At 60.2% G+C, this 56352-nt stretch carries 51 protein-coding genes, 6 tRNA genes and 3 pseudogenes (1 of these 60 only partly in view); 22 read left to right on the top strand and 38 right to left on the bottom strand.

Translation table 11 applies throughout. From position 1 onward, the window contains the following. Positions 1–15 carry the end of an acyl-CoA dehydrogenase gene (locus ACRESH_RS10075; RefSeq protein WP_431741847.1) on the top strand. The gene continues 2433 nt to the left of window position 1, outside the view, so only the last 15 of its 2448 coding nucleotides appear in the window; its start codon lies beyond the left edge, outside the window; the stop codon is at positions 13–15. A 68-nt stretch (positions 16–83) separates the two neighbouring features. Further along, positions 84–491: a PA2817 family protein gene (locus ACRESH_RS10070; RefSeq protein WP_431741846.1), complete on the top strand. Its 408-nt coding sequence runs from the start codon at positions 84–86 to the stop codon at positions 489–491. Between the two features lie 53 nt (positions 492–544). On the opposite strand, the pseudogene ACRESH_RS10065 reads toward ACRESH_RS10070, so the two are convergent. The 12 genes and pseudogenes from ACRESH_RS10065 to ACRESH_RS10010 all read right to left on the bottom strand — a co-directional run bounded on the left by ACRESH_RS10065 (position 545) and on the right by ACRESH_RS10010 (position 10914). Continuing rightward, positions 545–2592, bottom strand: a pseudogene (locus ACRESH_RS10065) (polysaccharide biosynthesis protein). A gap of 162 nt (positions 2593–2754) precedes the next feature. After that, the gene (locus ACRESH_RS10060; protein WP_431741845.1) at positions 2755–4035 is read right to left on the bottom strand and encodes a hypothetical protein; all 1281 of its coding nucleotides are present in this window, start codon (positions 4033–4035) and stop codon (positions 2755–2757) included. Positions 4036–4218: 183 nt separating this feature from the next. Then, positions 4219–5181 (bottom strand): hypothetical protein, encoded by a 963-nt coding sequence (locus ACRESH_RS10055; protein ID WP_431741844.1) that lies wholly within the window; start codon positions 5179–5181, stop codon positions 4219–4221. Between the two features lie 10 nt (positions 5182–5191). Continuing rightward, entirely contained in the window at positions 5192–6946 is a 1755-nt protein-coding gene (gene asnB / locus ACRESH_RS10050) for an asparagine synthase (glutamine-hydrolyzing) (protein WP_431741843.1), read from the bottom strand. A 1-nt stretch (position 6947) separates the two neighbouring features. After that, positions 6948–7502, bottom strand: a complete 555-nt coding sequence (locus ACRESH_RS10045; protein WP_431741842.1) for a sugar transferase — start codon at positions 7500–7502, stop codon at positions 6948–6950. Between the two features lies 1 nt (position 7503). Then, on the bottom strand, positions 7504–8976 hold the full coding sequence (murJ, locus tag ACRESH_RS10040) for a murein biosynthesis integral membrane protein MurJ (protein ID WP_431741888.1): 1473 nt from the start codon (positions 8974–8976) through the stop codon (positions 7504–7506). Between the two features lie 51 nt (positions 8977–9027). Beyond that, complete coding sequence (locus ACRESH_RS10035) at positions 9028–9861, bottom strand: aldolase/citrate lyase family protein (protein WP_431741841.1); 834 nt, start codon at positions 9859–9861, stop codon at positions 9028–9030. 472 nt (positions 9862–10333) lie between these two features. Next, positions 10334–10409: transfer RNA gene (locus tag ACRESH_RS10030), tRNA-Gly, on the bottom strand. Positions 10410–10500: 91 nt separating this feature from the next. Next, positions 10501–10576 (bottom strand) — tRNA-Gly (locus tag ACRESH_RS10025). A gap of 5 nt (positions 10577–10581) precedes the next feature. Beyond that, positions 10582–10657, bottom strand: a tRNA-Glu gene (locus tag ACRESH_RS10020). A 103-nt stretch (positions 10658–10760) separates the two neighbouring features. After that, positions 10761–10836 (bottom strand) — tRNA-Gly (locus tag ACRESH_RS10015). A 2-nt stretch (positions 10837–10838) separates the two neighbouring features. Beyond that, a tRNA-Glu gene (locus ACRESH_RS10010) sits at positions 10839–10914 on the bottom strand. A gap of 336 nt (positions 10915–11250) precedes the next feature. Between ACRESH_RS10010 and ACRESH_RS10005 the strand changes: the two genes are divergently transcribed. Further along, positions 11251–12018 (top strand): hypothetical protein, encoded by a 768-nt coding sequence (locus ACRESH_RS10005; protein WP_431741840.1) that lies wholly within the window; start codon positions 11251–11253, stop codon positions 12016–12018. Positions 12019–12113: 95 nt separating this feature from the next. On the opposite strand, the gene ACRESH_RS10000 is transcribed toward ACRESH_RS10005, so the two are convergent. After that, on the bottom strand, positions 12114–12596 hold the full coding sequence (locus ACRESH_RS10000) for a GAF domain-containing protein (protein ID WP_431741839.1): 483 nt from the start codon (positions 12594–12596) through the stop codon (positions 12114–12116). Then, positions 12593–13483: an ATP-binding protein gene (locus ACRESH_RS09995; RefSeq protein ID WP_431741838.1), complete on the bottom strand. Its 891-nt coding sequence runs from the start codon at positions 13481–13483 to the stop codon at positions 12593–12595. The genes ACRESH_RS10000 and ACRESH_RS09995 overlap by 4 nt, the downstream gene beginning before the upstream one ends. 82 nt (positions 13484–13565) lie before the next feature. On the opposite strand from ACRESH_RS09995, the gene ACRESH_RS09990 reads away from it, so the two are divergent. Further along, positions 13566–15926, top strand: a complete 2361-nt coding sequence (locus ACRESH_RS09990) for a response regulator (RefSeq protein WP_431741837.1) — start codon at positions 13566–13568, stop codon at positions 15924–15926. Here the strand turns inward: ACRESH_RS09990 and ACRESH_RS09985 are convergent. Then, positions 15919–16404 (bottom strand): glutathione peroxidase, encoded by a 486-nt coding sequence (locus ACRESH_RS09985; protein WP_431741836.1) that lies wholly within the window; start codon positions 16402–16404, stop codon positions 15919–15921. The two genes, ACRESH_RS09990 and ACRESH_RS09985, sit on opposite strands and share 8 nt — an antisense overlap. Before the next feature lie 16 nt (positions 16405–16420). Further along, positions 16421–16813, bottom strand: coding sequence for a peptide-methionine (R)-S-oxide reductase MsrB (gene msrB, locus ACRESH_RS09980; protein WP_431741835.1), 393 nt, complete (start codon positions 16811–16813; stop codon positions 16421–16423). 167 nt (positions 16814–16980) lie between these two features. Between msrB and ACRESH_RS09975 the strand changes: the two genes are divergently transcribed. Then, complete coding sequence (locus ACRESH_RS09975) at positions 16981–18192, top strand: pyridoxal phosphate-dependent aminotransferase (protein WP_431741834.1); 1212 nt, start codon at positions 16981–16983, stop codon at positions 18190–18192. Positions 18193–18415: 223 nt separating this feature from the next. Beyond that, complete coding sequence (htpX, locus tag ACRESH_RS09970; RefSeq protein ID WP_130265684.1) at positions 18416–19303, top strand: protease HtpX; 888 nt, start codon at positions 18416–18418, stop codon at positions 19301–19303. A gap of 48 nt (positions 19304–19351) precedes the next feature. Here the strand turns inward: htpX and ACRESH_RS09965 are convergent, their stop codons facing one another. After that, positions 19352–20002, bottom strand: a complete 651-nt coding sequence (locus ACRESH_RS09965) for a thiopurine S-methyltransferase (RefSeq protein ID WP_431741833.1) — start codon at positions 20000–20002, stop codon at positions 19352–19354. Positions 20003–20105: 103 nt separating this feature from the next. Here ACRESH_RS09965 and ACRESH_RS09960 point away from each other — a divergent pair, with 103 nt between their 5' ends. Further along, positions 20106–20873 carry a DODA-type extradiol aromatic ring-opening family dioxygenase gene (locus ACRESH_RS09960; RefSeq protein WP_431741832.1) on the top strand — a complete coding sequence of 256 codons (768 nt, stop codon included), beginning with the start codon at positions 20106–20108 and terminating at the stop codon, positions 20871–20873. 65 nt (positions 20874–20938) lie between these two features. Here ACRESH_RS09960 and ACRESH_RS09955 read toward each other — a convergent pair. Together ACRESH_RS09955 and ACRESH_RS09950 are read right to left on the bottom strand one after the other, a co-directional pair. Then, positions 20939–22634: pseudogene (locus ACRESH_RS09955) on the bottom strand (DEAD/DEAH box helicase). Positions 22635–22955: 321 nt separating this feature from the next. After that, positions 22956–23711, bottom strand: a complete 756-nt coding sequence (locus ACRESH_RS09950) for a spermidine synthase (RefSeq protein WP_431741831.1) — start codon at positions 23709–23711, stop codon at positions 22956–22958. Between the two features lie 130 nt (positions 23712–23841). On the opposite strand from ACRESH_RS09950, the gene ACRESH_RS09945 reads away from it, so the two are divergent. After that, entirely contained in the window at positions 23842–25188 is a 1347-nt protein-coding gene (locus tag ACRESH_RS09945) for a class II 3-deoxy-7-phosphoheptulonate synthase (protein WP_431741830.1), read from the top strand. Here the strand turns inward: ACRESH_RS09945 and ACRESH_RS09940 are convergent. Both ACRESH_RS09940 and ACRESH_RS09935 read right to left on the bottom strand, forming a co-directional pair. Beyond that, positions 25169–26410, bottom strand: a complete 1242-nt coding sequence (locus tag ACRESH_RS09940) for a winged helix-turn-helix domain-containing protein (RefSeq protein WP_431741829.1) — start codon at positions 26408–26410, stop codon at positions 25169–25171. The genes ACRESH_RS09945 and ACRESH_RS09940 overlap by 20 nt on opposite strands. A 58-nt stretch (positions 26411–26468) precedes the next feature. Then, complete coding sequence (locus tag ACRESH_RS09935; protein ID WP_431741828.1) at positions 26469–26699, bottom strand: DUF1127 domain-containing protein; 231 nt, start codon at positions 26697–26699, stop codon at positions 26469–26471. 97 nt (positions 26700–26796) lie between these two features. Here ACRESH_RS09935 and ACRESH_RS09930 point away from each other — a divergent pair, with 97 nt between their 5' ends. After that, positions 26797–27651 carry a LysR family transcriptional regulator gene (locus ACRESH_RS09930; RefSeq protein WP_431741827.1) on the top strand — a complete coding sequence of 285 codons (855 nt, stop codon included), beginning with the start codon at positions 26797–26799 and terminating at the stop codon, positions 27649–27651. Here the strand turns inward: ACRESH_RS09930 and ACRESH_RS09925 are convergent. After that, positions 27641–28390, bottom strand: coding sequence for a sulfite exporter TauE/SafE family protein (locus ACRESH_RS09925; RefSeq protein WP_431741826.1), 750 nt, complete (start codon positions 28388–28390; stop codon positions 27641–27643). The genes ACRESH_RS09930 and ACRESH_RS09925 overlap by 11 nt on opposite strands. A 112-nt stretch (positions 28391–28502) precedes the next feature. On the opposite strand from ACRESH_RS09925, the gene ACRESH_RS09920 reads away from it, so the two are divergent. The 3 genes from ACRESH_RS09920 (at position 28503) to ACRESH_RS09910 (ending at position 30532) form a co-directional block, all read left to right on the top strand. Further along, the gene (locus tag ACRESH_RS09920) at positions 28503–29456 is read left to right on the top strand and encodes a LysR family transcriptional regulator (RefSeq protein WP_431741825.1); all 954 of its coding nucleotides are present in this window, start codon (positions 28503–28505) and stop codon (positions 29454–29456) included. A gap of 59 nt (positions 29457–29515) precedes the next feature. Continuing rightward, positions 29516–29977, top strand: a complete 462-nt coding sequence (locus ACRESH_RS09915) for a MarR family winged helix-turn-helix transcriptional regulator (RefSeq protein ID WP_431741824.1) — start codon at positions 29516–29518, stop codon at positions 29975–29977. Between the two features lie 126 nt (positions 29978–30103). Then, positions 30104–30532, top strand: a complete 429-nt coding sequence (locus tag ACRESH_RS09910) for an organic hydroperoxide resistance protein (protein ID WP_431741823.1) — start codon at positions 30104–30106, stop codon at positions 30530–30532. 67 nt (positions 30533–30599) lie between these two features. On the opposite strand, the gene ACRESH_RS09905 is transcribed toward ACRESH_RS09910, so the two are convergent. Both ACRESH_RS09905 and earP read right to left on the bottom strand, forming a co-directional pair. Further along, positions 30600–31172 carry an elongation factor P gene (locus tag ACRESH_RS09905; RefSeq protein WP_431741822.1) on the bottom strand — a complete coding sequence of 191 codons (573 nt, stop codon included), beginning with the start codon at positions 31170–31172 and terminating at the stop codon, positions 30600–30602. A gap of 48 nt (positions 31173–31220) precedes the next feature. Further along, a complete protein-coding gene (earP, locus tag ACRESH_RS09900; protein ID WP_431741821.1) occupies positions 31221–32354 on the bottom strand; it encodes an elongation factor P maturation arginine rhamnosyltransferase EarP in 1134 nt (377 codons plus the stop codon). A 120-nt stretch (positions 32355–32474) separates the two neighbouring features. Here earP and ACRESH_RS09895 point away from each other — a divergent pair, with 120 nt between their 5' ends. Both ACRESH_RS09895 and ACRESH_RS09890 read left to right on the top strand, forming a co-directional pair. After that, positions 32475–32861: a hypothetical protein gene (locus tag ACRESH_RS09895; RefSeq protein ID WP_431741820.1), complete on the top strand. Its 387-nt coding sequence runs from the start codon at positions 32475–32477 to the stop codon at positions 32859–32861. Positions 32862–32865: 4 nt separating this feature from the next. Next, on the top strand, positions 32866–33348 hold the full coding sequence (locus ACRESH_RS09890; RefSeq protein WP_431741819.1) for a GreA/GreB family elongation factor: 483 nt from the start codon (positions 32866–32868) through the stop codon (positions 33346–33348). 20 nt (positions 33349–33368) lie between these two features. Here the strand turns inward: ACRESH_RS09890 and ACRESH_RS09885 are convergent, their stop codons facing one another. After that, entirely contained in the window at positions 33369–34295 is a 927-nt protein-coding gene (locus ACRESH_RS09885; protein WP_431741818.1) for a LysR family transcriptional regulator, read from the bottom strand. A gap of 123 nt (positions 34296–34418) precedes the next feature. Here ACRESH_RS09885 and ACRESH_RS09880 point away from each other — a divergent pair, with 123 nt between their 5' ends. After that, positions 34419–35168: a 3-oxoacyl-ACP reductase family protein gene (locus ACRESH_RS09880; protein ID WP_431741817.1), complete on the top strand. Its 750-nt coding sequence runs from the start codon at positions 34419–34421 to the stop codon at positions 35166–35168. Positions 35169–35173: 5 nt separating this feature from the next. Here ACRESH_RS09880 and ACRESH_RS09875 read toward each other — a convergent pair whose 3' ends face one another. Continuing rightward, positions 35174–36061 carry a LysR family transcriptional regulator gene (locus ACRESH_RS09875; protein WP_431741816.1) on the bottom strand — a complete coding sequence of 296 codons (888 nt, stop codon included), beginning with the start codon at positions 36059–36061 and terminating at the stop codon, positions 35174–35176. A 106-nt stretch (positions 36062–36167) separates the two neighbouring features. Here ACRESH_RS09875 and ACRESH_RS09870 point away from each other — a divergent pair, with 106 nt between their 5' ends. After that, positions 36168–37361 carry an MFS transporter gene (locus ACRESH_RS09870; RefSeq protein ID WP_431741815.1) on the top strand — a complete coding sequence of 398 codons (1194 nt, stop codon included), beginning with the start codon at positions 36168–36170 and terminating at the stop codon, positions 37359–37361. Here ACRESH_RS09870 and ACRESH_RS09865 read toward each other — a convergent pair. The 5 genes from ACRESH_RS09865 to ACRESH_RS09845 form a co-directional block, all read right to left on the bottom strand. After that, a complete protein-coding gene (locus ACRESH_RS09865) occupies positions 37358–38713 on the bottom strand; it encodes a TolC family outer membrane protein (protein WP_431741814.1) in 1356 nt (451 codons plus the stop codon). The two genes, ACRESH_RS09870 and ACRESH_RS09865, sit on opposite strands and share 4 nt — an antisense overlap. 11 nt (positions 38714–38724) lie before the next feature. Next, the gene (locus ACRESH_RS09860) at positions 38725–40038 is read right to left on the bottom strand and encodes an HlyD family type I secretion periplasmic adaptor subunit (protein WP_431741813.1); all 1314 of its coding nucleotides are present in this window, start codon (positions 40036–40038) and stop codon (positions 38725–38727) included. Next, positions 40035–41783, bottom strand: a complete 1749-nt coding sequence (locus tag ACRESH_RS09855) for a type I secretion system permease/ATPase (protein WP_431741812.1) — start codon at positions 41781–41783, stop codon at positions 40035–40037. Before ACRESH_RS09855 ends, ACRESH_RS09860 begins: the two co-directional genes overlap by 4 nt. A 46-nt stretch (positions 41784–41829) precedes the next feature. Further along, a complete protein-coding gene (locus tag ACRESH_RS09850; RefSeq protein WP_431741811.1) occupies positions 41830–42210 on the bottom strand; it encodes an AprI/Inh family metalloprotease inhibitor in 381 nt (126 codons plus the stop codon). A gap of 61 nt (positions 42211–42271) precedes the next feature. Continuing rightward, positions 42272–43735 carry a serralysin family metalloprotease gene (locus ACRESH_RS09845; RefSeq protein ID WP_431741810.1) on the bottom strand — a complete coding sequence of 488 codons (1464 nt, stop codon included), beginning with the start codon at positions 43733–43735 and terminating at the stop codon, positions 42272–42274. Positions 43736–44203: 468 nt separating this feature from the next. On the opposite strand from ACRESH_RS09845, the gene ACRESH_RS09840 reads away from it, so the two are divergent. Then, the gene (locus ACRESH_RS09840; RefSeq protein WP_431741809.1) at positions 44204–44584 is read left to right on the top strand and encodes a hypothetical protein; all 381 of its coding nucleotides are present in this window, start codon (positions 44204–44206) and stop codon (positions 44582–44584) included. 203 nt (positions 44585–44787) lie between these two features. Then, positions 44788–46917: a TonB-dependent siderophore receptor gene (locus ACRESH_RS09835; RefSeq protein WP_431741808.1), complete on the top strand. Its 2130-nt coding sequence runs from the start codon at positions 44788–44790 to the stop codon at positions 46915–46917. Positions 46918–47039: 122 nt separating this feature from the next. On the opposite strand, the gene ACRESH_RS09830 is transcribed toward ACRESH_RS09835, so the two are convergent. Next, positions 47040–47129 (bottom strand) — tRNA-Ser (locus ACRESH_RS09830). 290 nt (positions 47130–47419) lie between these two features. Between ACRESH_RS09830 and ACRESH_RS09825 the strand changes: the two genes are divergently transcribed. The 3 genes from ACRESH_RS09825 (at position 47420) to ACRESH_RS09815 (ending at position 49990) form a co-directional block, all read left to right on the top strand. Then, positions 47420–48109: a crotonase/enoyl-CoA hydratase family protein gene (locus ACRESH_RS09825; protein ID WP_431741807.1), complete on the top strand. Its 690-nt coding sequence runs from the start codon at positions 47420–47422 to the stop codon at positions 48107–48109. A 121-nt stretch (positions 48110–48230) separates the two neighbouring features. Continuing rightward, positions 48231–48953 (top strand): lysophospholipid acyltransferase family protein, encoded by a 723-nt coding sequence (locus ACRESH_RS09820; RefSeq protein WP_431741806.1) that lies wholly within the window; start codon positions 48231–48233, stop codon positions 48951–48953. A gap of 65 nt (positions 48954–49018) precedes the next feature. Beyond that, positions 49019–49990: a magnesium and cobalt transport protein CorA gene (locus ACRESH_RS09815; protein WP_431741805.1), complete on the top strand. Its 972-nt coding sequence runs from the start codon at positions 49019–49021 to the stop codon at positions 49988–49990. Here ACRESH_RS09815 and ACRESH_RS09810 read toward each other — a convergent pair. Then, on the bottom strand, positions 49968–50705 hold the full coding sequence (locus ACRESH_RS09810; protein ID WP_431741804.1) for an amidotransferase: 738 nt from the start codon (positions 50703–50705) through the stop codon (positions 49968–49970). The two genes, ACRESH_RS09815 and ACRESH_RS09810, sit on opposite strands and share 23 nt — an antisense overlap. Before the next feature lie 527 nt (positions 50706–51232). Between ACRESH_RS09810 and ACRESH_RS09805 the strand changes: the two are divergent. Beyond that, positions 51233–52035 (top strand): annotated as a pseudogene (locus tag ACRESH_RS09805) (c-type cytochrome). A 1-nt stretch (position 52036) separates the two neighbouring features. Here ACRESH_RS09805 and ACRESH_RS09800 read toward each other — a convergent pair. The 5 genes from ACRESH_RS09800 to ACRESH_RS09780 all read right to left on the bottom strand — a co-directional run bounded on the left by ACRESH_RS09800 (position 52037) and on the right by ACRESH_RS09780 (position 56113). Then, complete coding sequence (locus ACRESH_RS09800) at positions 52037–52834, bottom strand: transglutaminase family protein (protein ID WP_431741803.1); 798 nt, start codon at positions 52832–52834, stop codon at positions 52037–52039. After that, positions 52831–53781, bottom strand: a complete 951-nt coding sequence (locus ACRESH_RS09795) for an alpha-E domain-containing protein (protein WP_431741802.1) — start codon at positions 53779–53781, stop codon at positions 52831–52833. The genes ACRESH_RS09800 and ACRESH_RS09795 overlap by 4 nt, the downstream gene beginning before the upstream one ends. 3 nt (positions 53782–53784) lie before the next feature. Further along, positions 53785–55194: a circularly permuted type 2 ATP-grasp protein gene (locus tag ACRESH_RS09790; protein WP_431741801.1), complete on the bottom strand. Its 1410-nt coding sequence runs from the start codon at positions 55192–55194 to the stop codon at positions 53785–53787. Between the two features lie 164 nt (positions 55195–55358). Further along, positions 55359–55691: a ribonuclease E inhibitor RraB gene (locus tag ACRESH_RS09785; RefSeq protein WP_431741800.1), complete on the bottom strand. Its 333-nt coding sequence runs from the start codon at positions 55689–55691 to the stop codon at positions 55359–55361. 185 nt (positions 55692–55876) lie between these two features. Further along, positions 55877–56113, bottom strand: a complete 237-nt coding sequence (locus ACRESH_RS09780; protein WP_431741799.1) for a hypothetical protein — start codon at positions 56111–56113, stop codon at positions 55877–55879. Positions 56114–56352 lie beyond the last annotated feature (239 nt).

Genomic DNA, 56352 nt, shown 5'->3' with positions numbered 1-56352 from the left:
GGCAAAATTCGTTAAGGGCCGGGACATCGGGCGCCGGGAGCCGTATACTCCCGCGCCCGTTTTTGCTCAAGAGGATCGCCAGCATGGCCACCGCTCACCTGGAATACCATCTCGCCCTGCTCTCCCACCTGCGCACCATCCTCGCAGCCCTGGGTGAGGCCGAGCAGGTGCCAGAAGAAAGCCACGCACTGTTTCTGGAGCGTTTCGACGACCTGCTCAAGGAATTGCCGGTCGACCCGGAAAGCAAGTACCTGGGCCAGGACCTGATGTGCCAGGTCATCCAACGCTACCCACAAATCGCTCACCTGATGCCACGCGACCTGCTGTGGTTCTTCGGCGGCGACTGCCTGCACTTCATGCCCGATGAAGAGCTCGACCTCTATCAGGAACTGGAAGAGCGTCGTTACGAGGCCGAGCAGAACGACGAACCGTTTGACTGGAACCAGGAAAAGCAGCTGTTGAGCATGTCTGGCGACGACAGCAAGCACTGAGCCCAGCGCAGGCGCCCTGCTATCCCTTCCCGGCAGATAACAGGGCTCGCACGCTATTGCAGATGCCCCACAGCGTAACGTCGCTGCTGATAGATCCAATCGACAATCTCACCCTCCGGGGTGTAACCGCTCACGATTTCACGTAGCAGCAAACGTACCTTGGGGTAATCATTGGTTTCCAGTGCAGTCACCAGGCCAGCAATGAGCGTCTTGAGCTCTCCCCAGGGAATATGCTCCTCGTCGGCACTCATGATCATAGGGTGTTCGGTCAAATTGACGTTGTCACCGATCAGCAACTCTTCATACAGCTTTTCACCCGGACGCAAACCGGTGAATTCAATAGCAATGTCACCTCGCGGGTTGATCTCAGAGCGTACACTCATGCCGGAAAGATGAATCAGCTTTTCGGCCAGGTCGGCAATCAACACCGGCTGCCCCATATCCAGCACAAACACGTCGCCACCCAACCCCATTGATCCGGCCTGAATGACCAGTTGGGCAGCTTCGGGAATGGTCATGAAATAACGGGTGATCTTCGGATGGGTAACCGTCACCGGACCACCGCTACGGATCTGCTGATAGAAACGCGGAATCACTGAGCCGGAAGAACCCAGCACATTACCGAAACGGACCATAGTGAAACGGGTCTTGTTGACATGCCGCAGCGATTCCTCAGCGCCGAACAACACCAGTGCCGACTCGCGACTCAAAGCCTGCAGGATCATTTCAGCCACACGCTTGGTCCCACCCATCACATTGGTCGGACGTACGGCCTTGTCGGTGGAAATCAGAACGAAGTTGGCAACCTGAGCCTGTATCGCCGCCTGGGCGGTATGCAGGGTTCCGAGAATGTTGTTCAGCACGCCTTCCGCCACGTTGTGCTCGACCATGGGCACATGTTTGTAGGCAGCAGCATGGTAGATCGTCTCGACACCCCACGTCTGCAGCACATCAAGCAAACGCTGAGGATTACGAACCGAACCCAGAATGGGGATCAGTGCAGTCGAGAATGACTCGCGCACAATACATCGCTCCAGCTCCGTATGAATCGTGTAGAGGCTGTATTCGCTGTGCTCGAACAGCAACAGCGCACGCGGTTTGCTGGAGAGAATCTGCCGGCACAACTCCGAGCCAATCGACCCGCCTGCCCCTGTCACCATCACGACCTTGTCCAGGATGCATTTTTCGAACAGTTCCTGCTGCGGCGCAACCGGCTCACGCCCGAGCAGATCGCCGATGTCCACCTCCTGGATTTCCTCAACCTTGACCCGGCCACTCGCTAGGTCCATGAACCCCGGCACACTGCGCACGTGCAGCGGAAAAGGCTCCAGTTTCTCCAGCACCTCGCGGCGTCGTGTACGCGTTGCCGAAGGAATTGCCAGTAAAATTTCCCTTGCCCCGGTCTCATCGACCATTTGTTGGATGTGCTTGGCCGAATAGATGCGCAACCCGGCAATGACGCGGTTGTACAGGTTCGGATCGTCATCAATGAACGCCACCGGATGCATGGCGCGGCCTAGGCGCAAGGCAGCCACCAACTGGTTGCCAGCAGCCCCGGCACCATAAATGGCCACCCTGGGCAAACAGGCATCCTTGCCCCTTGACCGCAAAGAAGGCTCAGGCGCAAACCAGTCCCCCATGAAGAATTGACGCATCGCCAAGCGCAGGCCGCCGATCAGGAAAATGCTCAGCCACCAATAGTTGAAGACCATCGAACGAGGAAGTGGCTTAGGTACGTCGCTGTACCAATAGATGACCAGCGCCAACAGCAAGGCTGAAATCGATACCGCTTTGAGGATCGCAATCAGCGCATGATTACCCAGGTAACGCATGACCGCCCGATACATACCGAAGCGCACGAACAGTGGAATGGCGATCAACGGTGCCGCGATAAAAAGCCAGATGTGGCTACCCAACACGTCGATATCCTTGGTATCTCCAAGGCGCACAAAAATGCCAGCCATAACGCAGCCCATACAAGTACTACATCGGCCAGAACCTGAATCACTCGTTTGCGCCGACGCGACAACGTCACCAGACGTTCCCGCACCTTTTCAGCAAACCTCAACAAAACAACACTCCTTATCCCCGAGCAATCCATAAACAGCAAGAACCTGGTAGCCACTCACACCGTTGGCATAAATCATCAAGGATACGACCCGAACATCCGAAAAGCCCAACATGATTTCAATGCGACACTCAATAGGAATCGGGCATAGGACGGCTTCGGGGTTGCACCCTCTGGATCTTGAAAGCCAATGGGCTAGCGTGAAACGGGTTCCAGCAATGATTCGATCACGTTCACAAGGTTATTGGTTGGGCTCGTGGCAAGCGCATCGTTTGAGCATGGAGTTTGCGAGGTCGGCAGGTCCATTGACAGTAAAGCCGCTTCAAGCTGATCCGCAGAAGGCACGTCGGTGGCGATCCCCATTTGTCCATAGGGTGCATCAGCGGTAAAGACTGAGCCGCTCACGCTGAGCACGGGACGCCCGACCAGATGCGCTTCCAGCCCTACGGTAGAACTCATGACAACGACAACATCCACAGCATGCAGAAGCGCGACCAGGTCCTCACTGCCCCGACTCAACTCGACACGCTCCTGCCCCTGCTCGAACGTCACTCGCTCGCTCGGGTGATAGCGCACTACCAAGCGATAGCCCGCGTTCTGTGAGACAAAACGACGTAGGCTTGCTTCAATTCTACTGGGCAGTGTCGGGTCCCCTTTGCGATCCGCGAACGGATGTTGCTCGGGCTCTACCTGCGAAGCCCACAGCAGCACCGTTTCGTCCGCCGCCCAGCCTTTTGAAACACGCAAGCTGTGACCTGCCGCGCGCGCCTCATCCTGCTGCAAGCGCTCAAACGCCGGATTTCCGGTCACGACCACCTGCTCGGCCTGGCAACCCTGGGCCAGGAACATCTCCTTTACCTGCTCGTTCAAGACGCAGATACGGCTGGCATAACCTGGCTTCCTGATCCACTGGATTTCCTGCAACCCAAAAATATCAACGGCACAGATCGAGGCAATGCCGAGCCGTGCCGCAGCCTCGAATGCGGCCTGTTCGCTACGTGGTGAGTTGGTTGCCACTACCAGGGCGGGGCGCACCTGTGCAAACCAGCGTTCAAACAAGCCAACAGGCAGAAATGCCTGGCGCCCTTTGGACGCGTACAACTGTGCAGCTGCTTCGCTGCCATGGCACGAAACCAGCTCGCGATAATTCAGGCCCATATAGGCAATCGACTCGGCCAGGGGCACTTCCCCGCCAGCAGGCAACTCCGCCGTCAACCTACGCCCATAGGCGAGCACTTCTTCGCTATCTGCATCAGGCAGGTTCCTGTAGCCGATATAGTCAATGCCAGCACGCTCCAGGTAAGGCCCCGCAGTGGTCAGCGCAAGAACCACGACCGGACGACCTCGAGCAATCAAGGCACGCACCACAGGTGCCAGCATGGCGACATGCCCGCCACCATACGCCACAAACACGATCGGCCCCGCTTGATGTGCAGACAATACGGAAGGTGAAGTTTGCTCGATACCAGACATCATAAAATGCTCTATGCACCAGGCGTCAGACACTACTCACTCGATGTGGGTCGCCCAGTATTCGTTGATTCGCTGCGGGGCTCCATTTCAGGAACGACCGCTCATTTGACGAGTGTCGCTCACGGCCAGAAAGGTGCTGACCATCAGCGCCCGAACTTACCCAGGCAATCGAAACGGATCGCGCTCTCAGACTTTTTGCAGCGTATCGCGCAAGCCGATAAACCTGGCAAATCGCCGCTTTCCTCCATCCAGCTCGCACAGTACAAGCGGGATAGCCAGCGTCAGTACAGTGAAACCAAACATTCCACCGCCGACAGCAATGATCAACAACTTTCTAATCGGTCGAATCGGCGGGCCGAGCATTAATACCACTGTCACAACCATAGCCACCGGCACCACCAAGAGCGCAAGAGCAGTACCCAGGCCACCCGCGGAAAAGAACACTCGCCCGAGTCCATGCTCAAGCATGTTCAAGGCGCCCAGAACACCACCGCCGTAAAAGTCCAGGTTCTTTTCCACAGCCACAATAAAGTAGCTGGCGAACACATAGACGCAGGGAGTCAGCAGCACCAGAAGAAACAGCCCCTTCAAGCTCCTCAATCTGATCCCACCCGCACGCCAGCGGCCGACCACAAACCAGCTGATAGCAACGAGCACCACGATGAAGATACCCGTACTCACGGTAGCCAGGAAACATGCCAGCGCTGCGCGTAATACCGGGAGCCGTACCGCAGCAGCAACCCGACTCAGATCAAGACACAGCGAGACGCATAACAGCCAGGCTGTCCAGGCAATCACACCACGCCCATTCATGAAGAAGTGCGCGGCAAAGAACACGACCCAGGTAATCAGCGCAGGACTGGAAAGGTTAACCTTACGAAGTATCCCGGACCAGAGCGATGCATTCAGCAAAAGGAACACAGAGGCATAGAGGGAAAAACCCAACCCTGGATAATTACCCTCCAGCCACAAGCCTGGATACGCCACCAGATAACGAAACAGATGCGGATGGCCAATCAGCATTGCAGGAGTAGCTTGCTGGGCCCAGAGTTCCAGAACCTGGGGCCATGCAGAAAACGTCTTAACGCCGGTCAGCGTAAAAGCCGCAACTAACAATAAGGTGACCAGTTGTGAAGTACGTACCTTCATGCGGGAGGCGCTAGCATTCCTTTTGCCAGTGACTCAATGCAATCAGCGCACGAATCTCTCTGGTCCGGTTCTCTGTACCCTTGATATGCGCGTCATTCATCCGCGCCATGGCCGAAGGCTCGAAAATCTGCGTTGGCATGTTTTCACGGCAATACTGAGCCTTGCTTGTCTTGAACCACTCGCCGACCGGTACCGTGAACATCTGCTTCTTGCGGTAAGCCAGATTCTCACCAATCAACGGTGCAACCGCTTTCTTGTAAAGGTACTTGGTAACACCGTCCTTGAGCTTGAGCGAGCCCGGCATACGGAATGCAAATTCCATCATGCGGTAGTCCAGAAACGGGGTACGTGCCTCCAGCGAAACAGCCATGCCCATGCGGTCCGGCTTGACCAGGTTATTACCGCTCAGCAACAGCTGCATATCCAGATAAAGTGCCTGGTTGATACGGTCCTGATGGGCAACAGCCTTGAAGTACGGCGCGGCGACCTCGAAGGAGTCCACTTGTGCCAGACGATGCGCCCGCTCTGGCGTGTAGAGCGCCTGTTTGCCTGCGTGGGTGAACAGCGAGATACTGTCGAAGTAGCGACGCTGGAACTCTTCGTCACTCCAGGACGCCGCTTCAGGTGCGGCAAAGAAATCCCGGTGCTTATCGTAACCGGCAAATAGCTCGTCACCGCCGTCGCCGGTGAGTACCACCTTGACCTGCTTGGCCGCCAACGCGGAGACACGATAAGTCGGTAAAAACGACACATCGCCATGCGGCTGATCGCAATGGTAGGTTGCCATTGGCCACAGATCCAGCATGTCGGGCTCGACACGCTCCATGGTGTGTTGCGCACCGAAACGCTCGGCCGCCTCCTGTGCATAGGCAGACTCGTCGTAGCGCGGGTCATCAAAACCGATGCAGAAGGTTTTCACCGGCTCCTTCATGTGTCGAGCCATCAATCCAACGATGGTGCTGGAATCCACACCGCCAGACAGGAATGCGCCAAACGGCACGTCGCAGCGCAGACGCAAGCGCACCGCATCGTCGAGTATCGCGTTGAACTCTTCGATCCAGTCCTCTTCGCTCCGCCCGTGCACAGGCTGGATTGCCGCCAGATCCCACCAGCGTGAAACCTGGACGCCAGTGCGAGTCACCTTCATCAGGTGCCCCGGCATCAGGTGACGCACACCCTGATACATCGTGAACGGCGCCGGCACGTAGTTGAAGGTCAGATAATGGTGCAACGCCTCCTCGTCCATCGCAGGACGCGGCATCCCGCCCTTGAGCAACGACTTGATCTCCGAGCCAAACGTCAGCTGTGCACCGTCATCGTGTACATACAGCGGCTTTACGCCGATCCTGTCGCGTACCAGGTACATGGCCTGCTCGCGGGCATCGTAGATGGCGATGGCGAACATACCGTTGAGTTTGTTTATGAAGGAGATCCCTTCACGCTCGTACAGGCGCAGGAGTACTTCAGTGTCGGAATGCGTTCGGCATGCATGAGCGGTACCGGCAAGTTCCTGGGCCAACTCGAGGTGGTTGAAGATTTCGCCATTCTGGACCACGACGATCTGACCATCGTCCGAAATGAACGGTTGATGTCCGCCAGCCAGGTCAATGATCGACAGACGCTGGTTGCCCAGAGCAACCCCTGGCGCACTGAACACACCCTGGTCATCCGGCCCCCGGTGCTGGATTGCATCGCCCATGGCGCGCAACGTTTCGCGAGACAGGGACTTCTCCCCACGGTGAAAATATCCAAAAATCCCGCACATGTCAGTTGCCGCCCTTTCCGAAAACCTGTTTGAACGTCAAAAAGATAATTTCAAAATCCTTTAGGAGCGAGACGTGCTCGGCATAATGCAGGTCCATCTGCTTGCGTTGCGCTTCAGTGGCCGCAGAACGCAGCGTGGCCTGTGCAAGACCGGTAATACCAGGTCGAACGCTATGGCGGATACGCCACTCCTCATCGGTGTAGAGCGACCGTTGCGCCGGAACATCCGGTCGCGGCCCGACTACACTCATGTCACCCAACAATACGTTGAACAGCTGCGGCAGCTCATCCAGGCTGGTACGCCGGATGAACTTCCCGACACGGGTAATTCGAGGATCACCGTCCGCAGTGGAATATCCGCCGAGGCGCTCGGCATTGATGACCATGCTGCGGAACTTGTAGATGCAGAATTCACGCCCCCCACGTCCGACACGACGCTGCTTGAACAGTACAGGGCCGAAATCCGAGAAGTAGATGGCGAGCGCTACGCCTAACAAAATAGGAGACAGCACCACAATAGCTGCAGCAGCGCAGAATATATCGAAAAGCCTTTTCATGTTATTCCCCGCTCCTCTTGGCAGAGCGAAATGTATATAAACCTGCAGCGACTGCAACGGCAAATACCAGCCCAGCCAACAGCACCCGCCAAAAGACTACGGGGCCTATCAACAACGCAGCACCCGGTTTGAGCCAGAACACATCGACCGCGACGCCAGCCAGCACCACACCAGCCATAGCAAGTACGCACGTCAGAATACTACACGACTTGCCCAGGCCTGGCCTCAGGCTTCGAGCGCCGACGGCTGCAATCAGACTGAGAGCAAGGATCGCGTGGAACGCCGGCAAAGACCACATCAGCAGCAACGGGTCGTTCATCCACACGCCTGGAATGCACAGCAACGGAAAGAGCAGCATGACGACGATGGTACGGCGCAGCACTACCCCAGGCTGCCGACGTGCATTCAGCGCGGCCGTGGCCAGCCCCGCGACCCCTACCCAAGGGACGCTAAGCAGGGCGATCTGCGCCAGCGCGGCAATGTGCATCTGCCCCTCGCTCCCCACGCGCCCCGAACCGAACAATACGGCCACCACTGCGTCGATGAACGGCCAACCGCACATCACCACAGCGACCGACAGCACCAGAGAACGCTGCAGGGCCGAAACCAGAATCCCCTCGAATTGCGCTGTGTCCTGCCGGTCATGGGCCTCGCTGAGCCTGGGGAAAGCTACAGTGGCGAGTGTTGTGATCAGAATGCCGAGCGGCAACTCGACCAGCTTGATCGCATAATTGAACGCGGCGAGTTCCCCCTTGCCCAACCATGAGGCCCCCGCACGCAATACCACCGGCACAAGAACCAGCAATGATGCCGACGCCAGCCCAGCCATGAAACCACGCGCCAGGTTACGGCCTAGCAACCAGCCTTGATGGGGCTCACCCACCTGCGCCCGCCCCACCTGCAGACCGCACCATTGGCTGGCCCAACGCAACAACGCACCAAACAGAATGCCGACACACAACAATGCCAGGTAGCCGTCGGCCTTAAACGTCGCCAAGATCAGGGCGCCAATCACGCATAGATTGAAAATCAATGTACCGCAACCCGCGACAAAGAATCGGTCGCTGGCATTGAGTGCCGCCGTGGTCACGCCCGAGAGCGCCGACAGTGGAATGGCAGCGGCAATGACGTAGATCATCCAGTTTTCGAGCCAGTGGGTCGCCCCCTCCACGCCAGGCGCCAACAACCCAAACCAGAGCGATGGAAACGTTGCGAAAAGCAGCCCGAGCACCGCAAAGCCTGCACCAATGACCAGCGAAGCCTGCCTGAACAAGGCACCGGCCTGCGCAGCGGTGGCCGCACGCAAGGCAGGCACCAAGGCAACGCCGATACCACCGGACAGCAAAAGGTTGACCAGCAGGTCCGGCACAGTCAACAGCACGATGGCTATATCCGCCTGATCGGAAAGGCCGAGCGACGAGGCCAGCAGCACCTCCCGCCCGAAGCCCGCCAGACGTCCCGCCAGCAGCGCCACACTCAAGAACAACCCGGCACCAAGCAAACTACGCTGAGCATGGGTCATGATTCAGACATTCGCTCTTCGGGCCCGAATCGACGTCACGATGGCACCGACGTTCCGCTGTACGGTCTGGTGCGCTGCCTGCAACTGTGCCGGTTCAGCCCGCAAGAACTGCTCGTACACCTCACGCAGTTTGCGAACCTCGCCGGCAAAGTCCATCTGTTCCTGAATGTCCGCCAGGGACTTTGCGTCGCGATGGAAGGTTCGCGACAGGATCGCAGCGCTGGAGCCCAGTCGAACATGCTCGGCCATCAACAGCTCGGCCGGCAGCATGCCCTCTCCAACCCGTGCCACGCCGCCAATACCAAAAGGCATGCCGACCTCGCGCAATATTTGCGCCAAGCCATCGACCATGCCGTTGGCCAGAAGCTCGAACATGAAGTCCAGCCCCTGCTCCAGATGAAGGTCATTCAAGCCGATATGAACCTCATCCACCCCTTGAACCTGCACACATTCGCGAAGCGAATTCGCCGCGGCAACAGTTTCGACCAGCAGACTGCAACGCGCCCGCCCATCTACCGCGTCAACGAAGGTTTTCACCTCATTGGGCGTGCGAAACATGGGTAGCATCAGAATGTCCGCACCAGCCTCGATCGCTTGATCGACCTCGGCCTGGATATCCGGGTGTACTGGATTGATACGCACAAGCAGGCGCCCAGCAGGAACAGACGACCGCACACGGCGAACATCATCCAAGGTATGGCGGCTGATGACTGTATTCAGGTGTCCTTGCCGCGCCTCTTTACCAAGAATCTCGGTATCAACGAAAATGCGATCCACCCCACTTGCGATGGCGAAACGAGCCACCTCAGGGCAGTTGGTGATCATGAGAAGCTTCATTGCGGCGTCCTTTTGCCTGTTGTGGTATTGACCATATCTACAAAAATTAAAAGCCAGGGGCGGGATTGACAGCAACACATTTAGGAGCCGTTGGCATCTTGCTTTGGCTGATAAAGGAGTGTCTTGCAGCTTTACATAGCGAGGCGAAGCTTGCGACCTGGGCTCTGGCACAGACCACCGCCATCACAGAACATCTGTTGCAATGCGTTTACCGCAGGCGCGAGCCGAAATTCCTGCCATTCTACCCCAAAACATGCTGACACAGCGCCTCGAAATCTGCGAGCCGACATCAAACGCTCCAACCTTTAGAGGTACGGATCTTACATAGATGGTTACCACTGGAGAAACAGCCATCCAGCTCGCAGCAACAAAGCAAACTACGCCCAGAACAACGAAGAACCTGGCAAGGAAGTTCGCCTCAATTCTATCCAGGCAAAAAAAAACGCCGTTCAATTGAACGGCGTTTTTTGTTTGGAGCGGGAAACGAGACTCGAACTCGCGACCCCGACCTTGGCAAGGTCGTGCTCTACCAACTGAGCTATTCCCGCAAATTGAAGCACCCGGAAGACCGGACAGAAAAAAAGGGCTGACGCCCTTCCTTCCCAAGCCTGCAGCGCGCCAACGCTACAGCACCAAATCTGGAGCGGGAAACGAGACTCGAACTCGCGACCCCGACCTTGGCAAGGTCGTGCTCTACCAACTGAGCTATTCCCGCAAAAATGGCGTCCCCTAGGGGACTCGAACCCCTGTTACCGCCGTGAAAGGGCGGTGTCCTAGGCCACTAGACGAAGGGGACGACGCCCAAAACATGCATTACATGTTTCAGTTACCAGAATAAGACCATCAGTATCATACCCTGGATTTTACAAGCCCCGCCGTTAAGCAAAGCCTTTGTAAACTGGAGCGGGAAACGAGACTCGAACTCGCGACCCCGACCTTGGCAAGGTCGTGCTCTACCAACTGAGCTATTCCCGCATTGGCGTCCCCTAGGGGACTCGAACCCCTGTTACCGCCGTGAAAGGGCGGTGTCCTAGGCCACTAGACGAAGGGGACACACTACAACATTCACTCCCTGCCGCGCTTCGCTGTGTGCTTTACGCTGCAAGTGGCGCGCATTCTAGGGATGCTTTGGCAACCCGTCAACCCCTCTGTATAAATTTATTTAAATCAATGACTTCCCAGTGCTTTGCGAGGCTGTAGACGATTTTACGCGACTGAACCTTGACGTTTATTTTCTGTCGGCCTGCCCTGGCTGAAACCCCTATGGCTGCGGCAATCTACAAGCAAAATGCCATCAGGGAGCCCCTGACAACCGCCAAACAGCTCTATCCGGCCAAAAGCTTAGCCACTACACTCAAATGGTAAATCATCCTGTATGAGGCGTTAACGGTGACACCACTTATGATCACCCTGCTTATAGTGGCGGGGATCGCGTTATTGATCGTGATCGGCTACCTCAACAATGTGGTCGAGAACAACAAGCTCGAGCGTGCCCGGCTGAAGATCGAACTGGCCGAGCGCTTGCGTCGTTGTGGCGAGATCACCGAGACCTTCCCCGGCCAGCTGATGACCCCAGCCCTGAAGCTGCTGCTGACCCGCCTCGAACTCAACCTCAACCAGCGCCAACTGGCCCTGGATAAAAATAGCCGCAATATCCGTGCGCGCATTGCCGAACTTGAAGGCCTGATCGCCAAGGGTGAAGCCATTACGGTCAACAATCCTCCCGCGCCAATCCAGACAGAAGCCCGGGCCAAGGATGTACGCTTTCTGCTTGAAGGCATGCACAACCAGATTACCCGAGCGGCTCAAGAAGGCTTTCTACCAACCAATGAGGCCAAGTACTGGGTCAAGGAAATTCGCCACATCCTGGTGCTGCTGCACATCGAGTTCTTCAATAACCTGGGCCAGCAGGCGCTGCAGCAGAATCAACCAGGACATGCGCGCCTGGCCTTCGAGCGCGGTGTCCAGTACCTGCGCAAGCAACCGGACCCTGCCGTGTATCGCGAGCAACTCGAGTACATGGACAAACTGCTGGCCCGGGCCAATGCCCAAGTGTTGAGCCAGCTTGAGCCTGCCGAAGACGAAGTGAACGAGCTAACCGAAGGCCTGAAGACTGATACAACCGAAGACTGGAAGAAGAAAGTCATCTACGACTGATACGGGTGTAGGAGCGGGCTTGCCCCGCGATGGATTGGGGCCCAGAAGATCCCAATCGCGGGGCAAGCCCGCTCCTACAGGCAGTTGCTGTTGCTTCAGCAGTCGGTCAACCGCAGGAAGATTGCCGCCAAGCGCTCCAACCCCACCTGATCCGCCTCACTGAAGCGCGCCAGCTTCGGGCTGTCCAGATCCAGCACACCAATCAGGCGCCCCTCCTTGACCAGCGGAATCACCAGCTCACTGTTCGATGCGCTATCGCAGGCGATATGTCCCGGGAACGCATGCACGTCTTCGACTCGCTGGGTTTCACGACTGGCCACCGCCGCGCCACACACACCACGACCGAATGGAATCCGCACACAGGCGACCTGCCCCTGGAAAGGCCCCAGCACCAGCTCTTCATTACGGTTGAGGTAAAAGCCGGCCCAATTCAGGTCTTCGACCTGGCTATAGAGAAAGGCCGAAAATTGCGCAGCATTGGCAATGAAGTCGCGCTCATCGGCAAACAGGGCTTCCAGCTGTGCCGCCAACAGGCCGTAGCCCTCAAGGCCGGCGCCGGAGGCATTAAGGTCGATCATCTTTTTTGCTCCAACAGTTGCAGTCCCACCCAATAACGAGCGAACTGATAGGCACAACGGCCATTACGGTTACCGCGGCCAGTGGCCCAACGCACGGCGAGTATGTCCAGCGCTTCATCTCGCTGCCAAGTCAATCCTGCGGAGCTGGCCAACTGGCCGACCCAGTGCTCCACCACATTGAGGAAATGCTCCTGGGTGAAGGGATAGAACGACAGCCACAAACCGAACCGATCGGACAGGGCTATCTTGTCTTCCACCGCCTCATTGGGATGCAACTCGCCGTCGACCATCTTCCAGTTTTCGTTGTCGCTCTGCTTTTCCGGCACCAGGTGCCGACGGTTCGAGGTGGCGTACAACAGCACGTTGTCCGGTGCCTGCTCCAGCGAGCCATCGAGCACGCTCTTGAGCACCCGGTAATCACCCTCCCCGGCTTCGAACGACAGGTCGTCACAGAACAACACGAAACGCTGGGGCAGTCTGCTCAGTTGCTCCACCACCCGCGGCAGGTCGGCCAGATGATCGCGTTCGATTTCAATTAGACGCAGGCCCGCCTTGGCATGCTCGGCCAGCAACGCACGCACCAGCGAAGACTTGCCGGTGCCGCGCGAGCCCCACAGCAACGCATGGTTGGCGGGCATGCCATCAAGGAACTGGCGGGTGTTGCGCCCCAGTTGCTCGCGCTGCTGGTCAACCCCGATCAGGTCCGACAGACGCATATCCAGGCTGACCTCCAGCGGCAACAGAAAACCGCTACGGCCATCGCGCTGCCAGCGCGCGGCCAGGCAGTGGTTCCAGTCGATCTGCGGGCGGGGTGCCGGCAACAAGGGTTCGAGGCGGGCGAGCACGGTTTCGGCACGCTCCAGGAAAGTATTCAAACGAGAGTCCACAACAGCTCCTCAAGACAGATTCAAGGACAACGGCATTGCTGAATGTGTGACAGGGCGTGCCAGCAGCCGGGACTGATCGGCTATGCTTGCGCAGCGCACGGAATGTGAAACTGGCTCGGGACTCATGGATATCAAGTTCACCAATCGCCTGTCCTACAAGCAAGCCCGGCTGACAGTCCTGGTCGGCTTCATCCTGGGTACATTGCTCAGTCTCATCCAGATCGGTATCGATTATGCCAGCGAAGACGCCTCCATCAACCGCGAGATGCAGGCACTGCTGCAAATCAGTCACAACCCGGCCGCACGGATCGCCTACAACATCGACGCAGAACTGGCCCAGGAGCTGACGGGCGGCTTGCTGCAATCTCCGGCGATCACCCGGGCACGACTGATCGACAACAACGATACGGTGCTGGCCGATGTTCAGCGACCACGTGAAGAAAGCAGCTACCGCCTGATCAGCGACTTTCTGTTCGGTGAAAGTCGGCACTTCCAGGATCAGCTGTTTCTCGGCCAAATGCCCGACGATTACCTCGGCAGCCTGTACCTGGAAGTCGACACCTTCGCCTTTGGCAGCCGCTTTCTCAAGCGCGCCGAAGTCACGCTGCTCAATGGCTTCATGCGCAGTTTGATCCTCACCGGCATCCTCCTGGCGCTGTTCTATTTCATGCTGACCCACCCCCTAGTGCGCGTGATCAGCGCCCTGGCCAACCGCAACTCACGCCAACCGGAACAGTCGAAACTGTCGTTCCCGCCCGGCCATGAGCACGATGAAATCGGCGTGCTGGTCAAGGTTGCCAATCAGCAGTTCGTCAGCATGTCCACCGAAATCCAGCAACGGCGCAACGCCGAAAATCGCCTGACCGATTACCTCAACGAGCTGGAAGACATCGTTTCGGCACGCACCAATGAACTCAAGGCCAGCAACACCCGCCTGAGTCAATCCAACGAGGAACTGGAGGCTGCACGGCGGCGGGCCTTGGACATGGCCCAGGCACGGGCTGCCTTCCTGGCCAACATGAGCCATGAGATCCGCACACCGCTCAATGGTCTGCTGGGGATGATCGCACTCTCTCTGGACAGCCCGCTCAACGCTGAACAGCGCCAACAGCTGTCCATTGCCCACGACTCAGGCAAGGTGCTGGTGGAGCTGCTCAACGACATCCTCGACCTGTCCAAGTTCGACGCCGGTCAACTGGAACTTGAACGCATCCCCTTCGACCTTGGCGCCTTGGTCGAGGACACCGCCAACCTGCTGTCACAGAACGCAGCCCCCAGTGTCGAGCTGACCTGCCTGATCGACCCACAGTTTCCCGCCATGGTCCTGGGCGACCCCACCCGCGTACGACAGATCGTCAGCAACCTACTGTCCAACGCCCTCAAGTTCACCCGCTTCGGTCGCGTTGATGCCCGCCTGCGCGCCTACGCCGGCAGCGTGCGCCTGGATGTCTGCGACACTGGCATCGGCATCCCCCACGAAGCCCAGGTACGAATTTTCCAGCCCTTCATCCAGGCCGGTGCCGGTATTACCCGTCAATACGGCGGTACGGGCCTGGGGCTGGCGCTGACCAACAACCTCTGCGAGGCCATGCAGGGCCGCCTGAGCATCAGTTCGCAAGCCGGCTTCGGCAGCCAGTTCAGCGCTGAGCTGCCCCTGCCCTGCCACTCCCCGGCCGTCCCCGCAGAACGCCTGTACGGCAGCATCGCCGCCCTGAGCAATGCCAACAGTGGCCTGACCGAGCTCTTGCAGACCCTGCTCCCTGACTGGGGGCTGGACTACCGGCGCTACGACCACCCCGATGAACTGAGCAACGCTACCCCCGACCTGTTGATTACCGACGACCTGGACAGCCTGCTCAATCTTCGCCCGCAAATTCAGGCACCTATTTTGCTGGTGACCGCCTACGGCAATTTTCTCCCAGGCGAACAGGCCGTGCACTTGGCCCCCCTGCAACAGCAGGCCCGGCCACTGGCGCGCAATGCCCTGTACCAGACCCTGCGACGCACGCTGCACGGTACTGACAGCATCGACCCGAGCGCACAAAAGGGTACCCTGCACAACCAACGCCGCGCACGTATCCTGCTGGTGGAAGACAACCCGGTGAACCAGTTGGTGGCCAAGGGCATGTTGGCCAAGCTCGGTTGCGAAGTGAACATTGCCGCCCATGGCGCCGATGCACTGGAGCAGCTGGAGTACACATCCTTCGACCTGGTGCTGATGGATTGCAACATGCCAGTCATGGACGGCTATGAGGCCAGCCGCAGAATTCGCCAGAGCGGGCGCTGGCCAAACCTGCCAATCGTCGCCCTGACCGCCAACGCCATGCCCGAAGAGCGTGAGCGCTGCCGGGCAGCGGGCATGAACGACTACCTGGCCAAGCCCTTCCGGCGCGAAGAGCTGCTGGCCCTGATCGATCACTGGGTACCGCTGACAACTACCTGAGCAGCTTCTCGATCGAAGCGGTCAGCGCTTCAGGCTTGGTGCTCGGCGCATAACGAGTGACTTTGCCACTGGCCAGGTCGACGAGGAACTTGGTGAAATTCCATTTTATCTTTTGTGATCCGAGCAGGCCGGGGGCGCGCATTTTCAGTTCGACGAACAAGGGGTGGGCGCCTGTGCCATTGACCTCGATCTTGCGAAACAGCGGAAAACTGACGCCGAAATTGCTCTCGCAGAACTGGGCGATTTCCTGGGCATCACCCGGCTCCTGCTTGCCGAACTGGTTGCAGGGAAAGCCCACCACCACCAGTCCACGTTCGCGGTAACGCTGCCAGAGCTGCTCAAGTCCCTTGTACTGCGGGGTAAAACCGCACTGGCTGGCGGTATTGACCACCAACAGTGCCTTGCCCTGGAAATCCCCCAGGACCTTCTGCTCACCGCCCAGGGTGACACAGGGAATGTTCAGCAGTGCGTCGGCCATGACCCCTTCTCCTCTATTAGCGTGGAACCAGGTCCAGGCAGACCGAGTTGATGCAATAGCGTAGCCCGGTCGGTGGCGGACCATCGGGAAATACGTGCCCCAGATGCGCATCGCACTGGGCGCAGGTCACTTCGGTACGGATCATGCCGTGGGAGGTGTCGCGAATCTCGATCATCGCGCGGTCCTCGATCGGCTCATAGAAGCTCGGCCAGCCGCAGCCGGAGTCGAACTTGGCCTTCGCGTCGAACAACGGCGCATTACAGCAGATACAATGGTAGACACCGTCCGTCCTGGTGCCGTTGTACTTACCACTGAACGGCCGCTCGGTACCCTTCAGACGACAGACGTTGTACTGCTCCGGGTCGAGCATCGCACGCCATTGGTCCAGGGTTTTCTCTATCTTTTCCATGTGCAGGCCTCGGCAGACTAAAAACCCCGCGCTGCGTCTTTTCCACAACGCGGTCGGCACGTATATTATTGCGCCTTATCAGACATCAGTCTGGCACCCGCGTTACACGCATTTCAAACGATTTCACAGCGCAGTGCGCGGCGATCTTTTCTAATCGGGATCACATCATGCAGGTCAGCAAATCGAACAAGCTCGCCAATGTCTGCTATGACATTCGCGGCCCAGTGCTCAAGCACGCCAAACGCCTGGAAGAGGAAGGCCACCGCATCCTCAAGCTGAACATCGGCAACCCGGCGCCTTTTGGTTTCGAAGCGCCGGACGAAATCCTCCAGGATGTGATCCGTAATCTGCCGACCGCCCAGGGCTACAGTGACTCCAAGGGCCTGTTCAGCGCGCGCAAGGCGGTGATGCAGTATTACCAGCAGAAGCAGGTCGAAGGTGTCGGTATCGAGGACATTTACCTGGGCAACGGTGTATCCGAGCTCATCGTGATGTCGATGCAGGCACTGCTCAACAACGGCGACGAAGTATTGATCCCGGCGCCGGACTACCCGCTGTGGACCGCAGCGGTGAGCCTGGCTGGCGGCAACCCGGTGCATTACCTGTGCGACGAGCAAGCCGACTGGTTCCCGGACCTTGATGACATCAAGGCCAAGATCACCTCCAACACCAAAGCACTGGTGATCATCAACCCGAACAACCCCACCGGTGCGGTGTACTCGCGCGAATTGCTGCTGGGCATGCTGGAGCTGGCTCGCCAGCACAACCTGGTGGTGTTCTCCGACGAGATCTACGACAAGATCCTGTACGACGAAGCCGTGCACATCAGCACCGCTTCGCTGGCCCCGGACCTGCTCTGCCTGACCTTCAACGGTTTGTCCAAGTCCTACCGAGTGGCGGGTTTCCGCTCCGGCTGGCTGGCCATCTCCGGACCCAAACAGCATGCCCAGAGCTACATCGAAGGCATCGACATGCTGGCCAACATGCGCCTGTGCGCCAACGTGCCAAGCCAGCATGCCATCCAGACCGCCCTGGGCGGCTACCAGAGCATCAATGACCTGGTCCTGCCACCGGGTCGCCTGCTTGAGCAACGCAACCGCACATGGGAGCTGCTCAACGACATTCCCGGTGTCAGCTGCGTCAAACCCATGGGCGCGCTCTACGCCTTCCCGCGGATCGACCCGAAGGTCTGCCCGATCCACAACGATGAAAAGTTTGTCCTTGACCTGCTGCTCTCGGAAAAACTGTTGATCGTCCAGGGCACCGCCTTCAACTGGCCATGGCCAGATCACTTCCGCGTGGTCACCCTGCCACGGGTCGACGATCTGGAGCAGGCCATCGGCCGTATCGGAAGCTTCCTAAAGACATATCAGCAGTAATCTATAGGCTTCCAGGAAGACCTGCGTCACTTCCGGCGCAGGCCCTACAGATCAATCACTCCCTCTGTAAGCCCTTGCGCTCTGGCGTGCGGGATGACGGAATTCGGCTGTAATACAGACAAGTACACAGTTTGAAATAGTCGCCCGGTTGAATCGCTGGAGCCCGCACCTTATATACCCCCGCATACGTGACATTTTTATCCGTCAGGAGAACGTAACAACCATGATGCGCATCTTACTGTTTGTAGCCACCAACCTTGCGGTTGTGCTGATTGCCAGCATCACCTTGAGCCTGTTCGGCTTCAATGGGTTCATGGCGGCAAACGGGGTTGACCTCAAGCTCGACCAGCTGCTGATTTTCTGCGCCGTGTTCGGCTTTGCCGGCTCGCTGATTTCGCTGTTCATCTCCAAGTGGATGGCGAAAATGAGCACCGGCACCCAGATCATCAGCCAGCCGCGCACTCGCCACGAGCAGTGGCTGCTGCAGACCGTCGAAGAACTGTCCCGCGAAGCGGGCATCAAGATGCCGGAAGTGGGCATCTTCCCGGCCTACGAGGCCAACGCCTTCGCCACCGGCTGGAACCGCAACGATGCACTGGTAGCCGTCAGCCAGGGCCTGCTGGAGCGCTTCTCGCCCGATGAAGTGCGCGCCGTACTGGCCCACGAGATCGGCCACGTAGCCAACGGCGACATGGTCACCCTCGCGCTGGTACAGGGCGTGGTCAACACCTTCGTCATGTTCTTCGCACGCATCATCGGCAACTTTGTCGACAAGGTGATCTTCAAGAACGAAGAAGGCCAGGGCATCGCCTACTACATCGCGACCATCGTTGCCGAGCTGGTGCTGGGCATCCTTGCCAGCATCATCGTCATGTGGTTCTCGCGTAAACGCGAATACCGCGCCGACGAAGCCGGTGCCCGTCTGGCCGGCACCAATGCGATGATCGGCGCCCTGCAACGCCTGCGCTCGGAGCAAGGCGTGCCGGTGCACATGCCCGACACCCTGAATGCCTTCGGCATCAACGGCGGCCTCAAGCAGGGCCTGGCCGGCCTGCTGATGAGCCACCCGCCACTGGAAGACCGCATCGAAGCGCTGCGCCGTCGCGGCTAAGGAACACCGCTAGGAACAAGGGCGACTTCAGGGTCGCCCTTGTTCATTTCAGCGTTGCAGCCGGTAGACCCGCTCCAACAGATGGCTGGCGCCGGCCTGCTGAAACCTCGGACTTTCGTCCAGTACATCGTGCGATGCCAGCTCAAGCGGATGCCAGGCTGCAAACAGCGCCTGCACTTCCTCATCGACAACGGCAAACGGCGGCCCGTCGATTTGCGACTGATCGTAATCCAGGGTGATCAGCAGCCCCTTCGACGAGACCGGCAGTATCGCCTGCAGATGGGCGACGTAGCGCTTGCGCATCTGCTCTGGCAGGGCGATGACCGCAGCACGGTCATACAAGGCGGCGCAGCCACTGACGTCCTCAGCCGTCAAGGCAAAGAAATCACCACAACGGATCTCGATGCCCTCGCAGCGGAACACCTTGAACGGGCCGCTCTGCGTCACCTGCGGTTCTAGCTGATGTTCCTTGAAGAAGTCTTCCACGGCCCGCTCCGACAGCTCGACAGCGAGCACCTGCAGCCCCTGCCCGGCCAACCAGAGCATGTCCAGGCTCTTGCCGCACAACGGCACAAGCACCCGCTCCCCCGCCGCCACGCCCAGCGCTGGCCAGTGCCGCTGAAGGTAGGCGTTGACCTGGGACTGATGAAAGCCGATCTGATTGTTCTTCCAGCGCGAATGCCAAAACTCAGCCTGCATGCCTCACCTCGATAAAATCGATCAAATACTGCAAAAACTTATATTAGATTTAGATCAATACTTTGCCTGAAGATAAGCTCATCTTAACTTCAGGAGCACCCTTATGCTGCCCAGCCTGTTTATTTCTCACGGCTCGCCCATGCTCGCCCTGGAGCCAGGCGCCAGCGGCCCGGCCTTGAAGCGCCTGGCAACAGTGCTGGAGCGACCGAAAGCTATCGTGGTGGTGTCAGCGCACTGGGAAAGCCGTGAGCTACTGGTATCCAGCAGCCCGCAACCGGACACCTGGCATGACTTTGGCGGCTTCCCCGCGGCCCTGTATGCCGTCCGGTACCCCGCACCAGGCGACCCCGCCCTGGCCCTGCGCGTCACTGAGTTGCTATGCACCGCAGGCATGCCAGCCCGCCTCGACCCACAACGACCCTTTGACCATGGCACCTGGGTGCCACTGTCGCTGATGTACCCCGAGGCAGATATTCCGGTAGTGCAGATTTCTCTACCGACACAGCTCGGCCCGAAGCTGCAGGAACGGGTCGGCCGCGCGCTTGCCAGCTTGCGTGAACAAGACATCCTGTTGATCGGCTCGGGCAGCATCACCCACAACCTGGGTGAACTGGACTGGCATGCCGGCCCGGAAAGCATCGAACCCTGGGCTTTAGCGTTTCGTGACTGGATGATCGAAAAGCTGGCGGCAGGCGATACCCCCGCCCTGCACGACTACCGGCACCAGGCGCCGTTTGCCGCGCGCAATCATCCGAGTGATGAGCATCTGCTGCCGTTGTACTTTGCACGGGGCTCGGGTGGGCAGTTCGGGATTGTCCATCAGGGCTTCACCCTGGGTGCCTTGGGAATGGATATCTATCGGTTCGACTAATCCACCCCTACAGGCAGACAAAAAAAATCCCCGACACAGTCGGGGATTTTTTTAGTGCTCGCGGATCAGTCTTCGCGGTAGCGGCGCAGCTTCAACTGCTTACCGGCAACGCGGGTGTCCTTGAGCTTGGTCAGCAGACGCTCCAGACCTTCTTCCGGCAGTTCGACCAGGCTGAAGCTATCGCGCACCTGGATGCGACCGATGGCTTCGCGGGCCAGGCCGCCTTCGTTAAGGATGGCGCCAAGCAGGTTCTTGGCAGCGATGCCATCACGCGCGCCCAGCGCGGTACGGCAGCGAGCACGACCTTCACCGAGCGGCATCGGTGCACGACGCTCACGCTCGCCACGCTCTGGACGGTCGCCAGTACGCTCACGCGGGGTGGAGGTCGGAACCAGCGGCTGCTCTTTCTCGACGGCTTCCAGCGTCAGGGCCTGACCATTGGTAGCCTTGCGCAGCAGGGCAGCGGCCAGGGCACGCGGGCTGCAACCGATATCGGCAGTCAGGCGATCAAGCAGATCACCATGGGTCGACTCGGCGTCAGCAACCAGCGGTGCCAGGCTGTTGGTCAGCTTCTTGATGCGGGCATCGAGAACGGCCTGGGCGTTTGGCAGACGAACTTCGGCAACTTTCTGCCCGGTAACACGCTCGATCACCTGCAGCATGCGACGCTCACGCGGGGTTACCAGCAGCAGCGCCCGGCCTTCACGACCGGCACGACCGGTACGGCCGATACGGTGAACGTAGGACTCTGGGTCGTACGGCATGTCAACGTTGAACACGTGAGTGATGCGCGGTACGTCCAGACCACGGGCAGCGACGTCGGTGGCGACGACGATGTCCAGACGGCCATCCTTGAGCGAGTCGATGACGCGCTCACGCTGGTTCTGGGCAATGTCACCGTTCAGTGCGGCAGCCTTGTAGCCTTTGGCTTCCAGGGCGCTGGCCAGGTCCAGGGTCGCTTGCTTGGTACGCACGAAGGCGATCAGCGCATCGAACTCTTCCACTTCCAGCAGGCGCAGGACAGCGGATACTTTCTGGTCAGCGTGGACCATCAGATGAGCCTGCTCGATGGCAGTCACGGTCTGAGTCTTGGTCTGGATCTTGACGTGCTTCGGATCACGCAGGTGACGTTCAGCGATTGCACGGATCGAGGCCGGCAGGGTCGCGGAGAACAGCACAGTCTGACGGGTTTCCGGCATGGCCTTGAAGATCACTTCGAGGTCGTCCATGAAGCCCAGCTTGAGCATTTCGTCGGCTTCGTCGAGCACCAGGTGGTTGACGGTTGCCAGGACCTTCTCGTCGCGGCGCAGGTGGTCGCACAGACGGCCAGGGGTAGCAACGACGATTTGCGCGCCGTTGCGGATTGCTTTCAGTTGTGGGCCCATTGGGGCACCACCATATACGGCCACCACGGTAACGCCTGGCATCTGCTTGGCGTAGGTTTCAAAAGCGGTGGCTACTTGCAGCGCCAACTCACGGGTTGGCGCCAGGATCAGGGCTTGCGGCTCGCGCTTGCTCGGGTCGATACGGTGCAGGATTGGCAGAGCGAAGGCGGCGGTTTTACCGGTACCTGTCTGCGCCTGACCGATCATGTCATGACCGGCAAGAATAATCGGGATCGATTGCTGCTGAATGGCCGATGGCTCTTCGTAGCCAGTAGCCAGAACGGCGGCAACAATACTTGGATGAAGATCGAGAGCGGCGAAGCCGCCGGTTTCCTGGGTCATGGGTCTGCCTCTAAGTGCATCCGCAAAGACCCATGCTCCAAAGCTGCACATGCCTTGTAAGACCCGAAGGTCACCCTGGCAGCTTTGTCGGCGGGGATTTGCGAAAACGATTGAAGAAAAAAAGGAACGCCAAGGAGAGTCCGCGGGGCGGACGCGCAGCCGAAGCTGGCTTCGGGGAATTGCACTACCTAGACGAGGTCCGGTAAAAGACCGGCGCGTACTATACCTGAATTCCCAAATCACGGGAGATTTTTTTATTCCAACACCCCTACGCCAGGCCGCGTGACGACGGGCCCGGGGTGCTAAGGCTGCAGGCGGCTGAATCGTTTTTCTTGCGCCCGCTCTAGCGCGCGGCTCAGGTGGCCGGGCGAATGGCTCCGATCAACGGTTGCAACGAGTAGCCCAGCCGCGGCGCCAACGCCTCTGCCCGGGCATTGAGCCCGTCCATGTCCAGCGCTTGATCAAGGTCGGCCGGCACCATGATGATCACATTGCCCTCCTTGACTGGCAGTTCCCAGTAATGACGATGATAGAGGCCACGCAACAAGGCGGCGCCCAACGGTTTGCCATCATCACCCGCCCACTGGTTGATCACCAGCCAGCCACCGGGATTCAGCCGCTTCTGGCAATCTTCGAGGAAACGCCAGGCCAGGTGAGCGACACCCGGACCGTGATCGGTATACAGGTCGACGAAGATCAGGTCGGCAGGCTCGGCAGTGTTGAGCAGCTCCATCGCATCGCCAATACGGATGTACAGGCGCGGGTCGTCATCCAGGCCCAGGTACTCGATGGCCAGGCGCGGCACATCGGGGCGCAACTCGATGGCCTCGACGTCCTCCAGCGGCAGGAACTTCAGGCAGGCCTGAGTCAAGGTGCCCGCGCCCAGGCCGAGGAACAGCGCACTCTCGGGTTCGGCGTGGCAGAGCGCACCAATCAGCATCGCACGGGTGTAGTCGTACTCCAGCCAGCTCGGGTCGGCAGTAAACACGCAGCTCTGCTCGATCGCTTCGCCGAACTCGAGAAACCGATAGTCCTCGACTTCCAGCACGCTGATAGTGCCGTATTGATCCTGCACCTGGGCCAGCACCCGCTCCACCCGTTCCACTGTCATGCTGTCTCCCGGCTTGCGCCGCTGCCCCAAGGCAAAAACCGCCATTGTCCGTCAATGGCGCCAGTGCAACAAGGCGCGCAGCAACTGTTAACATGGCAGGCAGCCCATTTACGACCTGACCGAGCCCGTGATGAACCAACCCTGGAGTCCTGACAGCTGGCGCGCCCTGCCGATCCAGCAACAACCGACCTACCCTGACCCTGCGCACTTGCTCAAGGTCGAACAGACCTTGGCCAGCTACCCGCCGCTGGTCTTCGCTGGCGAGGCCCGCGAGCTGCGTCGACAGTTCGCCGAGGTCACCCTGGGCCGGGCATTCCTCCTGCAAGGCGGCGATTGCGCGGAAAGTTTCGCCGAGTTTTCCGCAGCGAAGATTCGCGACACCTTCAAGGTACTGCTGCAAATGGCGATCGTCATGACCTTTGCCGCCGGCTGCCCGGTGGTCAAGGTCGGGCGCATGGCCGGGCAATTTGCCAAGCCGCGCTCGGCGGGTGATGAAACCATCGACGGGGTGACACTGCCGGCCTACCGTGGCGACATCGTCAATGGCATCGGCTTCGACGAAAAAAGCCGGGTGCCCGACCCCGAACGCCTGCTCCAGGCCTATCATCAGTCCACCGCCAGCCTGAACCTGCTGCGCGCCTTCGCCCAGGGAGGCTTTGCCGACCTGCACCAGGTACACAAGTGGAACCTGGACTTCATCGCCAACTCGGCGCTGGCGGAAAAATACAGCCAACTGGCCGACCGCATCGACGAAACCCTGGCCTTTATGCGTGCCTGTGGCATGGACAGCTCACCACAATTGCGTGAAACCAGTTTCTTCACCGCCCACGAAGCCCTGCTGCTGAACTACGAAGAAGCCTTCGTGCGCCGCGACAGCCTGACCAACGACTACTACGACTGCTCGGCCCATATGCTCTGGATCGGCGATCGCACCCGTCAGCTCGACGGCGCACACGTGGAGTTCCTGCGCGGAGTGAACAACCCGATCGGGGTCAAGGTCGGCCCCAGCATGAACTCCGAAGAACTGATCCGCCTGATCGATGTGCTCAACCCGGACAACGACCCCGGCCGCCTCAACCTGATTGTGCGCATGGGCGCCAACAAGGTCGGCGAACACCTGCCCGCACTGATCCGCAGCGTCGAACGCGAAGGGCGCAAGGTGCTGTGGAGCTCCGACCCGATGCACGGCAACACCATCAAGGCCAGCAGCGGCTACAAGACCCGCGATTTCGCGCAGATCCTCAGTGAGGTCAAACAGTTCTTCCAGGTACACCAGGCCGAAGGCAGCCATGCCGGTGGTATTCACATCGAAATGACCGGACAGAATGTCACCGAATGCATCGGCGGCGCCCGCCCGATCACCGAAGATGCCCTGTCTGATCGCTACCACACGCACTGTGACCCGCGGATGAACGCTGATCAGTCCCTGGAACTGGCTTTCCTGATCGCTGAAACCCTCAAGCAAGTCCGTCGCTGAGCGCACTATGGGCCAGCGCCAGGCGCAATCGCGCGGCGCTGGCCCGCGGGCAGTTGAGTTGCACCCGGCTCAAGCCAAGCCAACTGGCCATGCGCCACAGACTGTCCGCCAAAGCCTGCATCCCGGTTTCATCCAGACCCTGCGTTTCTTCATGCACAGCATGGATTGCCAGGCGATCACTGGCCCGTTCGGCACGCAAATCGACCCGCGCGGCAATCCGTTCGTTGTGCAGGAATGGCAGCACGTAATAGCCGTAAACCCGTTTGTGAGCCGGGGTATAGAGCTCCAGCCGGTAGCGGAAATCAAACAAACGCTCGGTGCGTTCACGCTCCCAGACCAATGAATCGAAGGGCGACAGCAACGCGCTGCTGGCGACCTTGCGCGGTAGCCGAACATTGTCCAGGCAGTAGGCTGATTGCGACCAGCCCTGCACGGAACAGGCTTGCAACTGCCCCTCTTCCAGCAACTCGGCGATGCGCGTACGGCTGTCTGTCGGGCTCAATCGATAGTAGTCGCGCAAGTCCTTCTCGGTAGCCACCCCCAAGGCAGTAGCCGCCCGTAACAACAACCCTCGCTGGGCTTGGGCCTCATCGAGCAATGGCTGTTGCAACAGCGCAGTCGGCAGGACCCGTTCAGGCAAATCGTACAAACGCTCGAAGCCACGCCGCCCGGCCACGGTCACCAGGCCCGCTGCAAACAGCCATTCCAGCGCATGTTTTTCCGCACTCCAGTCCCACCAGGGACCGGCACGCTCTTCGCGGGTCGACAGGCTGCCGGCGCCCAAGGCGCCTTGGTCAGTCACTGCCGAAAGGACGCGGGCAATGGTCGGTTGCTGCTCACGACCGAAACGTGCCAATTGTTGATAGATCCCCTGCCCCTGACGTGCACGGTCCATGCGCCAGCGCAGCAAGGGATACAGTGCCAAGGGCAACAATGAGGCCTCATGCCCCCAGTATTCGAAGAGTTTGCGCTGGCGACTGCGACCCCAGGCGATCTGGTCAAGCAGCGCCTGGGGATACCCCCCCAGGCGGGAAAACAGCGGCAGGTAATGTGAACGCACCAGGGCATTGACCGAATCGATCTGCACCACGCCAAGGCGCTCGAACACCCTTTGCAGGTGAGCGGCACCGACCTGTGAGCGCGGTGCACGACCCGCGAAGCCCTGGGCCGACAACACCAGGCGGCGCGCCTGCAGCAAGGAAAAGGATTGAGTGGTGGGCATGCCCGACTCCTTCAGAACAAGCCCACTCAAGGTAGTAGCGACACCGTCATGGCGCGACTCATTTTTTCAGCGGGTCATCCCAGAAGGGCCGCTCCACTTCCTGCAGGACATCGACACGACTCATGCCAATATCGTGCAGCGCTGCATCACTCAACCGGGCCAACTCCATGCGCTGATGATGCAGTTGCCGCCAGCGCGCCAACTGCCGGATAGCGCCTTGGATCAGGTGGGGGAACCAGCCGTGATACGACTGGGGATACATCAGGACCAGCGATTTCTGACCTTTCATCGTCTTACCCTCCGTGTGGGATGACGACAGTGTCAGGGCGGGAATAAGATCAATCCAACGAATGTTTCTGATGTCATACATCTAGGAGATTGATGCCTTGTCTCAGTACCAGAGTATCGATTCCGAAGTGCTGCGCACCTTCGTTGCCATCGCCGAGTACGGCGGTTTTACCCGCGCCGGTGAAGTGGTCAACCGCACCCAGTCGGCGGTGAGCATGCAGATGAAGCGCCTGGAAGAGGACATCATCCAGCGCCAGCTGTTCGAGCGTGACGGCCGCCAGGTGCGCCTGACTGCCGAGGGTCAGGTGTTGCTCGGCTACGCCCGGCGCATCCTCAAGCTGCACGGCGAGGTGTTCAACACCCTGCGCATGCCGCATATGGTCGGCATGGTGCGCATCGGCACACCGGACGACTATGCCATGCGCTTTTTGCCCGGCATTCTCTCCAGCTTTGCCCTGGCCTATCCGCTGATCCAGGTCGAGGTGCATTGCGAAAGCTCGCGCCAGCTGATGCAACGCCAGGATCTGGACATGACCATCATTACCTGCGAACCCGGCCATGAAGTCGGCCAGTTGCTACGGCGCGAGCGCGCGGTATGGGTGCAAGCCCAGGGGTTCTGCCCACACGAACACAATCCTTTGCCGCTGGCCGTGTTCAACACCGATTGCTGCTGCCGGACCTGGGCCTGCAATGCCCTGGATGCAATCGAAAAGGAATACCGGATCGCCTACACCAGCGCCAGCACCCCGGCAATCATGGCGGTGGTCAGCGCTGGCCTGGCGGTCACCGCCCAGTTGCAGAGCCTGATCACCAGCGATTTGCGGGTGATCGGCGAAGCAGAAGGCCTGCCCGCCTTGCCGACCGCCAGCATCATGTTGCTGCGTAACAACAGCAGCCAGTCTCAGATGACCGACTGCATGGCCGACTACATCGTCGAAGGCTTCAGATCTTGAAGGCGAGCATGACTGCGCAAAGCACCAGGAAGCCACAGAACAGCGAACGCAGAACTTTTTCCGGCAGGGCGTGAGCCAGTTTCACCCCCCAGCTGATACTCAGCAGGCCACCCACCGCCAACGGGATGCCCATGCTCCACTGCACATGCTGGTGAATGCCGTAGGTCAGCAAGGTCACTGCGGTACTGGGCGCGGCCAGGGCCAGTGAAAGCCCCTGTGCGACCACTTGAGTAGTGCCGAAGACGCTGGTCAGCACGGGCGTTGCGACCACTGCCCCACCGACCCCGAACAATCCACCCAGCACGCCCGCGCCGCCGCCCAGCACCCCGAGCCAAGGCCAGGGATGACGCAACTCACTGCTGGGCTGCGCGCTGCGCATGAACATGCGGATCAGGTTCCAGGCCGCCAGGGCTACCAGGAACACCACGAACCCCAAGCGCATGGACTGTGCATCGATGCCCACGGCCCAGATCGAACCGAGCCAGGCAAAGACAAAACTGGCAGCCGCCAGCGGCACGGCATGCTGCAGCTCGATGCGGTTGCGCTGGTGATAGCGCCACAGCGCCAGCAACACGTTGGGCACCACCATCACCAGCGCCGTGCCTTGGGCCAGTTGCTGGTCGAGACCGAACAACACACCCAGGGCCGGAATCGCGATCAACCCGCCGCCGATGCCAAACAACCCGCCCACCGTGCCCAGCGCAGCACCCAGTGCTATGTACATCACCCACTCGATCATTACTGCCTCTCAGAAAAATCCAATGGCTGCATGCTACCGACCCGGTGCTAGCGGGGAAACGCACAGCAACGCACAATGGCTTTGCCAATTACGCACAAGCAGAGCACGTGAGATGAACCCCGACGCCCTCACCGAACAACTCAGCCTGTTTCTCGATGTACTGGAAACCGGCAGCTTCTCTGCCACCGCCCGTCGCCATCCACTGACCCCGTCCGCCGTGGCCCGGCGCATCGACAATCTGGAAACTGCTGTCGGCAGCCGCCTGTTCGTGCGCAGTACCCACGCCGTGCGCCCTACGCCAGCCGGCAATGCCTTTGCCGAACGGGCCCGGCGCATCGTCGAGGAACTGCGTCTGGCCCGCGCCGAGGCGGTGTCGTTGAGCAATGCGCCGGAAGGGTTGATCCGCATCGACGCACCGGCAGCATTCGGCCGCCGTCATTTGGCACCAGCCATCGCCGACTTTCTGGTGGCCTACCCCGGGCTTGATGTGCAATTGCGCTTGATCGACAGCTTTGTAGACCTGAACGGCTCGCACCTGGGTGAAGTCGATCTGGTACTGCGCGCAGGCCCCCTGGCCGACACCCGCCTGGTGGCCACACCATTGGCCTACATGGTGCGTATTGCCTGCGCCAGCCCTGCCTACCTGGCGGCCCGCGGGGTTCCGAGCAGCCCCGCGGAACTCCCCGAACACGACGGCCTGGACTGGGATGGCCTGGCTCCACCGTTCGCCTGGCGTTTTGCCGTCGACGGCCAGTTACGGCTGTTTCGGCCTACACGCATGCGCATGAGCGCCAACAATGCCGAAACCCTGCTGTTCGGGGCGCTGGCCGGCCTTGGCATCGCTCATTTGCCAACCTGGCTGATCAGCGACTACCTGCTGCGTGGCGAACTGGTGCCGCTGTTCTGCGAAAACGGCCTGCCGACAGCCGAGTCCAGCGGCATTTATGCCTTGCGCCTGGAACATGAAACGAACTCTCGCAGCCGTTTGTTGCTCGAATTTCTCAAGAGCCGCTTCAGTCCGGTGCCGCCATGGGATTTGGCCCTGCAAAGCGAGCTGCGCTGGTAATAAGCGCGCTAATGAACAGCGTGCTAAATTCAAAGGACCTCACGAATTAAAGGATGTGCATGAACGCCAACCCGAAAGCGCCTGCTCCCTGCGACGAACTGCTCCTGGACAACCAGGTGTGCTTCGCCCTGCACTCGACATCGCTGCTGATGACCAAAGTCTACAAGCCGCTACTGCAGAACCTCGGCCTGACTTATCCACAGTACCTGGCGATGTTGGTGCTGTGGGAGCAGGATGGCCTGACCGTTGGAGAAATCAGCCAACGCCTTCTCACCGATCCGGGTTCGCTCACCCCGCTGCTCAAGCGTCTGGAAGCTGAAGGCCTGCTCATTCGCACCCGCAGCCGTGAAGACGAACGCGTGGTCCTGGTGCAACTGAGCGAACAGGGCCGTGCCCTGCAAACCCGGGCCAAGGCCGTTCCCCCCTGCATCCTCGCCGCCAGCGGTGAGAACCTGGAACGCCTGCAACAGTTGCAGGCCGACTTACTGGAACTGCGCGCCAACCTGCAAAAAAGCCTCTGACAGCTATGCTGTGAATGACCGCTCGTAAGCGGGTCGAAAAATTATCTTGCGCGCAAAATAATTGCGCGCTAATTTAATTCCCATACCCACTCAGCGCCACGGCGCAATACACAAGCGAGGCTCAAAATGCAAAAGGTCACTCCGCTGTACATTGCTGAAGCCAAGTCCACTGGCGGTCGCGACGGCAGCTCGCGCTCCAGCGACGGCAAGCTCGAAGTCAAGCTGAGCACCCCCAAGGAACTGGGTGGCGCGGGTGGTGAAGGCACCAACCCTGAGCAAATGTTCGCCGCCGGCTACTCGGCCTGCTTCATCGGCGCCCTGAAGTTCGTTGCCGGCCAGCAGAAAAAGGCCCTTCCAGACGCCAGTTCGATCACCGCCAAGGTCGGCATCGGCCAGATCCCGGGTGGTTTTGGCCTGGATATCGACCTGAACATCAACCTGCCGGGATTGGAGCAGGCAGAGGCGCAAAAACTGGTCGATGCAGCCCACCAGGTCTGCCCTTACTCCAATGCCACCCGCGGCAATGTCGATGTGCGCCTGAACGTCACGGTCTGAGGGTAAATCCCAGATATAAAAAAACCCGGCCAAGGCCGGGTTTTTCGTATTCGCGCAAACGCCAGGTTTAAACCTTGGCGCGGCCCTTGTAGGAGCCACCTTCACGGGTGTCGATCTCGATCCAGTCACCGATCTCGATGAAGTCGGCAACGCTCAGCTCGGTGCCGTTCTTCAGTTTGGCAGGCTTCATGACCTTGCCCGAAGTGTCGCCGCGAGCGGAACCTTCGGTGTAGTCAACCTGACGCACGATGGTGGTTGGCAGCTCAACCGAAACCAGACGCTCTTCGAAGAACACCGCTTCGCAGACGTCTTCCATGCCTTCTTCGATGAACGGCAGAACGGCCTCGATGTCTTCGGCGTTCAGCTCGTACATGGTGTAGTCGGTGGTGTCCATGAAAGTGTAGGTGTCGCCGTTGATGAACGACAGGGTCGCTTCTTTGCGATCCAGGATCACGTCGTCCAGCTTGTCGTCTGCCGAGTAAACGGTTTCGGTCTTGTAGCCGGTCAGCAGGTTCTTCAGCTTGGTCTTCATGATCGCGCTGTTACGGCCCGACTTGGTGAATTCAGCTTTCTGAACCAGCCACGGGTCGTTGTCGATCCGCAGTACGGTACCGGGTTTCAGTTCTTTACCAGTTTTCATTGCGAGATATCCGAATTTGGATGGATTTACAAAAATCGAGGCCGCATATCATAGCCAATTTCGGTAAAACTGTACCAGCGTCGTGGCAAGGTCCGGCCGAGCGGCCTGAACGGCACTCCAGCGGCGGGCATGCTGATCAAGCTCGGCCCAGTGTTCGAGCACCTGTTGCCAGGCCTGCCCCATGTCCCGATCCATGTTCCAGCCGCGCCACAAATCAACGATGGCGGCCTTGGCCGGCAGCGAAAGCCCCTCAACGTAGTGGTCGAGGAACGCCTCGAGTTTTTCCCAGTGGGCGTACTCTTCTTGCACATAGATATGCCAGAGCAATGGACGCCCCGCCCATTGCGCACGGACAAACGAATCTTCGCCACGTACAGCGTTGAAGTCGCAGCACCAGAGCAGGTGATCGTAGTCATCCTGGCTGACGAAAGGCAGGATCTGCACGGTCAAGGCGCCACGCGTTGCCACGCTGCCCACCGCCAAGGCGTCCACGCCCAGCCAGGCCTGTACGTCGCCCAGCACGCGCCCCTCGGGCACCAGCAGGTGGTTGGCACGAATGTCGGCGGCCAGCGCATCGAGCCAGCTGGAGAGGCTTGGGTTTTCATAGGCGAATAGCGAGATCAGACGAGCGTCGCTGACCGGTGCCACGCCAAGACGCTGAAGAAATGCCTGACGTGCCAGCGGGTCCTGCTCGAACGCCTCGCGCCGTGCCAGCAAGCTGGCCTCGCGAAGCAAGCCACCGGTTTTAGCGGTAAAGCCCGGAAAGAAAAACACCTTGCGCAGACCATTGGGCTGGGGGGAAGGCAAGCCATGGCAACCTTCGACCCAGCTTTCAGCGCTGAGGTAATCCAGGTTCAGCCACAGAGGCGGACGTGGACACTCGAGCATCGCCTGTACATAGGCAGCCGGCAACTGACAGGCAAAAGCGCCAATGACTACATCCGCTACTGTCGTTTCCTGCCAATCGGGTAGCCAATGACAAACCTCTACACCCTGATGCCATTGACGCGGGGCCTGGACATCCGCTTCGGGACAGATGCGTGCAAAGGCATTGAGGTCATCCACCCACAGGCGCACAGCCACGCCCTGCTCGGCCACCAATTGCCGGGCCAGACGCCAGGTCACGCCGATATCGCCGTAGTTATCGACGACACAACAGAAGATGTCCCAGTGCGTTTTCATCGCTGGTCCCTTGGAAAAGCGCCGATTGTCCGGGTAAATCATCGCAGACAAAAGCATGCCGCGAAAAAAACCCGTTGCACCATGCGACAATGAGCCCCCCGTCCTGGCCAGGAGGCCATCATGCCCCGCCCTCGCGAACTGAAGATCACCCTCAAGCCCGCGCAACTAATTCTGTGCATCGCCCTGGGCCTGTGGCTCGGCGCGGTTGCCATTGCCTTGAGCCTGTGGCTGGCCTGGCGCCTGATTCCCGAAACCGTACACCCCTTGAGCCAAGTGGTGATTCCGCCAGCCGCTACGCCAAGCCCTGGCGCAGCGCCGGAACAGCAGAGCCAGATGTTCGAACAGTACAAGCAAATCCTGCGCACTCAGGAACTGCAGCAGGCCGAGGACCAGGCCAAAGGTAGCGTGCGTAATCTGTCCAACCCCAAGTGCCAGTTCTGGCTGCAACAGAACCGCACTGCGCCGACCGAAAAGAGTCGCGCCCTCGTCCTCGAGTTCTGTAACTGACGCCATGAACAAAGCCGACCTGCTGCAACGCATCATCGACACCCTGAGCCTGGACCTGGACGTGGCCCAGCGTGCAGCGCAGAGCGCTTATGAAACGGCCACCGCCGAAGAGAACATCGCCGAGAACAAGTACGACACGTTGGGTCTGGAAGCCTCCTATCTTGCAACCGGGCAAGCCCGGCGCATGGAAGAGATTCGCCAGGCACGGGCTGCGTATCAGCAATTGGTGCTTCGCGATTACGATCCGAGCCGCGGCATTCAAATCAGCAACCTGGTCACTCTGGAGGCCGAGAACGGTACCTGCCAACACTTGTTTCTTGGGCCTGAAGGCGCGGGTTTGAAGATTGGCCAGGGAGAACAGTTGGTGACGGTGATTACTCCGCGCTCGCCATTGGGGCAGAGTTTGATGGGTAAGGAGGAAGATGAAGAAGTCAGCCTGGTACTGGGTGGCAGGCAGCAATGCTTTGTGGTGGTCGAAGTTAGTTGAAATGACCGCGATGCTTTTAATCAAGCCAACGCATTGAACCGCTGCGCCAACCCTTGGGTGGCAAACTGTTCAATGATGAACTCGACAAACGCCCGCGTCTTACCCGGCAACAGTTTGTGCTCGGCGTAATACAGACTAATGTTGCCATCATCCACATACCAGTCCGGCAACACCCGCACCAGGTTCCCCGCCTGCAAGTAAGGCACGGCAAACGGCATGCTCACCAGGGCCACACCCAGCCCCTGCTGCGCCACTGCACACGCCGCTTCCGAATCGCTCATGGTCATGCGCAGGCGAATGTTCAGCGGACTCTGCTCCTGCTGGCGATTGGTCAACGGCCAGGAACGCACCCGCCCGGTTTGCGGCGAGCGGATCAGAATGCCGTCCAGTGCCTGCAGATCGGGCGGCTGACATATCGCTGGATGACGCTCAAGGTATGCCGGGGCCGCCACCAGAACTCGGTGAGCCGGGGTCAGCTTGCGTGCTACCACGCCTTGGGGCAGGTCGAAACCGCCGCCTATGGCCGCGTCGAAACCCTGGCCGATCAGGTCGATCTGACGATTATCAAAATGCCAGTCCGGGCTGATGGCCGGATAGCGCTGAAGAAACTCAGCCAGCAGCGGCACGATGTATAAACGCCCGAAGACGGTGCCCATGCTCACCTTCAGGGCCCCGACCGGCTGCCCTTCGGCACTGGCGAGGTTGGCCACGGCATACTGAATGGTCTGGAAACTGCTGGCCACTTCACCGAGAAAACGCTGCCCGGCTTCGGTCAGGGTCAGTCGCCGGGTACTGCGCTGGAACAAGCGCACGCCCATACGCGCCTCCAGCCGGGCAACGTTTTTGCCCACCGCAGCCGGGGTCAGGCTCAAGCGCCGGGCGGCTTCGGCGAAGCTGCCAACTTCAGCGCTACGCACGAAGCATTCGATACTACTGAAGGTTTCCATGGGCGCGATTCCATACTTCTGGTTTACACAGACTATAGCGATTATCGGCTACTCAGGAAGTAATCCGCCGCCGATACTGAACCCCATCCAAGGCATCCGGCCTTGTTCTTTCGGGAGCACAACATGTCGACTGAAACTCGCCTCAACGGCAAAGTGGCCCTGGTCCAGGGCGGATCACGCGGCATCGGCGCAGCCATCGTCAAACGCTTGGCCGCAGAAGGCGCCAGTGTCGCCTTCACCTACGCCAACGCCACGGCACAGGCCCAAGCCCTACAGGAAAGCATCATCGCCAGCGGTGGCAAGGCCCTGGCCATCCAGGCCGACAGCGCCGATGCCAGTGCTGTGCAGTCAGCGGTGGAAACCACTGTTGCGGCGTTTGCTGGGCTGGACATCCTGGTCAACAATGCCGGTGTCCTGACCGTCGCTCCGCTGCTGGAGTTCGACCTGGACGACTTCGACCGCACCCTGGCCGTCAACGTGCGCAGTGTCTTCGTCGCCAGCCAGGCAGCCGCCCGGCACATGGGCCAGGGCGGGCGCATCATCAACATCGGCAGCACCAATGCCGAGCGCATGCCCTTTGCCGGTGGCGGCCCCTATGCCATGAGCAAGTCGGCCCTGGTCGGCCTGACCCGCGGCCTGGCCCGCGACCTCGGCCCCTTGGGCATCACCATCAACAATGTTCAACCTGGCCCGGTAGACACCGAGATGAACCCGGCCCATGGCGAGTTTGCCGAGAGCCTGATGGGCTACATGGCCGTGGGGCGCTACGGCGAGGTCGAGGAAATCGCCAGCTTCGTCGCCTACCTGGCCAGCCCTGAAGCGGCCTATATCACCGGTGCCAGCCTGACCATCGATGGTGGCTTCGCCGCCTGAGCCCCTCAGGCACCGTCCCGGCTCGCCAGACTGTGCTCGATCATATCGACAAAAGCCCTGGCAGCCGGGGTCGGGTTCTTCGACCAGATCGCATACAAGTGCCGAACCGGAGCATCACGTACCGCGACGCTGACCACACCCTTGAAGCTACTGGCGATGCGCGCTGGCACCAAGCCGATCGCCAGTTCGCGCTGGACGAACTTCTCCACCAGGCGAATGTTAGTCACCTCGAACTGCACGCGATGGCGCAATTGCGCAGCGGCAAAGGCTTCATCGGTCTGCCGGCGAGCGCAGCTGCCCGCCGGGAAGTCCACCAGCGGCTGGTCCTCCAGGTGAGTCAACGACAGGCGTTCGTGCGCGGCCAGCGGGTGGTCAACGGGCAGCACTGCCACTAACTCTTCTTCAGCCAGCAAACGGTATTCGACACCTTGCGGCGGCTCCCCCGGCCAGATCCCGATAAAGCCCACATCCAGCCGCCGCTCCCGCACATCGGCCATCAGCAGTTCGCTCTTGGCCATCAGCCAGCGAATGTCCACTTTCGGGTACTGGCGATGGAAGCCGGCCAGCAGGTCGACCAGGTCCAGTTCGGTCAGCGAGGTGATCTCGCCAATGGACAATTGCCCGCGAACTTCGCCACAGGCCGCCGCCACATCCTCGGCAATGCGTCGCATAGCTTCCAGGGCTGGCCGGGCACTCAGTACGAACGCCTCCCCGGCCGGCGTCAACCGTACCCGCCGCGAGCTACGCTCGAACAGGCTGACGCCCAGGGTCTCTTCCAACCGGGCGATCTGGTGACTCAAGGCCGACTGCACCACATGGCACTGCGCGGCGGCACGGGTAAAGCTGCCGGTGTCGACCACCGCCAGGGCATACTCGATCTGCTTCAAGTTCATAGAACGATCTATTTTCAAGATGGATAGAATGAAAACGATACATTGGCGTCATGCTAGCGCATTTCCGATAATGTCACTTCCTAACTGCCACTGATCGAGACGGTCCATGACCTCCTCCACTTCTACCTTGAGTCGCGGCCTGATCCTGCTGATGGCAACCGCCACCGGCCTCGCCGTGGCCAGCAACTACTACGCCCAACCGTTACTGCACAGCATCGCCGAGCATTTCGGCCTGACCACCGCCAGCGCCGGGGCTATCGTCATCGCCGCACAGCTGAGCTATGGCGCGGGTTTGCTACTGCTGGCGCCGCTGGGCGATCTGTTCGAACAGCGCCGACTGATCGTCAGCATGATCGGCATCAGCACCCTGGGCCTGTTGATAAGTGCCTTCTCGCCGAGCCTGGTGTGGCTACTGTTGGGTACCACGCTGACCGGCCTGTTCTCGGTGGTGGCCCAGGTGCTGGTGCCGATGGCTGCGGGCTTGAGCGATCCAAGCCAGCGCGGCCGGGTGGTCGGGACCCTGATGAGCGGGTTGCTGCTGGGCATCCTGCTGGCCCGCACCGCCGCCGGTTTCATGGCCGAACTGGGCGGCTGGCGCAGCATCTACCTGCTGGCGGCAGGGCTGATGGCGATCTGTGCCATTGCCCTGGCGCGCGCCTTGCCGGTCCGCCACCAGCACGCGGGACTCAGCTATCCGGCACTGATCGGTTCGGTGTTTCGCCTGTTCGTCGATGAGCCGGTGCTACGCCTGCGCTCGTTGCTCGGGTTGCTGGCCTTCAGCCTGTTCGCGCTGTTCTGGACGCCGCTGGCGTTTCTCCTGGCGGCTGAACCCTACCAGTACTCCGATGCAGTGATCGGCCTGTTCGGTCTGGCCGGTGCCGCGGGCGCACTGTCGGCCAACTGGGCTGGCCGCCTGGCTGATCGCGGCAAGGGACCGCTGGGCACCACAGTCGGCTTGCTGGCCCTGCTGCTGTCGTGGATACCGCTGGGTTTCGCCCAATCATCGCTGGTGGCGCTGTTGATCGGCGTGCTGCTGCTGGACCTGGCCGTGCAGTTGGTCCATGTCAGCAACCAGAACGCCGTGATTGCCCTGCGTCCGCAAGCGCGCAACCGCCTGAACGCTGGCTACATCACCTGCTATTTCATCGGTGGTGCGCTGGGCTCGCTGCTCGGCACCCAGCTGTTCCAGACCCATGGCTGGAACGGCATCGTTCTCGCAGGCCTGGCCATCGGCAGCCTGGCCTTGCTGGTCTGGGCCCTGGCTGAACACCAGCGAAGCCTGCGTACGCGGACGGTCTAGCGCCGAACGAAGGCTTCATCGACCTTGGCCAGATGCTCTTCGCGCAAGGTACCGGCGTAGTAATGCAGCTTGATCCAGGCCAGCAGGTAATCGTAGCGGGCCTGGGCCAGATCGCGACGAGTGGTCGCAAGCTGTTGCTCGGCATTGAGCACATCCAGATTGACCCGTTCCCCACCCAGCACGCTCTGGCGGGTCGACACTACCAGGGCCTGGGCCGAGGTCAGCGCCCGCTCATAGGCGCGCAGGCGGCTGGCGCCGGACTGGCAGGCGTTGTACTGACGCCGCAGCTCGATCAAGGTGCTTCGGGTATTGCCATCAAGTTCGTACTCGGCCTGCTCCAGGTTGCGGCTGGCCTGGCGGGTCGACGCCGCCACACCGCCACCGGCAAACAACGGCACACTGACTTCCAGGCCGATGGTGTTGGTGGTGTAGCGCTGGTTGTAGGTGTTGCCACTGTCCGATTCCATGCGCCGCGAAGTGGCATAGGCCGTCACCTTGGGGAAATGCCCCGCACGATTGCGCTCCACTTCGTACTGAGCCACTTCCAGGGCCTGACGCTGAGAAGCCAGCTGCGGGTTGTTGGCCAGGGCCAGTTGATGCCAAGCCTCGTAGCTTCCCGGTTGCAAGGTCAACAGCGAAAAGCCGTCATTGAGCGGTGCCAACTCATCGATCCGCGCCGACGGTTCGCCGATCAGGGCCCCCAGTTCGCGCAGGGCCGCATCCTGATCGTTGCGCGCCTGAATTTCCTCGGCATCGGCAAGCTCGTAACGGGCCTGGGCTTCAAGGATATCGGTGCGCGTGCCCTCGCCTTGCTGGAACAGTTGCTGATTCTGCTGGAACTGTTGCTGGTAGGCCTGTTTGCTGGCCACGCTGATGCCGATCTGGTCCTCGGCGAACAGCGCCTGTGTATAACTGGTCATCACCCGCACCAGCAGCTCTTGGCTCTTGTCGCGAAACGCCTCGTCGGCAAACAACGCCTGGGCCACGCCCTTGCGATAACTGGCGTAGGCCTCGTAGTCAAACACAGGCTGCTGAAGGATAAAGCTGGAACCATAGCTGTCGTAATGGCGGTCCTCACTTTCACGCCGCGAGTCGCCCAGATAGCTGGCCTTGGAGTCATTGCGGCCCTTGTTGTAGTTGTACGACAGGTTGGGCAACAGCCCGGCGCGGCCAATGGCGCGGTTCTCCTGCCCTGAGTCGCGGGCTTTGAGCGCGCCGAGGAACACCGGATCCTTGCGCAGGGCCTGTTCGTAGACCTGAAACGGTCCCATGACCTGTGCAGCAGTGGCCTGTACAGCACCCGCGGTTGTCAGGGCGAACGCCGCCAACAGCCCGGTCATCAAGCTTTTCATTCACCGGCTTCCTATTGTTCGGTCAAGGCGGTACCTGCCCGGTCGAGCAGGGGTTTGAACAAGTAGTTGAGCAATGAGCGCTCGCCAGTGCGCACGAACAGTTCCGCCGGCATGCCCGGCTTGATCACCAGCCCGTTGAGCCGGGCCAGCGCCTGCTCGCTGACGGTACTGCGCAACACGTAGTAGGGCTGACCGGTCTTGTCGTCGAGCAACTGGTCGGCGGAAATCAGCGTCACCTCACCGGACACCCGCGGCGTACTGCTCTGGTTGAAGGCGGTGAAAAGGATATCCACAGGCAACCGCACCGCTACTTTATCCACCAGGTTGACCGGCAGTCGGCCTTCAACCTCAAGCGCCGTGCCCTGGGGCACTACCTCAAGCAGAGTTTCACCGGCACGCACCACCGCGCCTTCGGTGTGCACCCCGAGGTTGACGGCAATACCATCAGCCGGCGCGAGGATTTCGCTGTGCTGCAGGTCGAAGCCAGCGGAGGTCAGCTGCTGTTCCAGGGTGACGCTCTTGAGCTGGGCTTCGGCCAGCTGGCTGCGCACTTCTTTCTGGTATTCCTCGCGGCGCTGCTGCAGGTTCAGCCGCGATTCGACAATGCCCTGCTCCAGGCGCGCGCTATCGCCGCTGTTCTGCGCCAGGTCACGCTGCACCTGAGACAGTTGGCGTTGATATTCCAGTAGGCGATTGCGCGGGATGTAGCCTTGGCTGGCCAGGGGTTTGAGGTTCTCCAGTTGCTCACGCAGGGAATCGGCCTGGGCTTGCAGGTCGCCCCTGGCCCTGCGCATGCCCGCAAGTTGCGCCACGGCGCCGTCGATACTGGCCGTCAGCCCGGCCTGCTCGCGTGCCAGAGCCTCACGGCGGCTGCTGAACAGTTGCCGCTGGCTTTCCAGCACCAGGCTCAATTGCGGATCGGGATCGCGACTCAATTGCGCAGGAAAAGTGATGTGGCTCAGGTTATCGCGCTCGCTCTGCCAACGCGCCAGGCTCGCCCAGGCCAACCGATACTGGGCCTGCAGCGACTGCACATCGGCCTGGACCTGAGTCTGGTCGAGCCGGAACAACGGCTGCCCCTGTTTGACCCTCTGCCCTTCACTGACCAGGATGCGGCTGACCACACCACCGGCCAGGGATTGCACCGCCTTGCGCTTGCCCGAAACCACCACCGTGCCCTGCACGGCAATGCCCTGGTCCAGCGGTGCCAGGGTTGCCCAGGCAACAAAACCACCGAAACCGACCAGCGTCAGCAGCCACCCCAGCCGAACATAGAAGCGTGCATCACGGCCTTTGGCGGCCGTCTCGACAGCAACCTGACTCATACGCCACCTCCTGCGCCGATCAGCGCATTGGCCGCTGGTGCCTGGCGCTGCGCCTGCTCCTGGGCCCGGCTCAGGGCCTGCATCACCTCATGGGCCGGGCCGAAGGCCTGCAGCCGTCCTTCACTGAGCACCAGCAGTTTGTCGGCCTGGGCCAAGGCTGCAGAGCGGTGGGTCACCAGCACCACGGTACGGCCCAGGGCTTTCATCTGCGCAATGGCCGTGGCCAGGGCGGCTTCACCACTGATGTCGAGGTTGGAATTTGGCTCATCAAGAACGATCAGGCTCGGACCGCCGTAAAGCGCGCGCGCCAGGGCAATACGTTGCTTCTGGCCGCCAGACAGGTCGCCGCCCTCCTCGCCAAGACGCGTGTCATAGCCTTGCGGCAAGCTCAGGATCAGCTCATGCACACCGGCCTGGCGAGCTGCCTCGACCACCTTGTGGCCATCGAGCTCGGCGAAGCGGGCGATGTTCTCGGCAATGCTGCCGCGCAGCAATTCGATGTTCTGTGGCAGGTAACCGATATGCGGACCGAGGGCCTCGCGGTCCCAACGGTGCAGGTCGGCGCCGTCCAGACGCACGGTACCGGCCAAGGTCGGCCAGATGCCGACCAGCACCTTGGCCAGGGTCGACTTGCCGGAACCGGAGGTACCCAGCACACCCAGCACCTCACCGGCAGCCAGATTGAAACTGATCTGTTGCAAGGTCGCGACCCGCTTACCGGGTGGGCCGGCGCTGACCTGTTCGAAGCTCAGGCGCCCTGTCGGTGTGGGCAGCGCCATCGCCGCCGGGGGTTCGGGAAACTCACGCAGCAGGCCATCGAGCCGTTGATAAGCCATATGCGCACCACTCCACTGCTTCCACACCGCAATCAACTGGTCGATGGGGCTCAGTACCCGGCCCATCAGGATGGAGCCGGCAATCATCATGCCCGGGGTCATCTGCCCTTCGATCACCAGCAAGGCGCCCAGGCCCAGTACCAGCGATTGCAGGCACAGGCGCAAGGACTTGCTGATCGCGGTGATCACCGCCGAGGTGTCACTGGCCTGGCTCTGCAGTTCGAGGAAGCGCCGGTGCAGGACGAACCAGCGGTTGCGCAAGGTGCCAAGCATGCCCATGGCCTGGATGCTCTCGGCGTTATGCAGGTGGCTACCGGCCAGGTGGGTAGACTGCTGTTGAAAGCCACTGGCTTGCACCAGGGGCTTGTGGGTCAGCCGCTCGTTGAGCAGCGCCAGGACGATCAGCAACAGCGCTCCCGCGCAAGCCATGACCCCAAGCCAGACGTTGAAGAGAAAAATCACCGCCAGGTAGATGGGAAACCAGGGCGCATCGAAGAAGGCGAACAGCGCCGGCCCGGTGACAAATTGCCTCACCTGGGTCAGGTCATTGAGTGATTGCGCGGCCTGGCCATCAGCTTGGCGCAAGTTGCGCGCAAAGGCCGCGCGATACACGTTCAGGTTGAACCCTTGCTCCAACTGGTTGCCGACGCGGATAACAATAAAACTACGGATCGCTTCCAGCACACCGATAAAGATGAAGAAGCCGATGACCATCAACGTCAACATCCACAACGTCGTTTCGTTTTGCGACGACAGCACCCGATCATAGACTTGCAACATATAAATCGAGGGCACCAGCATGAGGATATTTATCAGCGCGGTAAAACAGCCAATACTGATCAATATGGACTTGTAGCGGGCCAGCGCCGTCCACAATGGAACACTGGCCTTATTATTCGAACTGTTCATTGTCCGCCTTTCTATCCCTGAAAAATCGGCACTTACTTACACAGGCTTATTCATTATTCTTACGCTCCAGCAAAAGTGTTTTTCCAGCGGGCGTTGTCCATTTGTACAGGTTGGGCTTGTAACGATTGAAGTGCACCACCGCGCTGCCGTCGCCGCCCATCAGAGCAAGGGTATCGGGGGTCACCAGCCAGCCACTGGCTGGCTGGCCAATCAATTGCTGCAGGCATTGAAGATCGCCCTCCAGGAGGGTTTCCGGAGCACGCAACTGCAGCTGGCACGCCGCGGCCTTTTCATTTTCAGCATAAAGCTCCCAGTCTCCGGCCAATTGCGCGGGATTGGGCAGTAGCAGGCTGCTCGCCATACCGACCTCTGTCATCAACATCATTGATAGCGCGCCGAGCGCGACCCTAGGTTTGCGTACCATCATCTGCCTGCCTTGCTCAGAGACAAAGAGCAGCGCCGAAGCGCTGCTCCCCGGGGGTTGGCAATCAGACCACGATATCCGTGGCGACGGCCTGACCGACGGTGGTCACCAGAAAATCAGACAGGCTGTTACCGGTGAAGTCGATGGACAGGCTGCCCAGATTGCTTGCCTGGTCGAAGCTCAGTACCGCCTCGCCAGCATGCCCAGTGAAGGCATCGACGAACTGCAGCGGCAGCTTATTAACAGCAAAGGCGGAGATCGCCGACAGGTCGATCTTGTCCTGGCCGCTGGCAAAATCCATGATCCGGTCAGGCGCACTCGGAGCCGAATCGCTGCTGGCAGCGAAGACGAAGGTGTCAGAACCGGCACCGCCCCAGAGTGTGTCGCCGCCACCGGCGCCGTAGATGATGTCGTTGCCGCCACCACCCTTGAGCGCGTTGGCCACCGCGTTGCCGATCAGCAGGTCGTTACCCGAACCGCCGATGGCATTCTCCACGGTGACACCTTTGGCAATAGAAATATTGCCGACCATGCCGCCGACGTCGGAGAACGATGCTTCATTGAGGTTGATCTTCTGGTTTTGAGTAAAACCGGAGAAGTCCAGGGTGTCGTTGCCACCCCCGTCCCACACGGCGAAAACGACCTTCGACGAAGCCGAGATGGCCGAGTAGAAATCGCGATCGGCGGTAGCGTTGAAGCCGTACACTGTATCAGTGGAGCGGGTGGCGTAGTTGGCGCCGTAGAGCTTCTGGATGGCGGCAATGTCGTCCATCAGCGGTGCCGAAGCGTAAACCTGCACGCCGCCCTTGGTGAAGTTCTGGCTGGTGTTGCTCTCGCTCCAGTAGCTCATGACGCTGTAGCCACGGGTGTCCTGGCCGTAGGAGGCATCGGCGTAGGTCGGGTAGCCTTCCCCGGCGTTGTAGTCGCCCGGGTGAGACAGGCCCAGCACATGGCCGATCTCATGAGTCAGCGTCTGACGGCCGTAGTTGCCGTTTTCCGGATTGACGTTGGCCTGGTACTGGTTGTTGATCAGATACCAGGATTCGCCTTTGTGCGAACCGGGACTGTAGAACGGCAGGTAGGCAAACGCCGCGCCACCGGTACTGCCATCACTGTAGTTGCCGAAGGTCATGTGACCGTCGCCACCTGAGGCCGCTTCCTTGAAGGTCACTTTCGCCACATCTGCCCAGGACTCCATGGACAGCTTGGCCTGTGCCTTCTGCTGAGCCGAGAAGGCGCTGAACGCACCCAGGCCCTGACCGTAGAAATCGGACGGGGCCTTGGTCAGAAAGGTATAGGTCAGGTTGATGGTGCCGTCCTTGTTCAGGTCTCTCCACGCCGCGCCATCGCGCAGCAATTGGGTAGCAGCCTGATCGACCGAGAACGATGGTTTGCCATTGACTGTCGCATTGCCGCCGCGATCATACTGATGGCCGAAGCTATTGATCAGACCGAAAGCCGTACTTGCACCCTGAGGTTGCAATACAGAACCGGCAGAAACAATAGCGCTTTCTTTGACTTTCGACATACAGACACTTCCTTGTTTACAAAAAAGCAGTTGTTGTCCAACAGGACGCTCCCGCGGCGAGATCGTCCTATCACTCGCCTTTATGAGGCGGGGAAAAACTGACACACTCGGAAATGAACTGTCCAGCTTTTTTTGACGCCAATTTTCAATATTGTTACTTAGCTAACGGCCGTTGCGTGAAGAACCCAGATTTCACTGGCCTGCATCAATTTGCGCAAATAACGATATATCGAACGCAACAAAAACTGTGACATTAGACGAAAATTGACTGACCGGTTTTAGTTGTAGACTCGAACTTTTATTATAAGAACGCGACAGCCCGCTTTATCCCTTTCGACCTGATCCGCAAGGAAAATACTTATCTGTAACAACTCGCCGACCGACCCTCCGTCGCCTGCCGATTGACTTGTGGCGGCCCCAGGCGCTGAGTAGGGATTGCTCAACAGCCCCTTCTATCTGGATGCCACTATGACAAGGCTCACGGTTCAGTCCGGCGATTTCTTGCAAGGTGAAGGCGAGTACCGCAATGGATCGCTCACACTCAAGACCTGCCGCAGCCCTTCTATCGGGGAAAAAATCGCCCTTACCCGCATCAGTGAACTGATCGTCGCCAATCAGGAGTCCAGTCGCAGCCTGGGTAGTGCCCTGGGTTGGGGCATGGCCGGTGCCTTGGTGGCGGGGCCGGTCGGCTTGATTGCTGGCCTATGGCTGGGTGGCAAGGAGGAAGAAATCACCTTCCTGGCCACCTTCAAGGATGGCCGCAAGCTGATGGCGATCACTGACAGCAAGACCTGGTCGAAGCTCAACGGTCACTGGCGCCGCCATTCGTTGCCAGCCGCCAACCGCTGAATCCGGCGGCGGCTCGTTCGTTCAATCTCCAAGCGCTGGAAACAGGGGCACCGTGATCCGGTCGCCCCTGCTAAGATGCGCGCCCGCCTGCCTGGCGCAATGCCGGCAGGCCTGTTCCCTCTTCAATGCATCGGCCTCACGCCCCCCGGACAGCGACGATACATAACGGCGCGTCTGTTGCACGCCTTCAAGGAGCTTTCTGCATGACCCTGCCCCGCCCTCGCCTGCCTTTGAGCCTGCTCAGCCTGAGCCTGGCGCTGCCGGCCTCGCACAGCCTGGCCCAGGACAGCATCACCCTGGCTCCGGTCAAGGTCTCCGAGTCCTACAGCGAGGGTTACCAGGTTCAGGAAGCGTCGGTGGCAGGCTTCGCACCCGCCCCGCTACTGGACACCCCGGCATCGGTGGCGGTCTTCAGTGAGCAACTGCTGGCGGATCGACAGGTGCGAAAGCTCAGCGAAGTGCTGCAAAGCGACGCATCAGTGGGCGAAAGCTATGCGCCGATCGGTTACTACGAAAACTTCAACGTGCGCGGCTTCGAGCTCAATGCCGCCAGCAGCTACAAGATCAACGGCCAGACCATCGCCGGCGAACAGAACGTGGCGCTGGAAAACAAGCAGCAGGTCGAACTGCTCAAGGGCTTGTCCGGCTTACAGAGTGGCGTTGCCGAACCCGGCGGGCTGATCAACTACGTGACCAAACGTGCAGCGGATGTGCGTTCGGTGACGGTGTCGAGCAACGAGCAGGGTGAGCGCTACATCGCCACCGACCTCGGGGGCTGGTTCGGCAGTGAGCGCCAGTTTGGTTTGCGCGCCAACCTGGCCCATGAAGACATCCGTTCCTATGTTGAGCATGCCGACGGCAAGCGCGATTTCGCCGCTCTGGCCTTCGACTGGCAGATCAACCCCGATGCGGTGCTGCAACTGGATGCTGAGTACCAGCAGCGCGAACAGCGCTCGGTGCCAGGTTATCAACTGCTGGGCGGTACCAGCCTGCCCCACGCTATCGCCCCACACGACCGCCTGGCCTACCAGCAATGGGCTAATCCGGTCACCCTCGACTCACTGAACCTGGGCGGGCGCTTCGAATACCGCTTGAGCGACAACTGGACCGGCACCGTCAGTGCCTCGCGCAGCAAGGTGGTGATCGACGACTACAGCTCATTTGCCTGGGGCTCGAGCGAAGGCGCCTATTTCAGCGGCGCAGGCGATTATGACATCTATGACTACCGCAGCCCCGACGATACCCGCCGCACCGACGAAGCGCAGGCGGCGCTCAATGGTCGCTTCGATGCCATGGGCCTGGACCACGAGCTGACGGTCGGCGCCAGTGCCCAGCGCCGCACGCAGGACCTGCGCCCCTATTTCAACGAATGGATCGGCAGTGGCAATATTTACCAGCAGACGCCGGTACTGCCACCGTCCGACAAAACCATTGGCCCCAGCACCCGCCGCCTGGACAGCCGCCAGTACGGCCTGTTTGCCAGTGATCGGATCAGCTTCAACGAACAATGGCAGACCGTCCTTGGTGCACGCCTGGTGCGCCTGGACGAGAAGACCTTCGACGAAGAGGGCAACCCTGGCCGCCATACCCGCGACTATCAGCTGCTGCCCAACGCCGCACTGATCTACAAGCCGCGCCCGGACGTCTCCCTGTACACCAGCTACAGCAAGGGGATCTCATCCGGTGGCACTGCGCCCTGGTTCGCCAGCAACAGCGCCGAAATCCTCGCCCCCACGCTGTCGCAGCAACTGGAAGTCGGCATCAAGCGCGACTGGCAGCGCCTGAGCCTGAGCGCGGCGTTGTTCCAGCTGCGTCAGGCCTATCAATATTCGCGGCCGGACGGCGCGGGCCATTTCACCTACGTGCAGCAAGGCCAGCAGAAGAACATCGGCCTGGAACTGGGCGCCAGCGGCTGGTTGACCTCACGCCTGCAGATCAATGCCAGCGCCGCGGCCATCCGTGCCCGGGTGAAGAACAGCGGGACCGCCGACTTCGAAGATCACCAGGCGCTCAACGTGCCGAACCTGCGCGCTGCAGTGCAGGCAGACTATAGCCTGCCGATTGCCGGCCTGGCATTGCTCGGCGGGGCACGCTACAGCACCAGCAAGTACGCCAACCAGGCGGGTACGGTGGAGGTTGGCAGCTATGCCGTGTTCGATCTGGGCAGTCGTTACAGCACAAAGATAGGCGGATACGACACAACCCTGCGGCTGATGGTCGATAACGTCTTCGACAAGCGCTACTGGCGTGATGCCGGGGAGTACCTGGGGGATGGCTATCTGTTCCAGGGCGCGCCGAGGACTGCGCGGGTGTCGGCTTCTGTGAGTTTCTGAGGGCCTCATCGCGGGACAAGCCCGCCCCCACAGCGATCGCTGTGGGGCGGGCTTGTCCCGCGATGGATACCGCAAATGCAAAAAGCCCCCGGCCTTGCTCAGATCGGGGGCTTTTCTAAAAGTGGCGGTGAAGAAGGGATTCGAACCCTTGATACAGTTTCCTGTATACACACTTTCCAGGCGTGCTCCTTCAGCCACTCGGACACTTCACCGTTTCTCTTCAGGCAGTTCAGCCTGTCGAGGCGCGCTAATGTAGTCGAAACAGGTTCTGATGGCAAAGGTTTTTTTCAGAATTTTCATGCGCTTAAGCCAGTCCGCCAAAAAACGGCGGCGCACAGGGCAAAGTCGCCAATCTCTGGAGTGCTTCGGCAGTGCGCAAGCGCCTGCCCCCAACTTGCCAAGGTAAAGCGGCCAAGGGCTGACCGGCCGGTCAGTCACAGCGCTTTACCTCACTGCCAAGCCTGAGTAACGTCTGCCCCACTCTCCCTTTAGGAACCCTGTCATGAGTGAGCTGATTACCTACCACCTCGAAGACGGCATCGCGACCCTGACCCTGAACAACGGCAAGGTCAACGCCATCTCGCCCGACGTCATTGCCGCCTTCAATGCCACCCTGGATCAGGCCGTGCAGGATCGCGCAGTGGTAATCATCACCGGCCAGCCGGGTATTCTTTCCGGTGGTTATGACCTCAAGGTGATGACCGCAGGCCCGAAAGAAGCCGTCAGCCTGGTCACCGCCGGCTCCACCCTGGCCCGTCGCATGCTTTCGCACCCGTTCCCGATCATTGTCGCCTGCCCAGGCCATGCTGTGGCCAAGGGCGCGTTCCTGCTGCTGTCGGCCGACTATCGCATCGGCGTCGAAGGCCCCTTCAGCATTGGCCTGAACGAAGTGCAGATCGGTATGACCATGCACCACGCCGGTATCGAGCTGGCCCGTGACCGCCTGCGTCGCTCGGCGTTCCACCGCTCGGTGATCAATGCCGAAATGTTCGACCCGGCCAGCGCCGTGGATGCCGGCTTCCTCGACAAGGTGGTGCCGGTCGAACACCTGCAGGAAACCGCATTGGCGGCTGCGCGTCAGTTGAAGAAGATCAACATGAACGCGCATAAACACACCAAGCTCAAGGTCCGCAAGGCGCTGCTCGACACCCTCGACGACGCGATCATCCGCGACCAGGAACACCTGGGCTGACCCCTACCAAGGCCTGATTGCGTTTATTTGCGCAATCAGGCCGCTACGACCGCATTGAGCGTTTGCCCGAGCAAGTGCACACCCGTACACTGCGCCGCGTTTGCCAGATGTGAGTCGTACGATGCTTTTTCTTATACGCATGCTCTTGTTGGGGCTGCATTTTGTTCTTATCGGAATTGTCGGTGTGTTGATCGGCCTGTGCCGGCCATTCAACCCGGATAACAGCCGTATTTACGCACGCTTGTACGGTTTGCCTGCCACCTGGTTGATGCGCCTGGATGTCAAAGCCGAGGTCGGTCCGCTATTCGACCAGCCCCCTGGTTGCGTGATCATTGCCAATCACCAGTCCAACCATGACCTGTTTGTCCTCGGTCACGTGGTGCCGCCGCGTACCGTGTGCATCGGCAAAAAAAGCCTTAAATGGATACCACTGTTCGGCCAGCTGTTCTGGCTGGGCGGTAACGTACTGATTGACCGTGGTAACGCCTACCATGCTCGCCGCGCCATGCAGACCACCACGCGTACCTTGTGTGAAAACGACACGTCGATCTGGGTATTCCCCGAAGGCACGCGCAACGCCGGCGAGCAGTTGATCCCGTTCAAGAAAGGCGCCTTCCATATGGCCGTCGAGGCCGGTGTGCCGATTGTGCCCGTCTGTGTCAGCCGCTACGCCCATCGCCTGAGCCTGAACAGCTGGCGTCGAGGCAAGGTCATCATCCGCTCCTTGCCGCCGATCGCCACCAGCGGTCTGACCCAGCAGGACGTCCCGGCCCTGGCCGAGCAATGCCGGATACAAATGCAACGTTGCATCGATCTGATGGAAGTTGAATTGCTGCCGGCCTAAGTGGTTGCTCAATTCTGTGTGTCAGACCAAGCTAGTGGCACGGTAATCAGAAGAAGCGAACCACCATGGGACGAGTCGTTGCGTCGGCGGTGTACAGCGCCGGCAGAAAAGTCACCAACATCAATATCGATGAAGGCAGTCAATGGGCCAGCAAACCCGGGCATTTCGTCTGGATCGGCCTGGAAGAACCCAATGCCCAGGAGCTGGCCAACCTGCAATGCCAGTTCAACCTGCATGAACTGGCCATTGAAGATGCCCTGGAAAAACACAGCCGGCCGAAGCTGGAAACCTTCGGCGACGCGCTGTTCATCGTCACTTACTCGCCAGTGCGCCATGAAGGCAAACTGGAGTTCATCGAAACCCACATCTTTGCCGGTAAAGGCTACATCATCACCTGCCGCAATGGCCACTCCAAGTCCTACGCCCTGGTCCGCCAGCGTTGCGAAGCGCGTCCGTTGCTGCTGGAACATGGCGAGGATTTCGTGCTCTACGCCCTGCTCGACTTCGTTACCGAGAACTACCAACCGGTCAGCGAAGCCATCCACGGCGAGATCGAAGAGCTGGAACAAAGTGTACTCAGCCGCTCGCTCCGGGATGAAGACGTCCACCGCCTGCACAGCTTGCGCCGCGACATCCTGCGCCTGCGCCGCTACGTGGCGCCGATGGTCGAGATCAGCGAAGAGCTGCAGCGCCTGACCTTCCCCTTTATCGACAAGAACATGCGCCCGTACTTTCGTGATGTGCAGATTCATGTGACCCGGCAGATGGAAGACCTGGCCGGGATCCGCGACATCGCCAGCCAGACCATCGAGATCGGCATGCTGCTGGAGTCATCACGCCAGAGCATCGTGCAGCGCAAGTTCGCCGCCTGGGCGGCGATCCTGGCGTTTCCCACCGCGCTGGCGGGTATTTACGGGATGAACTTCGAGAACATGCCGGAACTGACCTGGCACTACGGTTACTTCGTGGTGTTGGGCACAATCGTCGGCGGGTGCACGGCGCTGTTTGCCAGTTTCAAGCGCTCAGGCTGGCTTTAGCGATTTGCTGCTGCGCGACAAAGCGCAGCATCCACTCGCCGACCATGCCGCCTTGGTGCTCTTCGACCAGGCTGGCCACGGCTTTCTGGTAGACCTCCTGGCCCAGGCTGTGCTGACGCAGGTCCAGCAGCGCACGAGAGTAGTCGTGGACGAACTCTGGATGACCCTGGAAGCACAGCACCTGATCGGCGATGTGGTAGGCGGCATAAGGGCAGAAATCGCTGGAAGCGATCACCGTGGCGTTTGCCGGCAACTCGGTGACCTGGTCCTGGTGGCTGATCAACAGGGTCAGTTCGGAGACTGTCGGGTCCATCCAGGGGGCCTTGGCGGCCAGTTGGTAGCGATGCACACCCACGCCCCAGCCCTGGGACGCACGTCCGGTCTTGCCGCCCAGCACCAAGGCCAGTACCTGATGGCCGAAACATACGCCCAATAGCTTGTCGCCGCGCTGGTAGCGCTCGAGCAAATAGCCCTTGAGGGTCTCGATCCACGGATCAGCCCCGAAGGAGTCGGCTTTGCTGCCAGTCACCAGGTAAGCGTCGAACACTTGGTCATCGGCGGGATAGTCGCCCTTCATCACGTTGTACACGTCAAACTCGGCGGCGATCGGTTGACTGGCGAACAGCTGCTCGAACATCCGTCCGTAGCCCTGATACTGCCCGATCAGCTCGGGTCGCAGGACGTCGGTTTCCAGGATGCAGATGCGTAGCGACATAAAAATAGTCCTGAACGACAAAGGCGGGATTGCCCCCTAGAGCCTGCCCCGAATAAGGCTTGCAAGCAAGTATGATGTACTGACGAACGGTCAGCGCAAGTGGATCCAGGTACAGGAGCAACGCAAGCGTCTAGCAGGGGGAAAAGTTGCTAGATAGCACAAGGCCTCATAGCTAAAAAACACATTATTTAATATTGAAATACTAAAGCGTTCTAAAACACAGGTGACGCTGACTCTAAGGTTAGTTGTATACCCATTAGCAAAGGTTCGCGTCTGGACGTCAAACCGCGTTACCCATGTTTGCCGGATCGACGACAAGGAAGCCACTGGGCACTCAGGAATAACAACAAAAAGGCGGTCAGCCATGTTCAAACAACCCAAAGTACGTCAAGCCGGGCTCATTCTCTTCGCCACCACATTGCTGTTGATCTTGCCGAACCTGTCACGTCTGTTCGGCTGAACCTCACTATGGCCCACTACGGCCCTGCGCAGGTACGCTGCCAGCCCTGACCTGCTGGAGATTGCCTATGCGCCATTGCCTCGTCCTGTTGTTGATCCTGCTCTGCCTGCCCCTGCAGGCGGCGCAGCTGACCCTGGAGCTGGGAAATGGCAGCCGGCACTGGCAAAGCGCTGAACTGCTCGCCCATCCCAAGGCGCGGGATATCCAGATCGACAACGACGTCTCCTACAAGAGAACCATGCACTACCGCGCCGTGCCGCTGGCGGTGTTGCTCGACGGCGTCGCACCAGAAGATCACCTGCAAGCCGTGGCCGATGATGGCTTTGCCGCCGAGATGCCGGCCGCCCCATTGCTCAAGGACGGTCCGGCACGGGCTTGGCTGGCCGTCGAAGATCCGGCCAAGCCCTGGCCCCCGCTGGGCGCTGGCAAACCCAGTGCCGGTCCGTTTTACCTGGTATGGACTGAGCCACAAGCCGGACACATCAGCCCGGAACAGTGGCCCTTCCAGGTCGCCAGCATTCGCCGCCTGGCACCGGTCGCCGCGCGCTTCCCAGCCCTGCTCCCGGCTGCGCAGCTGGCCAGTGACGACCCGGTCAGCCTGGGCCTGGCCCTGTTCCAAAAAACTGCCTGGCCTGCCACCGCCTCAATGGCGCTGGCGACGCGCAGTTCGGCCCGGACCTGAACCTGCCGCACAACCCCACCGAGTACTTCCAGCCGGCGTTCCTGCGCAGCTACATTCGTGACCCACAGAGCTTGCGCCAATGGCCTCAGGCAAAAATGCCCGGTTTCAGTAATGCCGTGCTCAGCGAACCGGAACTCGATGCCCTGCTCGCTTACCTTGCGCACATGGCCACACGCAAACAGCCCTGACTCATTGTTGCTGAGCGCTGAAGCTCGGCGTCACCAAGACTTTGGCGTGCATCTGCTCGAAACCGCCGCCCCGGCGCATGCCCCGCACCGGGCAGGCATCAAGGTAGTCCAGGCCAACAGCAAGCTTGAGGTGACGCTCGGGCCTGGCCAACTGATTAGTCACGTCGAAGCTGTACCAGGCATCGTCCAGCCAGGCTTCGGCCCAGGCATGGCTGGCCATCTGCTGGCTTTGACTGTCGAACAAGTAGCCTGAGACATACCGCGCAGGCACCCCCAGGCTGCGTGCACACGCCAGGAAGGCATGGGTGTGGTCCTGGCAGACGCCAGCGCCGCCAGCAAACGCCTGGGCGGCGCTGGTGTCCACCGCCGTACTGCCAGGCCGGTAGGCCATGCGCTGGTTCAGGGCGTTCATCAATTCGATCAGCGCCGAACGGTCCCGCCGCTTACGGCATTGCTGACTGGCGAAGGCGCGCAAGGCTTCATCGGCCTCGGTCAGGCGGGTGAAACGCAAAAACGGCAACGGCGACTGTGCTTCGTGCTCGGCTTCACGGGTTTCGTCAATATCCACCAGCCCGCGAGCGCCGATAACCAGATCCGAATGCGGCTCCTCCAGACTCAACACATGGAGGATGTTGCCGAACGGGTCCCGTTGCGCCCGCACCGGACGTGGCAGGTCCAGCTGCCAAGCCAGTACTTGCTGGCGCTCGCTGTCATGGGGCGTGAGGCGCAAATACTGGATGCTGGCCCGTACCTGGTCTTCATAGTGGTAGGCGGTTTCATGGCTAATGGTCAGTCTCATACTGCCTCCAGGTAGGCGCTATGGATGGCGTTGCCCAACTGGCGCACCAGCGGGATGTAGTGGGTCAGCCAGGGGTGCAGGCCTTCGGCGAGGATCTCGTCGATGCCGGTGTAGCGCAGCCGCGCATCCACCTCGGCGGCCAGACGCTGGGCAGCCCGGCCGTTGCTGCCGGGCAGGCTGGCGAGAATCAGATCGATTTCCTCGGTGCAGGCGCGCAGCGAGCGCGGCACGTCAGCACGCAACAGCAACAGCTCGGCCACATGACGGGCTGCCGGCGCGTCTCGATAAATCTCGGTGTAGGCCTCGAACGAGGATAACGCGCGCAGCAAGGCACTCCACTGGTAGTAACCACGGGCCGAACTGTCGCTGACCGCCTCGGCCTCTTCGCCGAGCATTTCGTAGCGTGCATCGAGCAGGCGCAGGGTGTTGTCGGCACGTTCGATGAAGGTGCCCAGGCGGATAAAGCGAAAGGCGTCATTGCGCATGATGGTGCCGTAAGTGGCGCCGCGAAACAGGTGCGAACGCTCCTTGATCCACTCCCAGAAGCGGCTCATGCCGTAGCGGCCCAGGCCCTGCTCGGCAATACCGCGAATTTCCAGCCAGGTGGCGTTGATGTTTTCCCACATATCCGCGGTTATCCGCCCGCGCACCGCATGAGCACTGGCGCGTGCCGCGCCCAGGCAACTGTAGATACTCGCCGGGTTGTCTGGGTCCAGGGCAAAAAAGTGCAGCAGGCGCTCGGCATGCAACTGGCCATGGCGCTCCAGGTAGTCGTCCAGGGTGCCGGTGATCAGCAAGGGCATGGCCATTTCATCCAGACCATCGCCACGACCGTCCTGGGGCATCAGCGACAGCGAATAACTGACGTCGAGCATCCGCGCAAGGTTTTCCGCGCGCTCCAGATAGCGCGACATCCAGTACAAATCAGAGGCAGTTCTACTCAACATGGCTTAATCCTCGACCACCCAGGTGTCCTTGGTACCGCCGCCCTGGGACGAGTTGACCACCAGCGAACCTTCGCGCAGCGCGACCCGGGTCAGGCCACCGGGCACCACGCGGGTTTCCCGGCCGGACAGGACGAACGGACGCAGATCGATATGCCGCGGGGCAATGCCGTTTTCCACAAAGGTCGGGCAGGTCGACAACGACAGGGTCGGCTGGGCGATATACGCCGCAGGGCGCGCTTTGATCCTGGCCGCGAAGGCGTCGATTTCGGCCCGTGTCGCGGCCGGCCCGACCAGCATGCCGTAGCCACCCGAACCCTGGGTTTCCTTGACCACCAGCTCTGGCAGGTGCGCCAGCACATGAGACAGTTCTTCCGGCTTGCGGCACTGCCAGGTCGGCACGTTGTTGAGGATCGGTTCCTCGTCCAGATAGAAACGAATCATCTCGGTGACATAGGGATAGATCGATTTGTCGTCAGCCACGCCTGTGCCAATGGCATTGGCCAACACCACGTTGCCGCAGCGATAGGCCGACAACAGCCCAGGCACGCCGAGCATCGACTCGGGATTGAACGCCAAGGGATCGAGGAACGCGTCGTCCAGGCGCCGATAGATCACATCCACCGCCTTCGGCCCGTCGGTGGTGCGCATGAACACACGCTCATCGCGCACGAACAGGTCAGCCCCTTCGACCAGCTCGACACCCATTTCCCTGGCCAAAAAGGCGTGTTCGAAGAACGCGCTGTTGAACCGGCCCGGGGTCAGCACCACGACGCTGGGGTCATCCAGCGGGCTGGCGCTTTTCAGGGTGTCGAGCAGCAGGTTGGGATAGTGGTCGATCGGCGCAATGCGCTGGGCGGCGAACAGTTCGGGAAACAGCCGCATCATCATCTTGCGGTCTTCGAGCATGTAGCTGACGCCGCTGGGGGTGCGCAAGTTGTCTTCGAGCACGTAGTAGCTGCCGTCACTGTCACGCACCAGGTCGACCCCGGAGATATGCGCATAGATGTCGCGGTGCAGGTCCAAGCCCTGCATGGCCAGTTGGTACTGCTCGTTGGCCAGCACCTGTTCTGCCGGAATGATCCCGGCGCGAATGATGCGCTGACCGTGGTAGAGGTCGGCCAGGAACAAATTCAGGGCCTTGACCCGCTGGATGCAGCCGCGCTCCACCACCCGCCACTCACTGGCCGGAATGCTGCGCGGGATGGTATCGAAGGGGATCAGGCGCTCGGTGCCCTGCTCGTCGCCATAAAGGGTGAAGGTGATACCGGCGCGATGGAACAGCAGATCGGCTTCGCGCCGACGTTGCGCCAGCAGTTCCGGTGGGGTGTCGGCCAACCAGCGGGCGAACTCCCGGTAGTGCGGACGAACCTGGCCGTCTGCGCTGTACATCTCATCGTAAAAGGTGCGGATCATGCCGAACTCCTTGTCACCCGTGCACCTGAGCCATCGCAAGCCCCGTGCCAGCGGCATAATTCCTTGGATTTCAATAGGTTGTATTCTCAACAAAGAACGGTTGCACCAGATGCGTGCAACCGCCCCGGCGGCTATGTGCTCAACGCTTCATTGCGAAGCGTCGCTCAGGCCAGCGGGCGCTCCTGTTTCACGCCCCAGCCTTCGATTTCACCGCCCAAAGGAGCTATGAGCGCTTCGAAGTCCTGCTCGAATTCACCGATACCGCCGTAGGTGGCGTACATCACCTTGCTCAACTCCAGGTGCCAGGCGCCATCATCGCGTTCATGCACCTGGGCGCTGAGCGACTCCCCACGAAACTGTCCCGCTGCCCGTCGTGCCCGTGCCTCATCAGGAAAAACCGCATAGAACTCAATGGGATGAATCTGGGCAAAGTTGAAACCGCCCTCTTTCATCTGGCGCAGAACCGTGCTGCTGATGTCCTCGTATTGGCTGCTCATGAATCGTCCTCCTAACTACCGATGGATAGACTTTCAGTGCAAAACGCACCTGCCCGCCACACAAACCGTGCGGGGGCAATTCGAGCTGATGCATGACGTGGATCGGCAAGCCCGGGCAATCAAAAAGACGGCCCGACCTTGATTGCAGCGTAGCGCCAACTTGCCAAGCGCGCCAATTAGCGGGCTCAGGACGCCTCGGTAATGGCGGTGATCTCCACCCCGCTCTGCTCCTTGAGCCATTTGGCCGTGGGCGTGCTGGCGCGATCCTGAAAGTCATTGAGGTCCAGTTCGTCCATGACCGGAAACAGATGGGCACGAATCAGCCGCGCGGCCTCCTCGATGCCAGGTTCTTGCTCGGACGTGAAAGGCAGCGAGGTTCGCTCGCCGTGCTGATCAACAAAGGTAATGACCCACGCTTTCATTGGATTCTCCTCTGTACTGAGGCTCAGGCTGAATCTGCCCTACCTCCTGTTGACAGCACGGAGCGAGGGATTGTTCAGCCACGATTTCCAACGGCATGAAAAAAGAGGCCCGCAGCAGACTGTGTGAAAACACGCTGACAGGCCTTAAGCCAAACGCCCCGACTTGTTCGGGGCGTTTGTTTTTGTGCTGTAAAAGGCCTTTCAGCCCATCAGTTGCATCATTTTTCGGGCACCCAGGA

The sequence above is a fragment of the Pseudomonas sp. genome (genome assembly GCF_050739775.1).
Classification (GTDB): Bacteria; Pseudomonadota; Gammaproteobacteria; order Pseudomonadales; family Pseudomonadaceae; genus Aquipseudomonas.
Note: the sequence above shows the minus strand (reverse complement) of the source record. Positions and strands in the feature narration are given on the sequence as shown.

What these genes read in the sequence shown, in the direction of transcription:
- ACRESH_RS09780 (WP_431741799.1), bottom strand. Translation starts at nt 56,113, where the DNA reads ATGAAAGCGTGGGTCATTACCTTTGTTGATCAGCACGGCGAGCGAACC.
- ACRESH_RS09820 (WP_431741806.1), top strand. Translation starts at nt 48,231, where the DNA reads ATGCTTTTTCTTATACGCATGCTCTTGTTGGGGCTGCATTTTGTTCTT.
- ACRESH_RS09810 (WP_431741804.1), bottom strand. Translation starts at nt 50,705, where the DNA reads ATGTCGCTACGCATCTGCATCCTGGAAACCGACGTCCTGCGACCCGAG.
- ACRESH_RS10045 (WP_431741842.1), bottom strand. Translation starts at nt 7,502, where the DNA reads ATGAAAAGGCTTTTCGATATATTCTGCGCTGCTGCAGCTATTGTGGTG.
- htpX (WP_130265684.1), top strand. Translation starts at nt 18,416, where the DNA reads ATGATGCGCATCTTACTGTTTGTAGCCACCAACCTTGCGGTTGTGCTG.
- earP (WP_431741821.1), bottom strand. Translation starts at nt 32,354, where the DNA reads ATGAAAACGCACTGGGACATCTTCTGTTGTGTCGTCGATAACTACGGC.
- asnB (WP_431741843.1), bottom strand. Translation starts at nt 6,946, where the DNA reads ATGTGCGGGATTTTTGGATATTTTCACCGTGGGGAGAAGTCCCTGTCT.
- ACRESH_RS09800 (WP_431741803.1), bottom strand. Translation starts at nt 52,834, where the DNA reads ATGAGACTGACCATTAGCCATGAAACCGCCTACCACTATGAAGACCAG.
- ACRESH_RS09785 (WP_431741800.1), bottom strand. Translation starts at nt 55,691, where the DNA reads ATGAGCAGCCAATACGAGGACATCAGCAGCACGGTTCTGCGCCAGATG.
- ACRESH_RS09835 (WP_431741808.1), top strand. Translation starts at nt 44,788, where the DNA reads ATGACCCTGCCCCGCCCTCGCCTGCCTTTGAGCCTGCTCAGCCTGAGC.
- ACRESH_RS09815 (WP_431741805.1), top strand. Translation starts at nt 49,019, where the DNA reads ATGGGACGAGTCGTTGCGTCGGCGGTGTACAGCGCCGGCAGAAAAGTC.
- ACRESH_RS09795 (WP_431741802.1), bottom strand. Translation starts at nt 53,781, where the DNA reads ATGTTGAGTAGAACTGCCTCTGATTTGTACTGGATGTCGCGCTATCTG.
- ACRESH_RS09875 (WP_431741816.1), bottom strand. Translation starts at nt 36,061, where the DNA reads ATGAACTTGAAGCAGATCGAGTATGCCCTGGCGGTGGTCGACACCGGC.
- ACRESH_RS09920 (WP_431741825.1), top strand. Translation starts at nt 28,503, where the DNA reads ATGAACCCCGACGCCCTCACCGAACAACTCAGCCTGTTTCTCGATGTA.
- ACRESH_RS10055 (WP_431741844.1), bottom strand. Translation starts at nt 5,181, where the DNA reads ATGAAGGTACGTACTTCACAACTGGTCACCTTATTGTTAGTTGCGGCT.
- ACRESH_RS09895 (WP_431741820.1), top strand. Translation starts at nt 32,475, where the DNA reads ATGCCCCGCCCTCGCGAACTGAAGATCACCCTCAAGCCCGCGCAACTA.
- ACRESH_RS09890 (WP_431741819.1), top strand. Translation starts at nt 32,866, where the DNA reads ATGAACAAAGCCGACCTGCTGCAACGCATCATCGACACCCTGAGCCTG.
- ACRESH_RS09990 (WP_431741837.1), top strand. Translation starts at nt 13,566, where the DNA reads ATGCTTGCGCAGCGCACGGAATGTGAAACTGGCTCGGGACTCATGGAT.
- ACRESH_RS09790 (WP_431741801.1), bottom strand. Translation starts at nt 55,194, where the DNA reads ATGATCCGCACCTTTTACGATGAGATGTACAGCGCAGACGGCCAGGTT.
- ACRESH_RS09825 (WP_431741807.1), top strand. Translation starts at nt 47,420, where the DNA reads ATGAGTGAGCTGATTACCTACCACCTCGAAGACGGCATCGCGACCCTG.
- ACRESH_RS09845 (WP_431741810.1), bottom strand. Translation starts at nt 43,735, where the DNA reads ATGTCGAAAGTCAAAGAAAGCGCTATTGTTTCTGCCGGTTCTGTATTG.
- ACRESH_RS09840 (WP_431741809.1), top strand. Translation starts at nt 44,204, where the DNA reads ATGACAAGGCTCACGGTTCAGTCCGGCGATTTCTTGCAAGGTGAAGGC.
- ACRESH_RS10070 (WP_431741846.1), top strand. Translation starts at nt 84, where the DNA reads ATGGCCACCGCTCACCTGGAATACCATCTCGCCCTGCTCTCCCACCTG.
- msrB (WP_431741835.1), bottom strand. Translation starts at nt 16,813, where the DNA reads ATGGAAAAGATAGAGAAAACCCTGGACCAATGGCGTGCGATGCTCGAC.
- ACRESH_RS09975 (WP_431741834.1), top strand. Translation starts at nt 16,981, where the DNA reads ATGCAGGTCAGCAAATCGAACAAGCTCGCCAATGTCTGCTATGACATT.
- ACRESH_RS09880 (WP_431741817.1), top strand. Translation starts at nt 34,419, where the DNA reads ATGTCGACTGAAACTCGCCTCAACGGCAAAGTGGCCCTGGTCCAGGGC.
- ACRESH_RS10000 (WP_431741839.1), bottom strand. Translation starts at nt 12,596, where the DNA reads ATGATCGACCTTAATGCCTCCGGCGCCGGCCTTGAGGGCTACGGCCTG.
- ACRESH_RS09945 (WP_431741830.1), top strand. Translation starts at nt 23,842, where the DNA reads ATGAACCAACCCTGGAGTCCTGACAGCTGGCGCGCCCTGCCGATCCAG.
- ACRESH_RS09950 (WP_431741831.1), bottom strand. Translation starts at nt 23,711, where the DNA reads ATGACAGTGGAACGGGTGGAGCGGGTGCTGGCCCAGGTGCAGGATCAA.
- ACRESH_RS09855 (WP_431741812.1), bottom strand. Translation starts at nt 41,783, where the DNA reads ATGAACAGTTCGAATAATAAGGCCAGTGTTCCATTGTGGACGGCGCTG.
- ACRESH_RS09940 (WP_431741829.1), bottom strand. Translation starts at nt 26,410, where the DNA reads ATGCCCACCACTCAATCCTTTTCCTTGCTGCAGGCGCGCCGCCTGGTG.
- ACRESH_RS09870 (WP_431741815.1), top strand. Translation starts at nt 36,168, where the DNA reads ATGACCTCCTCCACTTCTACCTTGAGTCGCGGCCTGATCCTGCTGATG.
- ACRESH_RS09910 (WP_431741823.1), top strand. Translation starts at nt 30,104, where the DNA reads ATGCAAAAGGTCACTCCGCTGTACATTGCTGAAGCCAAGTCCACTGGC.
- ACRESH_RS09925 (WP_431741826.1), bottom strand. Translation starts at nt 28,390, where the DNA reads ATGATCGAGTGGGTGATGTACATAGCACTGGGTGCTGCGCTGGGCACG.
- ACRESH_RS09885 (WP_431741818.1), bottom strand. Translation starts at nt 34,295, where the DNA reads ATGGAAACCTTCAGTAGTATCGAATGCTTCGTGCGTAGCGCTGAAGTT.
- ACRESH_RS09985 (WP_431741836.1), bottom strand. Translation starts at nt 16,404, where the DNA reads ATGGCCGACGCACTGCTGAACATTCCCTGTGTCACCCTGGGCGGTGAG.
- ACRESH_RS09860 (WP_431741813.1), bottom strand. Translation starts at nt 40,038, where the DNA reads ATGAGTCAGGTTGCTGTCGAGACGGCCGCCAAAGGCCGTGATGCACGC.
- ACRESH_RS09905 (WP_431741822.1), bottom strand. Translation starts at nt 31,172, where the DNA reads ATGAAAACTGGTAAAGAACTGAAACCCGGTACCGTACTGCGGATCGAC.
- ACRESH_RS10035 (WP_431741841.1), bottom strand. Translation starts at nt 9,861, where the DNA reads ATGAAGCTTCTCATGATCACCAACTGCCCTGAGGTGGCTCGTTTCGCC.
- ACRESH_RS09850 (WP_431741811.1), bottom strand. Translation starts at nt 42,210, where the DNA reads ATGATGGTACGCAAACCTAGGGTCGCGCTCGGCGCGCTATCAATGATG.
- ACRESH_RS09965 (WP_431741833.1), bottom strand. Translation starts at nt 20,002, where the DNA reads ATGCAGGCTGAGTTTTGGCATTCGCGCTGGAAGAACAATCAGATCGGC.
- ACRESH_RS09915 (WP_431741824.1), top strand. Translation starts at nt 29,516, where the DNA reads ATGAACGCCAACCCGAAAGCGCCTGCTCCCTGCGACGAACTGCTCCTG.
- ACRESH_RS09865 (WP_431741814.1), bottom strand. Translation starts at nt 38,713, where the DNA reads ATGAAAAGCTTGATGACCGGGCTGTTGGCGGCGTTCGCCCTGACAACC.
- ACRESH_RS09960 (WP_431741832.1), top strand. Translation starts at nt 20,106, where the DNA reads ATGCTGCCCAGCCTGTTTATTTCTCACGGCTCGCCCATGCTCGCCCTG.
- ACRESH_RS09935 (WP_431741828.1), bottom strand. Translation starts at nt 26,699, where the DNA reads ATGAAAGGTCAGAAATCGCTGGTCCTGATGTATCCCCAGTCGTATCAC.
- ACRESH_RS10060 (WP_431741845.1), bottom strand. Translation starts at nt 4,035, where the DNA reads ATGATGTCTGGTATCGAGCAAACTTCACCTTCCGTATTGTCTGCACAT.